The following is a 57671-nucleotide window of genomic DNA, read 5'->3' as shown; positions in this document are numbered from 1 at the left end:
TGGTATTGAAGGAGGTTATCAATTCAAATTAGCAGAAAACTGGAATATGGATATTTTTGCTGGAATAGGAAGCTCCCAAGATTTCTATAAAGGTTATGTACGCGGAACTGGTGAAAGATATGACAGCGCTAACGGATACAACCGAAGCAGTGAAATTATTCCATACAGAGGTGGCGTAATGATTTCTTACAGGTTAAAATAAGACAAATGAAATTATTAGGAAGAAACCATATTATCATTTCGATCATAACGTTTGCCATACTTTTCTTTATGAATTATTTAGGAAATGAAGAAGCAGATAAACTGCAACGCGCTCTAATGACAGCTTCTGCAGGAGTTATCGGATTAACGATTGGTCTTTTTATTTTAAATAAAGGAAAGGATGACAAAAATCCACCACAGAATTTTGATTAACTGATTGAATAAAAAATATAAAATGTCAACTGTAGAATTTACAGTTGACATTTTTTTAATCCTGATAAATAATATATTTTCTCCTGATTTTTTCGAATTTATCCAAATCTGATTTCCAGGAAGATTTAATTTCTTTTTCGGTTTTTCCGGCAATAATTTGTTTTCTCAATTCATCGCTTCCAGCCAGAGTATCAAAGAAAAGATTTTTCAGAAAGAAATCCTGTTGTGGGTTTTTATAGTTTTTATATGCTTTAAGCAGCCATTCTAAATTCAGTTCACGTAAATCTTGATTGTAACCTGAAAGGTTTTCGCCATAACACAATTTGCCATTCAGGAAAGGATCTTTAGCACCGAAATTTGGTTTTGGAGTAAACTGATAAGGTAGAGAAGTCGTCCACGGTGAACCATAAATCTGGAAAGGTAAATCTGTTCCTCTTCCTACAGAAACCTGAGTTCCTTCAAAAAAGCATAAACTAGGATATAAATTGGTCGATTTATCATTTGGCAAATTCGGAGAAGGCTTGTCTAAAATCGAATAACGTTTTTTCTTGTGATAATCATGCATTTCAATCAAAGTATATCTTGCCTGAACACCATTTTTTAACCACTTTTCGCCATTAACCATTTTTCCGTACTCTCCGATCGTTAAACCATAAACTACAGGAACTTCATGCATTCCTACAAAACTTGTCCATTTTTTCTTTAAAACAGGTCCGTCGATATACCCATCGTGTGGATTTGGCCGGTCTAAAACCATAATTTCAACATTATTCTCAGCTCCAGCTTCCATCAAATACGTTAGAGTTGAAATGTATGTATAAAATCTCACTCCAACATCCTGAATATCAAAAACGACAATATCAAGTCCTTTTAACTGTTCAGATTTTGGCTTTTTATTATTTCCGTAAAGAGAAACGATAGGAATTCCTGTTTTTACATCTACTCCGTTTTTTACTTTTTCCCCGGCATCTGCATCACCTCTGAAACCATGTTCGGGAGCAAAAATTGTTTTAATTTTCACATTATTTCTAACCAGAAAATCCACCAGATGCGTTTTATCTTTTAATAACCCCGTTTGGTTGGTTACAATTCCTATGGTTTTATTTTTTAAAAGAGGAAGATAAATTTCAGGTCGGTCTGCACCTGTTTTAAAACCACCTCTATCTGACGTCTGAGAATAATATCGGCTGAATACTCCTAAAAAAATTAGGCAAATAAGAACGAATGTTTTAATTTTGAAATTTAAATTCATAAGCTTGAAATTTCCATTATATTTCTCCCGAAAAATAGCGTTTTCCAAAGATAACAAAAATAACCTTTCACGGGTTATCATCTTCATCGGAAGGCTTTCTGTGGCTTTAGGCATCATTGTATCTCTGATAACCGTTTCTACAGGGCTGGGCTCGAAAAAAGCAATTAAAGAACGTTTAGGAGATTTCAGCGGACACATTACCATAAAATCTACCAAATCTAATTCTTCTTACAATACCTCGGTTCTTGATCAGGAAGGTTTGAATATTAAAAGTATTAAAGCCCTACCCGATGTCGCAGCAGTTCAGCAATATGCGATGGTGACAGGAATTATGCGTAATGAAAACAGTTTTGCAGGAATTATTTTTAAAGGTGTAGACAGAGATTTTGACAGTTTAAGATTTAAGAAGTTCCTAATTGCAGGAAAAACTCCGTTTTTCAGTGGAAAAGGCTATAATAACGGCATTGTTATTTCAGAAAAAATTGCCAATGATCTTCACCTTAAAGTAAATGACAGTATCGTTACTATTTTTTCAAAAGCTGATCAAAAGCCGATTTATCGAAACTTTGAAGTTGCAGGAATTTATAAAACCGATATTAAAATGATTGACGATCAATTCGTCATCGGCGACATTAATCATGTAAGGAAAATTCAGGATATGAAACCCGATGAAGTTGGCGGACTTGATATCTTTTTCAAAAACATCAACAACATTGATAAAGATGCTCCAAAAGTTGAAAAGTTTATCGGGTATAAAAATTATGCTGAAAGAGCTACTGATAAATATCCGCAAATTAATGACTGGATTGGTCTTTTCGATACCAACATCGGAATTATCATTTCTATTATGCTTTTGGTAGTGATTATTAATATCATTATGGTTTTGCTGATCCTGATCATCGAAAGAACCAACTCCATCGGATTATTGAAAACTTTAGGCGCTACAAACGGACAGATTCGTGCGACTTTTATCAATTATACTTTAATCATCATGGTTCCCGGACTTTTATACGGAAATGCCATTGGTCTCGGACTTTTGCTTGCTCAAAAATTCTTTGGAATTATTAAGCTGAATCCTAAAGATTATTATGTAAGTGTTGTTCCTGTTGATTTAAATCCTCTTCTGATTATTTCAATTTCTGTTGGGATTTTAATTATTTCAGGATTAGCTTTGGTGATTCCGAGTTATCTGATCAGTAAAATTTCTCCGGTGAAAGCAATTAAGTATAATTAATTGTTAACTGTTGAATTGTCAATTTGCTTCGTTTGTTAATTTCTATTTACTCTGAATTTTGATTTATTGCTAAATATGTTTTAGCCCAGATTGAGCGACATGTTTAAGCTCTTTTTAAGGATTCGGCGGCGGCAAAGCCGCCGCCGAATCCTTAAAAAAGCGAGTAGCGAAAGCTGGAAAAAGCTCCTAAAAAATCAGATCATTAATAAATTAAATAAACATTTATCAATTGTTTATCAGCTATTTTAGCGCATTGTAAAATCTGCACTTAAACCAAATTACACCTAATTATTTACATAGCTTAGGAATTATTCTGAAAAATGTATCTTTGGATCGCAGAAAAAACAATAAGAACTACATATGAAATACGCAGAAAATATACTTGAAACCATAGGAAATACGCCACTTGTGAAACTTAACAAAGTTTTGGGTGAAGATTTCCCGGCATTGGTTTTAGCAAAAGTAGAAACTTTCAATCCCGGAAATTCTGTAAAAGACAGAATGGCCCTTAAAATGATTGAAGATGCCGAAAAAGACGGAAGATTGAAGCCGGGAGGAACGATTATCGAAGGAACTTCAGGAAATACGGGGATGGGATTGGCTCTTGCAGCGATCATCAAAGGCTACAAATGTATTTTTGTAACCAACTCTAAACAGTCTAAAGAAAAATGCGATATTCTTCGTGCGGTAGGAGCCGAAGTGATCGTTTGTCCGACCGATGTGAAACCGACTGACCCACGTTCTTACTATTCTGTTTCAAAAAGATTGGCTAAAGAAACGGAAAACGGATGGTATGTAAATCAATACGATAACTTATCCAACAGAGCAGCTCATTACGAATCTACTGCTCCTGAAATCTGGGAACAAACTGAGGGAAAACTGACTCACTTTTTGGTTGGAGCGGGAACCGGAGGAACGATTACAGGTTGTGGAATGTTTTTTAAAGAGAAAAATAAAGACATCAAAGTAATCGGTGTTGATACATACGGTTCTATTTTAAAGGAAATTCATGAAACGGGGGAAATCAATTTAGGAAACGCTTATACCTACATTACAGAAGGAATTGGTGAAGATATTCTTCCTGAAAACTATGATATGTCTGTAATCGATCATTTCGAAAAAGTGACTGATAAAGATGGTGCTGTTTATGCAAGAAAACTGGCTAAAGAAGAAGGAATCTTCTGTGGATATTCTGCGGGAAGTGCAATGGCTGCTTTGGTTCAGATGAAAGACCAGTTCACGAAAGATGATGTGATTGTTGTTTTATTACACGACCATGGTTCAAGATACGTTGGGAAAATCTACAACGATGATTGGATGAAGGAAATGGGTTGGTTAGATTAATCAGCTTTTGACTATAAAACAAAACTCAGAGTAATTTGCTCTGAGTTTTGTTTTATTTGATGTTTTTTTCGACAGCTTCAGTCAGGGATTTGTAATCTTCTGTGCTCATTGATTTTTTCGGAAACATATAATTAAATTTTCCTTCCAAAGCAATAAACTTTTCGGCAATTTCAGCTGAAGTAAATTCAGTCCACAAGCTTGTCTCTTTTTTATTGTTTAAATTGACCTTAAAAACTTTATTATTGAATTTAATCTGGTAGATTTCAGGATTTTCCAAGGTTTTTAAATAAGTCACTACGTCTTTTCTCCATTTTGAAACTTTATTGATGGCTAAAGAAAGATAAACCGCACAAAGTAAAAATAGAAAGCTTACAAAATACAGAATTCCAAATTTTTCTTTGCTTAAATCATCTTTAAAAATAAACAGGATGATTAAAATAATTCCAACAACGATTGTAGTCACTGTTTTGCCTTTTGTGGTTGAGGAAAAAAATAAACTTCCCTGACTTCCCATAAAATACACTTCCTCGAAATCTTTCCTGTTGATATTTAAATTAATGACTTTATCCTGATTCTGGTTCATACTGATTAATTCTACCCGTAAAGATAAGTTTTTAGATTCATATCAAAATTATGTATCGATAGGATTACATCCTATTTTATTAAATCCTCCTTCCGAGACTTTCTCGACCTTAAAGTTTACTCATCTTGATATTTATCACCAATTGCTGAAAGCTTACTCATCAACTCACGATTTCTTTGTTTTAAATCCTCCATTTTCTGAAGCATATCATGAATAACTTCTAAGCCGGGAAGATTGATTTCCAGATCGTAATGCCAATTGGTAAATCTCTCAAAATTGGGTAAATCTTCATACATCAGGTAGCGGATCTCATTTTCGGTCTGAATATGCAACAAACCGGAATCTACCAGTTCATCAAAAAAAGTAACTTCAACATTGTATATTTTTACGAGTTCTTCTCGCGATATTCTTTCACTCATGACTTAGGAATTTTTAAGTTGTTCAAAAAGTTCTTTTTGTTTTTCGGTGAGATTTGTCGGCAGTTTCACTTCGTAAGTCACAAACAGATCACCAAACTCGCCTTCTTTTTTATATACCGGAAAACCTTTTCCTTTCAGCCTTACTGTAGTTCCGTTTTGGGTTTCAGGTTTTACCTTTAAATTAACACTTCCTGTCAATGTATTCACTTTTACATCACCACCTAAAACAGCAGTATATAAATCTATCGAAACTTTCGTTTTCAGATCATCACCTATTCTTTCAAAATTCGGATCGGCAGGAATAGTAAAAGTGATAAACAAATCTCCATTCGGTCCTCCATTAAAGCCCGGATTTCCATGACCTTTTAATTTAATCTGCTGACCGTCATATACTCCGGCAGGAATTGTAATTCTTACTTTCTTACCATTAATATCAAAAGTCTGCTGATGTGTTGTGGCTGCATCTTTTAAACTTAAATTCAACTCTGCATGTACATCTTGTCCTTTAAATTTTCCTGAAGCACTCCCTCTCGAACTTCTCCCAAAACCGCCTCCGGCTCCGCCAAACATGCTTTGGAAAAAATCTGAAAAATCTTCACCTTCTCCAAAATCAGCACCGGAAAATCCACCTCCGAAATTTCCGCTCTGGCTTTGACTTTGATATTGTCTTTGCTGTTGCTGAGCTTTCTCGTATTCTTCCCCATGCTTCCAGTGTTCCCCATATTTATCGTACTTTTTACGATTTTCAGGATTGCTGAGCACTTCATTGGCTTCATTCAGTTCTTTGAATTTTCGCTCGGCCTCTTTATCATCAAGATTTAAGTCTGGATGTAGCTTCCTCGCTAATTTTCTGTAGGCTTTTTTAATGTCATCTTGCGTCGCATTCTTATCTACACCTAAAATTTTATAGTAATCTATATACGCCATAGGAACGTTTTTACTCAAATTTAAGGAATTTATGACTGAAATTAATACTATTGAATGTTAAAAATAAACCTATCTTTGATTAAAAAGCACCCTATGAAAGAAGTGTTGAAAAACTATTCAGGAATCATCCTTTTATTGCTAGGAATCACCATTGGAAGCATTATCGGAATTGTTGTTCCCGATGTTGTTTATTATATCAAACCTTTAGGTGATATTTTCCTGAACCTTCTTTTTGTGAGTGTGGTCCCATTGGTATTTTTTGCTGTTTCCAATTCTATTGCATCATTGGAACAGCAATCTAAATTCGGAAAGATCATGGTAACGATGGCTTTTACCTTTCTGTTCTTTATTTTAACAGCCGCTGTTTTTACCATTTGTGCGGTTTATGTATTTCCTGTATCCGGAGTTTCCGGAAGCAACGAAATTGTTGAAGAAACAGCGAATAACGACAGCTGGGGAAATAGAATTGTAGGGTTCTTTACGGTTGGGGAATTCACACAGCTTTTTTCAAGACAAAATATGTTAGCGCTTTTAATTTTTGCTTTCATGACAGGGTTTTCAGCCAGAAAAGCAGGAGAAAAGGGTTCGGTTTTCAGATCATTTATTGCTTCGGGGTACGAAGTGATGAAAGAACTGCTTTTATTAATAATGAAAATCGCTCCAATTGGTCTCGGAGCTTATTTTGCCTATCAGGTGGCAACTTTAGGACCTCAGCTTTTTGGATTTTATGCTAAACCTTTAGGTTTATACTATATTGCAGGAGTTGTTTATTTCTTAGTCTTTTTCTCACTGTATGCTTTTATGGCAAAAGGGCAGAATGGAGTGAAAAGTTTTTGGACCAATGCTATTTATCCGACTTTAACCGCTTTGAGTACCTGCAGTAGCTTTGCAACAATGCCTGCTAATTTACAGGCCGCTTCAAAAATTGGAATTCCAAACCAAATTTCAAATATTGTGATTCCGATTGGAACGACCTTGCACAAGAACGGCTCATCAATGTCTTCAATTATTAAGATTTATGTAGCTTTTTTAATTATCGGAAGAGATTTTTTTGATCCGATGAATTTACTTTTAGCTCTAGGAATTACAGTTTTTGTAAGTATTGTGGCCGGTGGAATTCCGAATGGCGGATATATTGGCGAAATGTTGATGATTTCTGTTTATAAATTGCCACAGGAAGCCATTCCGGCAGTGATGATTATCGGAACACTGGTTGATCCTTTAGCTACAGTTCTGAATGCTGTCGGTCAATTGGTAGCTTCCATGTTTGTGAGTAGGTTTGTGAAAGTTTGATTTTTTTGTTAAACACAAATTACACTAATAATTTTGCTAGTTTTATGAATAATTTTATAATGCAACATCAGCGTTATCTGCCAAATCTGAGTGAATTTCTAAAAAATATTAGCTAATTTATATTTATCTCGCAGATTTTGCTGATTGAGCAGATTTTTTATTCACTCCGCTTTACAGGTTCCAGATTTTGTAATTCTTCCTGTGTGAAAAGTCTATAATTAACTTTAAATGTTTTTCCTAAAGGTGTTTCCAAAGAAAACCCTCCCGGTCCGAAACCATCTACAGCATCCAATGTAAAATGCGAATATTTCCAGTATTCGAAGAGATCTCGGTCGATCCAGAACTCATGGCCGTTGATGGTGCCGATCATGGCATCATTCATTCTTGGGAAGAATCCTCCTTTCTCGAAACATTGAGGTTGTGTTCCTTCGCAACAGCCTCCTGCTTGATAAAACATCAAATCGCCATATTTTTTTTCTAATTCCCAGATCACTTCTATGGCTTTTTCTGTGGCAGAGAGGCGTGATATTTTGGTTTGCATAGCTTTTTATTTTTGTTTGATGTTCTTTTGTCTTGAAACAAAAGAACCAAAAGTTCAAGACTTGGAAACTTCCGCTAAAAATTATTTCTGTTCACTAAAAATTCCAAAACTTACGCGAATACAAGATATGTTCTCCGGTTCAATATTTTGTCGCGCTTCAAACAGTGGAATTTTTTTAACGCTTACAGAATTAATTTTCTTAACGCTCATTTTCTTAGGTCAATATTTTTATAAAGTTAAAAAAGTTCGGCGAAATTTCATTTCGCCGAACCCACTCATCATCATTTAATTTGAGCCAGCAATATCGAGAACGATTCTGCCATCAATCTGCCCTTTTTTCATTTTATCAAAAACATCATTGATATCTTCTAATTTTGCAGGAGTTACCGTTGCCTTTACCAATCCTTCATTGGCAAAGTCCAGGGCTTCCTGAAGATCTTTTCTGGTTCCTACAATTGAACCTCTTACAGTTATTCTCTTCAGCACCGTTTCAAAAATCGGTAATTCAAAGGAGCCCGGAGGAAGACCATTCAAAGCAATAGTTCCTTTTCTTCTAAGAACATCAATTCCCTGTTTAAAAGCAATGGGAGAGACCGCCGTAATCAATGCGCCGTGCATTCCGCCGACTTCTTTATGAAGATATTCTCCAGGATCTGTGTTTTTTGCATTGACCACTAAGTCTGCTCCCAATTTTTTCGCTAAATCTAATTTGTCATCTGCAACATCAATCGCCGCAACATGCATCCCCATAGCTTTTGCATATTGTACCGCAACGTGCCCCAATCCTCCAATACCTGAAATAGCTACCCACTCTCCTGGTTTTGTTTCGGTTTCTTTCAATCCTTTATAAACAGTGACTCCCGCACACAGAATCGGCGCTATTTCAAGGAAGTTAACATTTGATTTCAAATGGCCAACATATCGTGAGTCTGCAATAACATATTCTGCAAAACCTCCATCAACACTATAACCTCCGTTTTTTTGGGCTTCACAAAGGGTTTCCCAACCCGTAATGCAGTAATCACAACATCCGCAAGCGGAATACAGCCATGGAACTCCTACCGCATCACCCTCCTTTACATAAGCTTCCGGTCCGCAAGCGACCACAATTCCGACTCCTTCATGTCCGGGAATCAATGGCATTTTAGGCTTTGCAGGCCAGTCTCCGTCAACAGCATGTAAGTCTGTATGACAAACTCCACATGCAATTACTTTTACCAAAACTTCATATCTTCCGGGCTCTCTTACCGGAACTTCTTCTATTTTTAAGGGTTGTCCATAGCCTTGAACAACGGCAGCTTTCATTGTTTTTGGAATCATATCTTGATTTTTTGATTAGTTTTTAGTTTAATTTTTCATCTTTTAATTTGATGATTTTTTAACGCAAAGGGATCAAAGACTTTTTTTGCCAATTAGGCTGCGTATTTTTAAGCCCGCAAAGGCTTTTGACTACATCGAATCTTCGATTTCACTTAGCTAGAATCACTACGGGTTTTATCTTATGAATTTTTATGAGATCTCCTACTCACCTGAATATCAGGCAAGGAGTACTATTGTTTGCGTGAGGGATAGGAAGGGTCTCGTTTGAAAAAACGAGAGTGCGAAGCACCGAAACGAAGTGAAGCCCTGAATAGCCCGACCGTTTTTCCCCGTTGCCGAGACGGGGAAAACGGGCGCGCCCTAATATTTAAAAATTAAAAGAAACCTAATTTGTTTTTGTTGTATGAAATCAACATGTTTTTGGTCTGACGGTAGTGATCCAACATCATTTTGTGATTCTCACGGCCGATTCCCGACTGCTTATAGCCTCCGAAAGGCGCCCCCGCTGGATAAGAATGATATTGATTTACCCAAACTCTGCCTGCCTGAATCTGGCGCGGGATATTGTATAGCTGGTGTGCGTCTCTTGTCCAAACTCCAGCGCCAAGACCATAAATAGTATCGTTTGCAATTTGTAATGCTTCCTCTTCATCTTTAAACGTGGTAAAAGCCAATACTGGTCCGAAAATTTCTTCCTGGAAAATTCTCATCCTGTTGTTCCCTTTAAAAATAGTCGGCTGGATATAGTATCCATTTTCCAAACCTTCACCGACATTGTTCACATCTCCGCCAACAAGCACTTCTGCTCCTTCTTCTTTTCCTAACTGAATGTAAGAAAGGATTTTATCTTTTTGAATCTTAGAAGCCTGAGCTCCCATCATTACGGTTTTATCCAGTGGGTTACCTACTTTAATCGCTTTTACTCTTTCGATCACTTTTGCGATGAAAGCATCTGCAATATCTTCCTGAACTAATAATCTTGACGGGCAGGTACAGATTTCCCCCTGATTTAGAGCAAAAAGAACCGCTCCTTCAATTGCTTTATCTAAAAATTCATCATCCGCATCCATTACCGAACTGAAGAAAACATTTGGCGATTTTCCTCCTAGTTCCAATGTTACAGGGATGATATTTTCTGTTGCATACTGCATTACCAAACGACCTGTAGCTGTAGAACCCGTAAATGCTGCTTTTGCCACTTTTGGATTTGTCACTAAAGCCCTTCCTAATTCTGCTCCGAAGCCGTTCACAATATTTACAACTCCCGGAGGAAGCAAATCGCCAATCAGTTCCATCAAAACCATAATAGAGATCGGTGTACTTTCGGCAGGTTTTAACACCACACAGTTTCCTGCTGCCAAAGCGGGAGCCAGCTTCCAAACAGCCATTAAAATTGGGAAATTCCATGGAATGATTTGAGCAATAACGCCAAGAGGCTCATGGACAATAAGAGAAACCGTGTCTTTATCCAGTTCATTATGAGAACCTTCTTCAGCCCTGATTACTGAAGCAAAATACCTGAAATGGTCAATTGCCAAAGGAATATCTGCTGCTAAAGTTTCTCTTACTGCTTTTCCGTTGTCTATTGTTTCAACCGTTGCGATGTACTCTAAATTCTGCTCGATTCTGTCTGCAATTTTGTTTAAAATAATACTCCTTTCTGTAGAAGAAGTATCTTTCCAGGTCTGAAATGCTTTTTCTGCAGCATTTACTGCCAATTCCAAATCTTCTTTTGAAGAGTGAGCCGCCTGTGTGAAATTTCTGCCATCAACAGGAGAAACTACGTCAAAATACTGCCCGTTTACAGGTGCTGTAAATTTTCCGTTAATATAGTTATCATATCTGCTTTTAAATTCAGGCCACTGTAATAAAGTACCTGATTGTAGTTGTGCTGTAGTGCTCATATTTATATAGTTTTAATTTTTCTGTAAAGCCAAATTACACTTACCAGCAACATTCATATAGCAAAATCGTACAAAAAAATATCAAAATCGTGCAGAGTGATAATTTTATTATTTCATTAACATTTATTTAAGTTGATTATTTTCTATATTTGAGTAAACAGGTTATAAAAAATGTTTAGAAATGAACAATAACAAGATTTTATTAGAAACTCCCGAATTAAAAAGGGAAAGCCAGCTGTTACACCTGGTTGAAAATCAGACAAAATTCAATCTAAACAATTGTGAATTCAGCATTTATGAAACCCATAGGGCTGCATTTGACGTAAAACTGCATTTTGAAACGATTGCATTCACCGCAATGCTCCGTGGAAAAAAACATATGAAACTGGATAATAAAACGAATTACTTTGACTATTATCCGGGAGAAAGTGTGCTTGTTTCACCGGGAGAGACAATGGTAATTGATTTTCCTGAAGCAGATGAAACGCCATCACAATGCATTTCTTTGAGCCTGAATCCTGAATTTATTGAAAATTCTCTGAATCATTTAAACTATCATCTTCCTAAAGTAGATGAAACTTCCCGGTGGAATATTGAGCTGGATGAATATTTTTTGTTTAACAATCAGTCTTTGGCTTCGGCTACCAATAATATCATGAGAATTGCGATGGATGATAATTCCCAAAAAGATATTATGGCCGATTTTGCCTTAAAAGAGCTTTTAATCCGTCTGATGCAGACTCAGGCGAGAAGCATGGTGGAAAAGAATATTGTAAAGAATAAATCCAGAATCGGCTTTGCTGTAGATTATATCAGAAAAAATCTTCACCAGAAATTATCGATTGAGAGTATTGCCAAACTGGCCTATGTAAGCAAATCAAATTTCTTTAAAATGTTTAAAGATGAGCTGGGAACTTCTCCGAATGATTTTATTTTACAGGAAAGAATTAATAAAGCAAAAGAATTGTTGGCGAGTCAGAACAGTATTAAAGAAACGGCTTACCAGACCGGTTTTTCGGATACCAATTATTTTACAAGGGTATTTAAGCAACTGGTGGGAGTTACCCCAAAAAACTACCAGGATAAGGTTTTATTTTTAGAATAAAAAAGACCTCAAATTGACATTGAGGCCTTTTATAATTTTAATTATCCTTGATAATCATAATATCTTGCTCCTTTCAAAACAGGGCTTTCCAATTCTACAGATTGTAATCCGAAACCTTTATAATTTTCATTGACCGAGTTTTCTAACTGCTTTCTGTGAAGTTTTTCATATGTTTCAAAATCGATTGCTTTTCTGTTTTCTAATCCTTCAAATAAATCCCATTTTGCCACCACATTTTTCCAGTTTTCAGAAACTTTTCCGGCAAAGACTTTAGACTTGGAACCGCTTCCATAGCCTAAAAATCCGATTTCCCGCCCAGCTAATTCTTCATTTTCGTTGAAAGAAGTCTGCAATGCGGAAAGTAAAGCCATAAAAATAGAGGCTGTATACATATTTCCAATTTCTGAAGAAGCTCTTTGGGATTTCTCAATTTTATCATTGATAAACTGAATATATTCCTCAGATTTTGCAACCGATTTTTGCTCATCAGGAGTTTCATAAGACAATCCGTTTTCTAAACTGTAAATTTCAGTGAAAACTCTTTTTCCGTGAAAAGCATAAGGAAGATGGAAAATAAGATATTTCCAGGTCTCATAAGGTTTATTTTTTCCGGTAATCTCTTTATAATGATTATAAGCTTCTCTGATTCTGTCCTGATAACATTGGTTGGAATATTGTCCGTCAAAAACAGGTTCATCCGTAAAAACTTCAATTTTCTCAGGGAAATTTTCGGGAGCATTTGTTAAATCTTCTTTTGTAAAATGGCGTCTCGGCTTGAAAAAATCGAAAACAGATTCTGTAGCTACCCCCCAATTGTTTTCAATTTCTATTAACTCAGGCTTGGAAGAAACTAAAACAGCAACAGCACCTCCTCCCTGCGTATATTCACCGGAAGAAGCCAGCTCATATTTTGCATAATCACTCGCAATGACCACCGCTTTTTTGTCAGGATTTGCTCTTACGAAATCTAAAGAATTGTGAAGCGCGTCTACTGCTCCGATACAAGCAAAAGTCATATCTACCACATCACAGTTTTTGAAACATCTTTCTCCAAATTCTCCTTCTAAAACTTTTTCAACCATCTGCATGGCGTAAGAAGCTGTTGGTTTTGCCGCATCCAGAGCACTTTCTGTTCCCAGATAAATTCGTGATATTTCTTTTGGATTGATATTGTAATCTTTAATCAGTTTCAGCAAAGCTTCGGCTGCAAAAGTTGCTGCATCTTCATGAACATCAGGAAAACCCATTTTATGCAATCCTAATCCTTTTTCCAGTTTTGCAGGTTCAATTCCCCTTTTTTCTGCTAAGTCCTTAATTTCCAAATATAAAGAAGGCACATAATAGCTTGCTGCCTCAATTCCAAAAGTCATAATTGTTAATTTTTAAACGAATTTATAAAAGATAATATAAAAAATACAGTAAAATTATATTAATTTTTAGCAATTAAATAAAAAAGCATCTCAACTGAAATGCTTTTAAATGAATATCTGATTTCATTAAATTTACTTTCTTACTTTTTTATCATTTTAAATGATTCCGTACCAAGAGCAGTTTTTCCGCTGACGATATATGTTCCGCTTGCTAAAGAAGAAACATTGATTCTGCCTTCATTTACACCAGCTTTGTACTGACCCACTTTCTGTCCCGAAATATTGTAGATAGAAATTTCGTCTACCTTTTCATTGCTCTTATAATTTAGAACATCCTTAACTGGATTAGGATAATAACTGATTGCTGATTGTGTTGGCTTTTTAATGTCTTTCACACTTAAGTTACTACCAGAAACTACTACTGCATCTACCAAAGTAGAATATCCATAATCTGTTTCACATTCAATAGCTATCTGATAAGTTGTCGGTGGTAATCCTATATTGCCGGATGAAGTCCATGTTGTAATATCAGAATGAAACTCCACAATCTGTACCCAAGGCGAAGTTGCCGAAGTTCTGTAAAATACTCTCAGCCAGTTTTGGTCGGGATCCCAAAATGGATTTATATAATAAAAACTTACTGTAGGATTAGATACAGCAGACAAATTAAGAGGAGGACTTACCAATTTTGTTTTATCAAAGTCATGTGAATCTCCAGGGTAATTTGCAAATTTCGTTCCCTCATAAGCCGTAATATTAGAACTTCCTGTACTTGCAGCACTTGCAAATGTCCAGGCCATATTATTTACTTCATAAATCTGAGTCCAGTCTCCTCTTGTTGGAGAATTGTCCTCAAAGGTTTCAGTCCAGGGAAATGTTGTAATCTGTGCGTTAATAAGGCTTCCTCCTACAATCGAGATGGCGAGAGCTACCCTTTTCAACATTAAAGCAGAAAATAATTTTATTTTCATAATTATATATTTTTAAGTGATTTGATGTCAAATTTATAAAAAAATATTTCAATAATTACCAAATAAATAATAAAATTTTCAAAACATTAAATACAATATTTTAAAAATCAATAAAAAAACCATTGTTTATACAATGGCTTTCTATATTTTGGAGAATTTTATTTGAAATTCTCAATAGCTTTATTGATTACATCAATCTGAGGATTGATATTAGAAGCTTTTTGTGGATTTTGTTTAAGGAGTTCCATTTTTTTATTGAGACCATCTTTCAACATCTGGCTTATCATCATTTTTACCTGAGGATTATCTCCCATTTGACCTTTAGCCTGGCCTAAAATTTTAGTGATATTTTCTGTCGCCTCTAAATTGTCGGAAGACATAATCCAGTTATATCCTTCTTCTGCAACTTTACCCAACTCAGGATCCTGAAATTTTATAAATGGATAAAATGCTACGACCGGAGTAATATTAGCCATCTGAGAAGTCACTTTATTTTTGACAACAACCGGCAGCAATTGATTCAATAAGTCTTCAGAAGCACCCTCCAAATCGATTTTATCTGCCAATGTATTTGCTTTTGAAGGATCAACTGTAATAATTGCGGCTAATGAATTTGTTTTTACCGAATTTGAAACTGCATTTACTCCTTTTTCAAAAATCGGAACGTATTTTTTATCTTTTGTTTTTGCCAAAGCAGCAATTGCCACTCCCTGAACCAGAGTTTTAGGATCATTTGAAGCTAATTTTTCAACATCTGCTCCTAAAGCTTTCATTTGTTCGGGAATACTTAAATCCATTAATTCCAAAGCTTTGATTCTTATCCTGAAGAAAGGGTCTTTCAATGCTGCCGCCAGAAGTTTTGTAGCGGCTGGATTTTTCCCAACCTGATCTTTGATACCGTTTAAAGCATTATATTTACTTTTAAACTCTTTTGAATTGGTAAACTGAAGAAGGTTCTGCTCCGGAGTTTTTGAATCGGTAATATCTGCAAGTAGCACTCCGTCTGCATTAATATTAATTAAATCCGGATTTTTAGATGAATCAAATGTAAATGTGTTTTTTGCCTTTGCATTTGCCCAAACATTATATCTCTTAGGCTTACCGTTATCATACACATCGATTGCAAGAGGAAACTCGAACGGCTGCTCCTGAGATTGGGTTAAAGTAACCGTAACCTGTTTTTTAACAGGTTCGTAAGAGGTTGTGTAGCCTAATTTCGGGTTTCCGCTTCCGAAAAACCACTGATTAAAGAACCAGTTTAAATCTTTTCCCGAAACTTTTTCGAATGAGAGTCTTAGCTGGTGCGCTTCGGCATTTTTGTATTCGTTCGTTTTAAGATAATCATTCATTCCTGCAAAAAAAGCATCATCACCAAGATAATTTCTCAGCATATGAAGAATTCCGCCACCTTTCTGGTACGTTACCAAATCGAAAACATCTTCACGGGAACCATAATCAAACCTTACCAGATCTTTTTTGAAGTCAGCCGGATTATGAATATACCGGTCAACATCTTCCATCTGGTGATAATCTGCCTGATCTTTTCCGTATTTGTATTCATTCCACAAGTATTCCGAGTAATTAGCAAAAGATTCATTAACTGTTAAATTACTCCAGCTTTCTGCGGTAACCAGATCACCAAACCAATGATGAAATAATTCGTGAGCAATGGTATCTTCCCACTTATTCTCATCAATCAGCTGTCCTGGCTTTTGTAAAATATCACTTCCATGAAGCGTTGCCGTTGTATTTTCCATTGCGCCGGAAACATAATCTCTTCCTGAAATCTGCGCATATTTCGGCCACGGATAATCGTAACCTAACTTTTTAGAAAAGAAATCGATCATTTCGGGAGTATTTCCGTAGATCTGCTTTGCGTAGGGTTCGTATTCTTTTTCGATATAATAATCTACAGGAACATTTTTCCATTTATCTTTTACCACTGCGTAGTCACCAACTCCCATGAAGAAAAGATAGGTTGAATGCCTTTTATCCATCACCCAATGATCGGTTCTTTCTCCATTAGATTCTTTTTTTGATTCTTTTAAAATTCCATTTGAAAGGGTAACATATTTATCAGGAACCGTCATGTAGATTTCCTGTGTTGTTTTCTGATTAGGTTTATCAATAGTGGGAAACCATGCGGAGGAAGATTCTGTTTCACCCTGAGTCCAGATTTGAGTCGGTTTACCCGGATCCTGACCTTGTGCATTGATAAAGTAAAGACCTTTGGCATCATTAATTGCTGCACTTCCCTGCTGTTTCACTTCATTCGGGCGAGCCGTGTATTTAATGTAAATCGTGTAATCATGATTTTTAGCATACGTTTTATCTAAAGTAATTTTTAGAACATCATTTTTGTAATCATATTTCAACGGCGATTTTTTACCATTTTGATCCAAAGCAACTTCATGAATCAACATTCCTTTTGCATCCAGTATCAATTCGTTTGTCGCATAAAAGTAAGGTGAAGCGGTTAACCACTCTTCACCGTTCATCTGCTCTTTCTGATAATCGAAACTGACTTTTAGTTTGGTATGTTTTAGTTCAGTAAGTTTGGTATGGGTAGCTCTGTAAACTTCGTTTCTTCCGGAAGTCTCAGTTTGTGCGAATACATTAGCGGAGAGTAAGATTCCCAGTATTGCAATTGATAAAATCGCCTTTCTCATTATATATTATTTACATATTCTGCAGAAACTAATCCATATAATTTCTGAGGATTATTTTTGTTTTTTTGATTATTTTTTGATTAAAATGTCAAATATATCATTCACTAATGTTTCATAATCACCTTTCTTCAGCTGTTCTTTCGTTTTGGCAAACGCTTTTTTCAGTTCGCTTTCAGGGTTTTCATCATCAATAATTTCAATGTTATTAATTCCTTTCACCTGAAGCAAAAGTTCTTTTAATTTTTCGACGTCTGTATTTTCTTCGATATTGATTTTAAGTGATTTCATAATAGTAGAATTTGCGCTGAAAGTTACAAAAAAGTGAAGTTCATTGACTTCACTTTATATTTTATGTTATATCGCCACCGGCGCCTTAATCCCCGGATGCGGGTCATAATTTTCCAACGTGAAATCTTCAAAATCAAAATCAAAAATATTTTTGATTTCTGGGTTCAGTTTCATTGTTGGTAAGGGTCTGGTTTCTCTCGAGAGCTGTTTCTGAACCTGCTCAAAGTGATTATTGTAAATATGAACATCTCCAAAAGTATGAACATAATCACCAACTTCAAGTCCTGTCACCTGCGCCACCATCATCAACAAAAGAGCATAACTCGCAATATTGAAAGGAACTCCAAGGAAAACATCCGCACTTCTTTGGTACAATTGAAGCGATAATTTTCCATCAGCAACATAAAACTGAAATAAAGCGTGACAAGGTGCTAAAGCCATATTCGGGATTTCAGCAGCATTCCAGGCAGAAACAATTAATCTGCGGGAATCCGGATTTTTTTTGATTTGTTCAATCACTTCAGAAAACTGGTCAACCACTTTTCCGTCGGCTCCGCTCCAACTTCTCCACTGTGCTCCGTAAACAGGACCTAAATCTCCGTTTTCATCTGCCCATTCGTCCCAAATAGAAACGCCGTTGTCTTTCAGATATTTGATATTCGTATCACCTTTGATGAACCATAGCAATTCATAAATAATAGATTTCAAATGAACCTTTTTCGTCGTTACCAAGGGAAATCCTTTCGACAAATCGTAACGCAACTGGTAGCCAAAAACACTGCGTGTTCCTGTTCCTGTTCTGTCGGTTTTATCGGTTCCGTTATCTAAAATATGCTGAAGTAAATCAAGGTAGTTTTGCATTTTGAAAGCTAATAATTAGGATTACAAAATAAAGAATTTTAAATTTAAAAATGAGTCAAAAAGACAAATATTAGTGATAGAAAAAAGCATCCACAAAAAGTAAATGCTTCCTAAAATATGTATTTCTAAATGTTAAATCGCTGTATAACCGCCGTCAACAAGATAATAACCACCAGTCATAAAAGACGATTTATCAGAACTTAGGAAAAGAACCAATTCTGCAACTTCTTCCGGTCTTCCCAATCTTCCCATCGGATGCTTAGAAATCAAAGCTTCTTTCATATCTCCGCTTGCACTTTCCAAAAGTGGTGTTTCGATATAAGCTGGACCGACTGCATTACAACGGATATTTTTCTGTCCGTATTCCGCTCCAATGTTTTTGGTTAAACCAACAACTGCGTGTTTTGAAGTTGTGTAAGCCGAAGAAAGTGGTGCAGCAACTGTTCCGTGGATGGATGCGATATTGACGATAACGCCGCCGCCGTTTTTCTCCATTTGGGTTAATTCATATTTACAGCCATAAAAAACGCCGTCAAGATTCACATCAAGAACTTTTTTCCAACTGTCGATGCTGTAATCGCCGGTTAATTTTTGTTCGCCACCAATTCCTGCATTGTTGCAGGCAATATCTAATCTTCCGTAAGCTTTTACAGTCGCATTGACAAGTGCTTCAACTTGTTCAGGATTCGAAGTATCTGCTTTTACAAACGTCGCTTCTCCGCCTTCTGATTTTATTTCTTCTACTGCAGATTTTCCGTGTTCTTCATTGATGTCGGAAACGATAACTTTTGCGCCTTCTTTAGCGTATAATTTTGCGATTGCCAGTCCAATTCCTGAACCTGCACCTGTAACCAAAGCTACTTTATTGTCTAGAATTTTCATAATAAATGTACTGTTAATTATTGATATTAATTTACAAAAATGATGCAAACGAAATCCCTGAATCGTTAATTATTTCATAAATGTTTCTTTTTGAAGCAATAATATTTTACATTTAATTTTGTTCAGATTATTCGATCGAAATAATTTTCTGAGTAATACTGTTTACAGAAAAACTTTCCTCACTAATTTTCCCATTCATTGCTTTTGCCAGAGGAGATTCGGGAGAAATACAAATGATTTTTTGATTTTCAAAAGTGATTTCTCCTAAAGAAATGGAGATAAAAAATAAACCTTTTTCCGTTTTAACAATCGCTCCTTTTTCAGCTTTATCAGAAGGTTTTATAAGAATTGTTTTTAGAAAATCCTGTTGTCTCAATACTTCATTCAGTTGAACCTGTAGATTATTGATTTCCTGCTGAAGCATTTCTCTTCCCGTTTCGTACTTGTCGCCCATCGAACTTTTAGTGTCGTTGTTAGATTCTCGGGTTTCTGCAATCAGCTTTTCGAAATTGCGGATTTTTTCGGAGAGTTTTGATTTAATACTATCAATGAGTGAAGATTTGTTCATATTTTATTTTGGCTAAAGCCTTTATTTTGTAATTGGAAAGCGGGCTAAAGCCCGCTCTTATTGATAATTTTAAAGCTATGTAATTTGATTAATGTTAAAAAAAATTTTCACATAACTTTATTTGATTTATTTTTCAAAAACAGCAAAATCGGAAACTTTAAAAATAAAATCTTTTCCGTTATTGAAATCTCTTTTTGTGCTGTCAAAAACATTCTTGAAAACTCCGGAAACATTTTCATCTTCAATAGAAAATTCAACTTTTTCCTTAGAAAAATTAAGGATTACCAACACCTCGTTCCATTTATTTTTTCTGACGTATGCGAAGATTTTATCATTAGCTGTTGTGTTTAATAAATAAGTCACCACATTCTGATCACCTCCTCTTAAAGCTGGATTGGAAGATTTCAGATTCAACAAGGTTTTGTAAAAATCTGCCATCGTACAGTTGTTAGTCCACTCAATAGGATCTTTTTCGAAAAACTCAAGTCTTTTTAGATTGGGAAGTTCCTGACCAGAATACAACAAAGGAACTCCGTTCCAGGTTGCAGAAAATACAGCCATTGGTTTTGTAATGTCACCATATTTTTCAAACTCGGTTCCGTTCCATGAATTTTCATCATGATTTGTTGTAAACCAAGCCCTCATTGATGAGTCTCCTATTTGAGAATATTTTCTGAGCAAGTCTATAAGCTCACTGATTGACTCATTATTTTTATAGAAATCAGCAGACTTATGCATCCATTTCCAGGAATAACTTGCGTCAAAAATTTTACCGTGTTCCGGATTTTCAAGCTCATCAAATTCACCAATAAAGAATAAAGGTTTTATTTTTTCAAGTTCAGGTCTCGCTTCCTCCCAAAAATTTACGGTAACCCAAGAAGCGAGATCACATCTGAAACCATCAACGCCTGTTTCTTTAACCCAGAATTTCATCGCTTCGATCATCTTTTGGCGCATTTCTTTATTCTGATAATCAAGTTCAATAATATCGTCCATCCCCGAAGCCATTTTGAAAGTACCGTTTTCTTTTAAATAAAATTCGGGATTGGTTTTCGTCCAGATATGATCCCAACCTGTATGATTGGCAACCCAGTCGATAATTACTTTAAAACCTAAACGATGTGCTTCATTCACCATGTGTTTGAAATCATCCATCGTCCCAAATTCAGGATTGATTGACGTGTAATCTGACGCTGCATAAGGACTTCCGAGACTTCCTTTTTTATTCTGCTGAGCAATCGGCGTAACCGGCATAAACCACAAAGTTTTCACACCCATATTTTTCAGACGGGGCATTTCTTTTTCAAATGCTTTGAAGGTTCCTTCTTTGGTATATTGCCTTACATTAACTTCGTAAATATTTGTGGTGTGTTTCCATTCCTGTGGTAAATCCATATTCATTTTCATTTTAAAATAGAAGAAACATGTCGTGTTCCGTAAATCAAGGTTTAGCAAAAAACTGCATTACCATTTAATTGTAAGTTCTCACTGATTGTGCAGATTTAGCAAATTGTGAGATAAAAAATCAATTTAATCCGTAAAATCTGCAAAAGATTATTTTTCTACAAAAATAAGAAATTGAGTTTTAATTTTTATTGAAACAAAAAACCCTGAATCTTAGTTCAGGGTTATATTTAATTTTATCTTTCGTTGTCATCGTCTTCATCATCGAAAACATCGTCATTGTAGTCTTCCTCCTCTTCATCATCAAAATCGTCGTCTTCATCTGCGAAATTGTTGTTTCCGCCGAAATCGTCATCAAAGCTAAAATCATCATCCATCAACGGCATTGCCGATTTTTTGTTTTTAGAACCTGATGTACTGCTTCGGATCGGTGCTTTCAATGGTGCATTACCAAATCTGTATGTGGTAATCGGATAATTTACGCCCTTTGTTTCTTCAATTACCTCTATCAACTCGCAGAAAAACTCCCAAAGATCTAAAAGACCATATTGAAACTGCGCTTTATCTCCTTTGGATTCAAAAGCTTCATCGATGTAAACATCTGACATGATTTCGCCATCACCATCATCACTCATATCTTCCAAAGGTACACTTTTCACAACAGTACCATCTTCTTCCAGAAGATTAAAAGTAGACAGCTCATCTCCACTAAGGTTGAATGCGCTTTTAATTCCCAAATGTAAGTTCCAGAGCGTTTGTTTTCCTTTGATTTCCACATCTCGGAAAATGTCTTCTTTCGTATCTAATATTACACGGATTTTATAAACCATATCAGTATTTCAATTACTTTTTGCCTATATTTATTATGATAAATTCTTGTTGCAAATATATAATAAATGAGATTTCACAAAAAATATTTAGTAATTTTTTAGAAACTTTTTTTTTCTTACATTTCACCGAAATCATTTACTTTTATCCAGCATAAAGCTGAATTTGGTTCCTTCAAGATAGACGCTTTCTGCGGTAATATTTTCGTTATGAGCCTCCAGAATATGCTTTACAATAGCAAGACCCAAACCTGAACCTCCCTGTCTTCTGCTGCGGCTGGTTTCCACGCGATAAAAACGTTCGAAAATTCTTGGTAAAAGTTCGGCTTTAATTCCCATCCCGTTATCAATCACTTCAATGAGAACTTTATTTCTTAGAACACTTGTTTTTACCACAACCCTCGCCTCTTGTCTGTTGGCATAATGAATCGCATTTGAAATCAGATTAATGAAAACCTGGGAAATTTTTTGCTTGTCTGCATCAACAAAAATCTGGCTGTGTAAAGTTTGAAGCTGTAATACTGTATTATTCTTTTCGGCTTCAAGATCAAGAAGATCAAAAACTTCTTTTATAAGAATATTTACATCAAATTTAGAAACATTAAGGTTGATTTCTCCTGCTTCCAGTCTGTTGATCATATCGAGATCGTTCACAATGGCAATCAGCCTTTCTACAGAAATTCCTATTCGCTCTAAATATTTATCTCGGATCATCATATTGTCTACTCCACCATCTACCAAAGTTTCTACATAACCCTGAATAGAAAAGAGCGGCGTTTTGAGTTCATGAGAAACGTTGCCAATATATTCTTTACGGTAACTTTCCATTTCTTTCATCATATCCATCTCCGTTACCTGTTGCTGATTGAAATCTGAAAACCTTTCACCCAGTTCTTTCAGCGTAATATTATTCTGGTCACTGTAAACAATTTCTTCGGGAAGAATTTTAGAGATTTTTCTGACCTGTTTTTTTGCATAATAATTAAAAAGCAGCTCAAGAACGATATAATTAATAATAAACATTAAAACAATACAAAGAACGAAGCCAATTTTGAATTGGGGAGTATTGTAGTACATATCTTTCAGCGAATCGAAAACGATTACTAAAATAAGCATTACCAAAGTAAGCAGACATGATGAGACGAAAGTAAGCCTGTAAAATTTCAATTTTACAAAATTTTGGTTTAGATGTAAAGTTAGGAATTTTGAATTAAACGATTAGTTTATAGCCAATTCCTTTTAAAGTCTGAATGGTATTGATTCCTAACTTCTCCCTCAGTCTTCGAATGTGCACATCGATTGTTCTTTCACCAACAATGACATCATTACCCCAAACTTTCTCAAGAATCTCTTCTCTTTTGAAAACTTTTTCGGTGTTTGAAGCTAAAAGGTAAAGCAGATCGAATTCTTTTTTAGGTAATAAAAACTGTTGTCCGTTTTTTGAAACCCTGAAATTATCTTTATCGATAACCAGATCTCCAATTTCAATCAATTTAGCATTATCAGAAACCTGTGAAGTTAACTGAAGGAGTGCATTAACTTTAGAAATAAGAATTTTCGGTTTAATCAGTTTTACAACATAATCATTTGCGCCTGCCTGAAAACCTGCCAACTGAGAAAACTCTTCACTTCTTGCAGAAAGAAAGACAATAAGCGTTTTTTGCAGCTCTTTTATTTTGCGAAGCTCCTGACAAGTTTCGATACCATCTTTTTCAGGCATCATAACATCTAATAAGATCAGGTCAGGAATAATTTCTTTAGCTTTATCGATCCCCTCATTACCATTTGTGGCAGTGTAAATGTCGTAACCTTCTTTTTCCAGATTGTAAGACAGAATCTCTAAAATATCGAGTTCATCGTCTATAAGAAGAATTTTCTTTTGATTCATTTTCAATTTTTACGGTTCAAAGTTAATAATTTTTGAATGATGGATTAACACAAGGGTTATCGTTCACATAAAGTTAACAATAATATTCTTTTCGTAATATTTAGTTAAGGAAAATTTAAAATTCTCTAAACCATTTACACCATCAAACTTTTCTTCCTTTGCACCGAAAGAATATAAACTAAAGGAAGTAAAAGAATGAAAATTTATAAACTCAGCATTGCAGTCTTGTTTTTATCCGGATCTGTATTCTATGCACAGGAAACTAAGCAAGATACAGTAAAGAATGAAAAGAAAATTGAAGGAGTAGTAATTCAAGGAAGTACAAATAAAAAAACAGAAACTGCAATATTACTGGATCAAAAAAAAGCTGTCATTCAAAAACAGGCAATAGGTGCTGAAGAAATTTCAAGAAAAGGTATCTCTAACGTTGAACAGGGTCTTACTAAAATAACCGGTATTACAACGGTCGAAGGAAGAGGTTTATTTGTAAGGGGCTTAGAGGAGAGATACAACTACTTATTAATAAACGGACTGGGATCACCATCCAACAACCCTTTCCAAAAAATAATTGCTTTAAAGCAATTCCCAACTGATGTAGTTGGAAAATTAAATATCTATAAAACATTTAACTCTAATCTTTACGGAGACTTTGCAGGTGCTACTTTTGATATTGAAACCCTTACAATGGATCGAGCTTTTTCTAAGATTGAATTCAGTGTCGGAGTAAATACTTTAAGCACTTTCAGAAACAATTTCTTTGTGTCTGAAAACGCTGACGGTATGAAAGGATATTTTGGACTCAATAGTAGAGATAGACGCTTTCCTGAAAATCTCGATAATATAAGACCTTCAAATTATCGTTTTAGCACAGACGAGTCACAAAGCTATTTTAAAGACAATTTTAATGTGGACGCAATAAAATCAATGCCCAATACCAGCATAGGGTTTACGACTGCACAGAAAATTAAAGCAGGAGAAAACGGAAACCTTGGGATTTTATTCTCGCTCAATCAAAGCTCGGAATTTTCTTTCAGAGAAGGTGCGAAAAATCAATTCCTTGACAATGGCGGACAAACAATTGTACTAAACAATAAACTTCAGAGAAAATCCTACAATTATGAGCTCGAATCTTCTGCTCTATTAGGTTTAGGATATAAAAGCAGAAAAACCCAGATAAATCTGAATGCAATCTATCTCCAAAATGCCAATAACATTGTGGAAGATTTCTTCGGATACAAAAATCAGCAGGTTCAGAATGAGGACATCGGATTCTTAAGAGTAAATCAGCTTGATATTTCCAGATTTTTGGATTTACAACTTACTGCTTCTCATAAAATTAACGACAGACATAATTTAAAGGCAGGTGTGAGTTATGTGATGAACAATTACCAGCAACCAGATCGTAAAATTATGGAAGGCTCCCGACAGGATAATCAAGGGAATATGCTTAGTGACGATCAGCTATTAATTACTTATGGTGGAAACAATATCATCAGACAATATCTTGATGTAAATTCAAGATTCTATGGTTCAGCATTTGGTGAATACACGGTATCTTTAGGAGAAAAGGGGGACAAAAAAGATTATCCTTTTCAGATTAGTTTAGGATATAATGGTTTTGCAGATCTTAGAAAAACTTCTTACCGTTTTATCTTCGCCTATCCAAATGGAACAGCAGGCCAAGGATTTATTATCGACAGAAATAAACCGCAGGCTGGATTTGACAGTGATATGCAAAACAATTTATTCTATTTTCAGGAAGGTTCTGATGCATACTTACCTTTCACATCTATTTATCAGTTTGTAAACGCTGGTTATTTAAATTTCAATTATAAACCGAACGATACCTGGGATATCTTAATAGGTGCTCGTTATGAAAATGATTTAAGCTTAATCAGATATAACAGACAGGGTGACGAAGATAGAGAAACCATTAACAAAAACAGGGATCTTTTTTTACCGTCAGTGGCAGTAAAAAAAGCTCTTAACGACAGAAGCAACCTAAGGTTTGCGGTTAGCAAAACCGTTACAAGACCAGTATTAATAGAAACAATGCCGATTGAATACATCAATCCCGACAACGAAACTATCGTTGGAAACGCAAATATTGAGAATAGCGAAAATTATAATATTGATTTAAAATATGAATATTTCCCAACCAACAGAGAACTTGTTGCAGTAAATTTGTTTGCAAAAAGAATTGATAATCCTATTGAAAGATCATTTAGAACTTCGGGTAACTCAAATGGTGTGGCAATTACATTTTACAACGCCAAAAAAGCAGACTTATTAGGTTTAGAACTGGAAGGAGTAATCAGTTTATCAAGGATTTCTGAAGCTTTAAGTAAATTTAGTTTCGGAGCGAATGCAACGTTCATGTACACAAATGTTGAAAGAAGCCCTGAACAGCTTCAGCTTGAACAGCCTGCCGGATTCACCGAAGATCAGCTTAATAAAAGAGGTTTACAGGGAGCTGCACCATATACTATTAATGCAGATTTAAAATACGAGATTAAAAAAAGGAATTCTTTTAACAGAACATTGTCGGTAGTTTATAATGTTTCGGGTTCCAAAATTTTCGCAGTAGGATCTTCCGGAGCAGATAATTTTTACGAAAGACCATTTAATCAAGTTGATTTTGTTTATCAGGAACAATTAACAAAAAACTGGAACATTAAGTTTGGTATTCAGAATATCTTGAATAATCAATATAAAATTGAACTTGGTAAAGACAGTTATTATAATGTAAATACCAATAACAACCTCCAATACACCAATTATTACAGAGGAACAACTTTTAACTTCACTGTAGGTTATACTTTTTAACAAAATAATAAATAAGTAAATAATAAAATGAAAAAGACTTTTTTACCCTTAGCTATAGCAATTGTATCAGCATTTGCAGTAAGTTCTTGTACCGTTGAAATAAACGACGGAATAGAAGAATCTTCAACAGTTACTCCCGGTACATCAGAAAGCGTACTGAACGGAACCGGAACATTAAAAGGAATTATTTCTAAAGATCTTCTTATTAAAAAAGGAAATTACACTTTAGACGGAATTGTAAAAGTTACCAACGGTGCAACCATTACAATTGAAGCTGGTGCTGTTTTTAATGTAGTAACTACTAAAACAAGTGCCCTAGTAATATTAACTGACGGTATAATAGATGCTCAAGGTACAGCAAGTGAACCAATCGTGTTTACAACATCTACAAAAACACCTGGAGATTGGGGTGGGATCACTCTTTACGGTGAGGCACCAATCAAGGCTTTAAACGGAAATACAACAGCTGTTTCTGAAGATGGAAATGCTTTGTCATACGGTGGTAACAGTGCAAATGATTATTCAGGAATTATGAAGTTTGTAAGAGTAGAATATGCAGGGAAAAAGATTGGCGATGGTACTTCAGAAACAAATACATTTACTTTTTATTCTGTAGGAGCTGCAACAGTTTTAGAAAACTTAGTAGCCTACAAGGGGACTGACGACGGTTTTGAATGGTTCGGTGGAACGGTAAGTGCAAAGAATTTAGTATCTTATGGAAACTTCGATGATTCTTTCGACTGGCAAGATGCTTGGAGCGGACAAAACAATTCAAACTGGTTTGCATATCAAGTTGGAACAGGAAATTTCGGAATGGAAATAGAAGCTTCTAGTAATGCTGATAACATTGCGCCGAAAATTAACAACATTACTTTAATAAGAGCAGCTGGAACAAACCCTGAAGCTGCAAACTCTCCGGAAATTACGGCTATCCAATTCAAAAAGCAAGGTTCTGGAATCTTTAGCAATGTTTATATCAGCGGATACAAAAATATCGGAGCACAAAAAGCATATTCTGTTCTTATTCAAGATGCTGCAACTGAAACTAGCCAAGTAAATACAGGTAAAATTGTAGTTTCTCCAATGACATACTTGGATTCAGACAATCCATTAGTTTGGGGATATGCATTTACACCAAACGGAGGTAAAACTTTCACAAATTCTTCATCAGTAACTAAAGTTTCTCTATCTGCAGGAGCTTGGGCAACTGTAGACGGAGTTAATCTTCTTTCTGCTTTATAGTATCAAGTAATTAGTTTCTTCATATCAAATTGAAAACTACGCCCGGAAAGTTTCTTTCCGGGCGTAGTTGCTTTTTATTCAATTTGAAAATATTCATCATCTTTTTCCGTTGGGAAAGTAAATAGAAAATGGTAATTTGGTCTTTTCAAACAGAAGAGAATTCTGCGAAGAATTTTTATTAGTAAGAAATTCAAAATATTATGAAGAAAAATTATTTCAAATTAATCATAGCCGCATTTATCCTAAGTTCTTTATCATTCAGTGTTCAGTCGTGCGGTACAGATGAAGAAACAATTAATTCCATCATTCCTACAGGCATCGCTCAGGATCCGAATAACTTTAAAGGAGAGGTTACCAATGGTGAAGTAGTAACACTCGATGCTACAAAAGTTTACACGATGAATGGTTCAGTAAAAGTTAAAAACGGAGGAAAGCTGGTGATTCCCGCAGGAACAAGAATTATTGCCACAGCAGGAGCCGATTCTTATATTCTTGTGGAACAAGGCGGACAAATATTTGCCAACGGAACTGCAGGGTCTCCAGTTTTATTTACTTCATCAACTCCAGACGCAGGAAACTGGGGCGGATTAATCATTTGTGGTAAAGCACCCATTAATACAGGAGCTTCCGGAATGTCAGAAATAGGCAACGCTGCTTATGGAGGAACAGACGTAGCCGATAATTCGGGTGTTTTGAATTATGTGAAAATTGAATACGCAGGTGCTACTTTCGGAACGAGTAAAAAATTCAACGGCCTTTCACTCTTCGGTATAGGAAATGCCACAAGAGTAGAAAGTGTAGCTTTGCTTAATACAGCAGATGACGGAATTGAGATTTATGGAGGAACAGCAGCTGTTTCAAATATTGTTTCCATAGGCAATACAAACAATGCATTAAGTTTCAAAGATGGTTGGGTAGGAACTGCAACCAACATTTTCACCAAAAGAAAAAGTGATGGAACAGGAAATAATGGCATTAAAGGCATCAATAACGCTACAAATCCCGACGCTTCCCCACAATCAAATCCTACCATTAAAAATGCTACGATCATTGGAGGCAACGATAACGGCGAAACCAATGCAGTAAGATTATCTTCCGGAGCTCAAGCCACCGTTGAGAATGTTGTCATTTCTAACTGGAAAACTGGTTTTAATCTGGAAAGTGATGCAACAGTAACATATTTCAATGGCCAGAGCAAAATAAAAGACATTCTGTTTAATGCAAACGTTACGACAAAAGCATCAGCAACTTCTACTGCAGGTACAGCCGTAACTATTTTAGCGAACACTTATACCGAAAAAACCGATGCAACCGGAGCAGGAAACAAAGAAAACATCCCAACCTGGGCAATCGGATGGTCCGGACTGTAAAAATAAATTGAAATTGAAATTTTATAATTAATTCCTTGGAAATTTTCTGGGGATTTTTTTATTTGAATATTATCCCTTAAACTGAGACGGTGTCATTCCGGTCTGTGACTTGAAAAATTTAGAAAAGCTTGCCTGATCGTAAAATCCTAGATCAAAAACAATATCTTTTACCGACATTTCACTTACTTTCAGAAGACGCTTGGCTTCAAGCAATATTCTGTCCTGAATTAATGATGAAGCAGAAGAATTAATACTTTTTTTACAGATAATATTTAAATAATTGGGAGAAATATTAAGTTTTTCGGCATAAAAAGAAACCGAACGCTCTTCTTTAAAATATTCATCAATCAGATTTAAAAATTTTGAGAACACGGGATTGGAATGAAACTGTTCATCATTATTAAATATACTCTCAACTGCTTTACTGATTAATAACCCGATAACTTCACTTCGCTTCTGGATTATTTCCCAGAAAACACGTTCTTCTTTTAAAGCTTCCTGAATTGCTTTAAATTCATATAAAATAATCGTGAAATGATTTTTTGAAAGATCAATAACCGGATGATTCTGATATATTGACGGGGAAAATCTTAGAGTCGGAACAAGGCTTTCAAACCAATTCCGGCTGATCATCAGCTGGTATCCTATTGTTCCCGGCTCAATTTTCCATTGATGTACCTGATCAGGGAAAACCAGATGAATCTGCTTATTTTTTATTTCATAATCTACAAAATCAATGGTGTGACTGCCTTTCCCCCGGTCAAAAATATTAATTATAAAAAAATCATGCTTGTGCGGATGATCAATTGCACGTTCACCAAAAAGTTCATTGAACAGAAGATTACTGTTCAGCGAAGGGTCTTTGCGGAAATCATCAATTCCCAAAACCGGAAAATAATCAGACTGTTGATTCATCCCGAATGATTTACATCTAAAATTAAAAAAATTTAACAAAGAAATCATTTTCGGGATTATTATTTTACAAGATTTAAGATTCCAGTATTTTAATGATCTCGCTGAATCCCAATCTGTACGCATGTTCCAAAGCAGTAATTCCGTCTTTATCGGGAATATCTTGGGCTTTTCTGTTTTTTAAGATCTGAACAATTTGCTGATATTTAAAACTTCCGTCACCAAGAATGACTGCTTCCATCAGAGCAGTCCAACCCAAACGGTTTACATGATTGATGGGAAACTCCAGAATGTTGGCCAAAACTTTTACAGTTTCCACATGACCTCTCTCACAGGCAGGAATCAAGGCCGTTCCGTTATACCGGTTGAAAATGTCAAATCTCGCTCCGTTTTTTAAAAATAATTTTACCAATTCTGTTTGTCCGTTTGCTCCGGCATACAAAAACGGACTGTCTAATTGCTGATCCTGCAAATTCACATCTGCACCATATTCGACAAGAATTTTTGCTATTTTAATCTTTTTTCCTACCGCTGCAAGAAGCAGCAAAGATCTGCCTCTCGAATCTCTCGTATCCACATCGACTCCGTTTTCCAAAGCCTGTCTTACACCATCTGCATCATTGCTTTTTAAAAGCTCAATCACATTTTTATTTATAACCATATTTTCTTTTGCAGGCTGGGAGAAGTTTTTTTCGCATGCATTTATACTGATAAAAAACAAAAGAAAAAATATAACTTTCATCGCCTGAATTTTTAATTAAAACACCACATTCCCTTTATAAACAAGAGATTCTACATTTGAAATTCTCGAAACCGCTTCTGCCGAACAACTTGCATTTAGTAAAACAAAATCTGCTTCATCACCTTTCCTCGGCCACTGTTGAATGCCTTTATCATCCAAAGGAAGCAGGTTTGCCGTTGCTATTTTTAAACTCCTTGAAAGTAAAAATTCTGTCGACTGACCATACAATTGAGCATAAAGATTGGCTTTTTCTAAAACACTTCCCGTTCCATACGTATTCCAGTGGTCAACAATACTGTCGTTTCCTGTATAAACCGTTACGTTATGCTTTTGTAAAGTCGGAAGCGGCATCACCAGATTGCCAAAAGGAATGGTAGAAACAATTCCGACCTGCGCATTTGCTAATTTTTCTGCAATTTCTTCCTGTTTTGTTTTATCTAATTTTCCTAAAACAAAACAATGACTCAAAAAAGTTTTTCCTTTCAGCGAAGGATTTTCGTTCACTTTATCTATTAAATATTCTACTGTTTTTAATCTAGATTCGCCCGTTTCATGTAAATGAATATCAATTCCTTTCTGGTGGTCTAAAGCCAACTGAACCGTAAAATCAATCGTCTTTTCAATTTCTCCGTCAATCGAAAAAGGATCTACTCCACCGATGAAATCAATATTCATCTGCGCAGCTTCTTTCAGATAAGGAACAGAGTTTTTGTAATAAACGCCATGCTGCGGAAAAGCAACAATTTCAGCACCAAAACTTTGTTTTTTGTTACCTAAAGCTTTCTGTAGATTTTTCAACGAATCCAATTTGGAAGTCGGTTCAATATTCACGTGACTTCTCACAAAAGCAGAACCTTTTGACTGAAGCAGCTCAATCATTTTTTCTGCTTTGTAAGTAGAATTTTTAAGAATTTCAGGCATGATTTGCTCTTCCAAAGCAATCATTCCTTTTACCCCGCCTTTTCTTTTTCTTACAGCCTGCCATTTGTCGCCATAAAAAGTTTTATCCAAATGAATATGCATATCTTTAAAAGCCGGAAGCATCAGAAATCCTTTTGCATCGATCGCTTTTGCTTTTGGATCATTCGGAGCTATTTGTGTGATTTTTCCGTCTTCGGTTTCTACTAAAAACAAATCTGTTTTTGTAGAAATCACTTCATCATCGTCATATTCAAAACCGGTTTCAAGACGGACATTTTTCAGCATTAATTTTCCGTTACCTGATAAAATTTTATCTTCAGAAACTGTACTGTTTGCACTTATCATTGCGGGTGTTATTGAAATTCCGGCCATTGCCAGAGCAGAGTTTTTGAGAAAATCTTTTCTTGAAATAGTATTGAATCTTTCCATTCTAAACTTCTATGGTACAAAATTATGATGTACTGAAGTTTTATCGTTGTATATTTTATTACATTACTTGTATGAATTATTTATTAACAGATTTTGAGATCTCCGCAATGAGTATATTTTTAATGTCGGAAATTTATGTTGAATTAAAAAAATAAATATCTGTTTATAATTCTAAATTCAGCGGTCTTTTTATTATTTCGCAGAAATCTCAACAAACTGAAAAAAGAAGCTTAGATTCATCAGAAATCAAAGATTCTACAAAGTCAATGACAAAAAAACTATAAAAGGTTATTATTAATTACTGATATTCATTAAACAAAAAAGGATGAAGATTTAAAACCTCATCCTTTCTATATATTTTATTTCTTTTTGCTTTAAGAATACTCAAATTTTCTTACCGCTTCCAGCGTCATGTCAATTTCTCTGTCTTTAATCGCATCACTGATGAAATAGGTTTCGTACCCACTTGGCGGAAGATAAATTCCGTTGGTCAACATTTGGTGAAAGAAGTTATTGAATAATGAATGATTTGCATTCTGTGCTTCATCAAAATTAGAAACTGCGTTGATGTGAAAGAAAACAGACATCATTGAACCCTTTCTGTTGATTCTGTGTTCAATTCCTTTTTCATTTAAAATTTTTCCGATCTCAAAATCTAAAGTTGCTGTTGTTTTTTCCAGTCTGTTGAAAAATTCAGGGTCGTTTTTAATGATTTGCAACGTTTTTAAACCCGCTCTCATTGCCAAAGGATTTCCGCTTAAGGTTCCTGCCTGATAAACGCCGCCTTTTGGGGCAAGATGATCCATAATTTCATTTCTTCCTGCAAAAGCACCCACCGGAAGTCCTCCCCCGATGACTTTTCCGTAAGTTACCAAATCAGCTTTTACATTAAATAATTCCTGAGCTCCGCCAAAAGCCAGTCTGAAACCGGTCATTACCTCATCAAAAATCAATAAAGTTCCGTTTTCGTCACAGATCCTTCTTAAATTCTGCAGAAAATCATTTTCAGGAAGTACACACCCCATATTTCCTGCAACAGGCTCGATAATTACGGCTGCAATTTCACCATGATTATGTCTGAACAAGTCCTGAACCTGCTTAAAATCATTATATCTTGCTAACAAAGTATCTTTTGCCGTTCCTTGTGTAACTCCGGGAGAATTAGGGTTTCCAAAAGTTGCAGCACCACTACCAGCTTTAATCAAAAACGAATCTGAATGACCATGATAACAGCCTTCAAATTTTACAATTTTGTCTCTTCCCGTGAAACCTCTCGCCAATCTGATGGCGCTCATACAAGCCTCCGTTCCTGAAGAAACCATTCTGATCTGGTCGATATTGGGAACATTTTCTGTAATGAATTTTGCAATTTCAGTTTCCAGTTCTGTCGGTGCACCGAAAGAAAAACCTTTTTCTGCCTGAATTTTCAACTCTTCCAAAACTTCAGGATGTGTATGTCCTAAAATTGCAGGTCCCCACGAATTAATATAATCGACATAGGTATTATCATCCGCATCGGTAAGATAAGCACCTTTTGCCGACTTCATAAAAACGGGAACTCCACCCACTGATTTAAAAGCACGAACGGGAGAATTTACTCCACCGGGAATGTATTTGTAAGCTTCTTCAAATAAAGCCGAACTTCTTTGGTATTTCATTTTGTTAGTTGATAGTTGTCAGTTGATAGTTGATAGTTGTTGATTTAAAACCAACAACTATCAACCAAAACCTAACAACCAATTTTAGTTTCTAGGTTTTTTGTCAATCAAATAAATCAATTGTCCGGAAGATGGTTTCTGACCTTCATCCATTCTGTTTTTTGCGTATAATTTATTGAGTTTAATTCCGAATTTCTGTGCGATATCGTACATATCTTCTCCGTATTCTGCTTTGTACGTTGCAGTATTTCCGGCAGAATTTTTAGATTCTAAGAATACAATTTCATTTTTTGCAAGTGCATTTCCTTCAAGCTCGTTCCATTTCATCAGTTTGCTTTCGCTGATCTTAAATTTTCTGGCAATAAACTGAACGTCTGTATCTTCGGGAATTACGATATATTTTAAACCTCCGTTCGGATGGCTTTTAATTAAAATTGAATTTAAAATCTCGGTTTTTGTTTTTACTCTTTCTTTTTTTTCAGGAGCTAAAGCATAAACTTTAGGTTGAGGCTGAGTTTTAGGAGCAGTGGCAATGGCTTTCTTTTTCTCTTTTGCTGGTTCAAGCTGAGCCATAAACTGTCGGTCTTCCTGTAATCCAGGATATTTTTTCAATACTGCATAAAGAACTTCTTTAGAACTTACATCATCGAATTCATACAGCTTATATTTTTCAATTTTACCGATTAGAATTGATGCATAACGGGGATTTGTCGCATAGCCTGCTTTTTTAAGACCATGTGCCCAAGCTTTATAGTCCTTCATATCAAGGTCAAAAAGTTTGGTATAGTATTTTCTTGTTGCTAAAAATATTGAATGGTCTTCATATGACTGTTTCGGATCATCATATACACGAAAACATTCATTCGGGGCATCGTCGGTGTGCGCCATTGTTTTGCCGGTCCAGTCTTCCTTACACTTTATTCCGAAGTGATTTTTTCCTTCCAGGGCCAAACGGCTTTGTCCGCCTCCCGTTTCCAAAAGCCCCTGAGCAAGCGTGATGGATGCCGGAATTTTGTATTTTTCCATTTCTTCAACGGCGTACTGTGCAAATCTTTGGATGTACTGATCTTCTGTTGCCCAGGTCTGAGCTGAGAATTTTGATAAAACTAAAAGGCTAATTAGTAAGAAAAGTCTTTTCATCTTATAATTTTTTATTATTTTAAATGGAAAGAATGGAACATTTGCTGATCCATGATTTCAATTTCACTTTATATAATTAAATTTCTGCTCTGTTTTTCTAAAAGCATGTTGGCTCCTTCTATTCCTTGCAAACCACCTGTATGAAAACATAAGATTTTGCTTCCTTCAGGAAAATAATCTGCGTCAATCATCTCCAGAACTTTCTGCATCATTTTCCCTGTATATACAGGTTCTAACGGAATATCAAACTTCATTTTAAAACCATTGATAAAACGTACATTTTCATCATTTATTTTGCCATAACCGCCATAGGCAGCATCGGTTAGATAAAAATTCTGTTTTGAGGTTAACTCTGAAATTTTGCTTTCCAAAGAAGAATCATCAACCACTTTAAAGCCTATAACCTTCTGATTCTCTTCGCAAAACTCTGAAATCCCCGCTAATGTACCACCGGTTCCAACTGCTGTGCAAAGATAATCAAAATCTTTTGTATCATTGTTCAGCATCATTTTTACCCCATGAACTGCATTTTTATTGGTTCCTCCTTCCGGAATAATCAAAGCTTGAGGAAATTCCTGCTGTAAAAATTCGGTCAGTTTATCTTTGTGGCGGTATTCTTCACGAGTGACAAATTTTAAATTCATTCCGTTTTTCTTAGCGAAAACCAAAGTCGGATTATGCGTCCATTTTTTTTCAAGTTCTTCTCCCCGAATGATTCCTAAAGTTTTAATTCCAGCTAAGTTCCCGATAGCTGAAACAGCAGAAATATGATTTGAAAATGCTCCGCCAAAAGTTATGATGAGTGGGTTTTCAGGTCGATTCTCAAGATAATGATTAATATTAAAAAACAATTTCCAGTATTTGTTACCTGAGATTTCGGGATGTATTAAATCTTCTCTCTTAATGAATAGTTTCACCTTGTCACTATACGGAATTTCTACAATCGGAATGTTGATCTTCGGACGTTTCATTGCTGCAAATTTCCTGAATTTATTTTAAAATTAATTTTTAATTTAGTTAAACAAAACATAAAAACGAAATCATGAAAAAAACTGTTGTTGTCATTGCCGGTATGCTCGTCGTTTTTGTACTCGGTGGCGGAATGTTATTTTTTATTTTTAAAGATTTCTTCTTTACCCATTCAGAATTTGACATCCCTGATCAACCGAACGATAAAATCATTGCGATGTTTAATACTCAGATTGAAAAACAGATTGAGGACCATACTCACAGTCCGATGCATCCCGGCTATATCCCGGAAAGCCGTGAAAATACTATTCAGTTTCTCAAAACCATTAAAACCATAGAAAGTATGACAAGGTTTAGTGTAATTTCTAAGCAGCCTCGCAACTATTTGGAGCTGAAAATAAGCTTTGCAGACGGAAGTGTTGCAGAAGAAGTATACACCGGACAGACCTGTAATGGCTACCTCGCACCCTGCCTTCTGATGAAAGTGGAAATGGACAATGGTAAAGCAGTAAAAGTTTTCACGAATGGTCAGGAGAAAAAAGGTTCACCAGATTGGATTATTAATGATTTGAATTTACTGATTGATAAATCTATTTCATACGACATTACTCAAAATAACAATAAATATTTCCACCTCAAAAGACAGATGCCGATTTTGAAAAAGAATGGGAAAACCACAAATAAGTTATTTCTTGAAAAACCTTCTGAAACCCCAAAATTTTCTTTTTTGAAGATAATTTAAGTCACGCTCCATCGCATATGCTTCCCTTTCAAAGGATATTGATTTATATGCCTGATAAGCATTTTTCAGCCTGAAAAAATGATAATAATATTCTACTACATAAAGAATATAAAAGAAAATAATCAGTAGCTCTAACTGCTGTCTGATGTGAATTTTTTCATGATTAATCAATACCCTGTTCTTTTTATCTTCAGGATTTTTAATGAAAATAAAAGGAAAGAGTGTAATGCCGTTTATTTTTGTATTTTTGAGGAGCCTTTGGCATACAATTATCATAATAACAAATATAAAAGTTTTGATTTAACTTATGGCTCTTTTTGAAATCAAAGAGGGTGAAGACTTTTACTTTAACGAACAGGGTTACAAAGTTTTTACCGAGAAATTCCATCTAAAACGTGGACATTGCTGTAAAAGCGGCTGCAAACACTGTCCGTACGGATATGATAAAAAGACAGACACATTTATAAAAACCAATAAAAAAAATAAATAAAATGAAGAAATATATTTTTATTTTGCTTGCTGCAAGTTTAGGTTTGTCATCATGCAGCCCCTTCAAGGTACGTTCGGACTATGCGCAGACTGCTAATTTCTCTTCATACAAAACGTACAAAATCAGAATCGATGATCTGAAACTGAACGATATTGATAAAGACAGGGTGTTGAACGAGCTTTCAAAACAATTGCAGATGAAAGGTCTTCAATCCGGAGAAAATCCTGATTTGATTGTAAACGTAAAAGCAAATCATAAAAAAATCACCGACATTACCACTTCAAGTCCTGGCGGAATGTGGGGATGGGGCGGCGGTTTCGGTTGGGGAATCGGAATGAACAGAACCTGGTCTAGTAACTACAATGAAGGAGCAATTATTGTTGACATGGTAGATGCAAGAAGTCAGAAATTAGTTTGGCAGGGAATCGGAAGCGGAATTTCTGTAGACCGTCCTAAAGCTAAACAGAAACAAATTCCTCAGATAATGAGTGAAATTATGGCGAACTATCCTCCGGGAATGAAGAAATAATTTTTTTAATTAAATTATATGAAAAGTCAACACAAATTTTGTGTTGACTTTTTTGATTACACGTTAAAATATGGGTTTTAAAAATAATTATTCTTTGATGGTTTTAAAAGTCTGTGATTTTCCGTCTTTAAATTCTATCGTCATGAAATAAATTCCAGCTTTCAAATCACTTAGATTTATTTTTGTAGATGGTTTTTCTATCATTCTGATCAGTCTTCTGGAAACATCTGTGACTTTTAGTTGTTTCATTTCTTTTGTATCAGAAATGGTAATCAAATCAGTAAAAGGATTAGGATAGATTTTAAAATCATTTAATTTTAAATCGTTGGTAGACAATGCCGTTTTCGGCTCCCAGACTGCATCATCCCAATAGTGACCAGCCCAGGTTGTTCCCGGATTTCTGATGGCCAGTCTTGCATTTACAGGAACTGTTGTAGGCACATCAAAAATTCTTTCTGAAGTACTATCATAGGTGCTATTTGTAATTGTAATCGATTGCAGTGTTACAAAAGTTGTTGCATCATTGACGTCTGTAATGTATCCAAAATCTAAAAGTCCAGGTCCTGAATTTACTCTTACCTTAAATTTAAAATGGTGCGTTCCCGCATTGATATTGGTAAGGGACGGCATAACGACAATGGAAACTTTATTATATCCTGTCTGATAAACGTTACTCGGGCTGGATGCCGGTAAAGTGCTTGAAATAATCTGATTTCCGCCACCTGCAGTAAGAATACTATTCCAGCAAGAAGGAACTACTCCCATGTTACAGCATGACAATGTATCAAAATTTTCAGAGAATTCAGATACTGCATTACACTGGGCATTCAAAACTGAACTGACAGATACAGATGCTGTAATGAGACCTGCAAAAAGAAAATTGTTTTTAATCATTCTAAATAAATTTAATCACAAAAGTAAATATAATTTCTTTTGCCATTTTACAAATAATTATGATTTATATCAATTAAAAATTCATTCATACTTCATATTAACCTTAATTAATTTTAATAAAAGAATATTAAATTTACAAATATTATTGTTTCAAAATCAAACAATAAATATTGTGCATATCGTTGTAAAATTTAATATTAGTGAGTCTTACTTTTAATAATAATGTAATTTTACATTCACCAAATTATATTAATCTTACCGCAAATTATATTATTATGAAAAAACTATTTTTATTCTTTACATTCTCGCAGCTGGCTCTTGCACAGGCTCCCGCAGGATATTACAACTCAGCCAACGGATTATCCGGAGCTCAACTTAAAACTGCTTTAAGCAACATCATCACTGACGGACATCAGGATAAAGGCTACAACGGACTTTGGACTGCTTACAAGACAACCGATATTGATAAAAATTACGAAAATGACGGCTCTATTCTCGACATTTATTCCGAAAGACCAAGTTCTGCAGATCCTTATAAATATACTCCCGGAAATAATCAATGCGGAACGTATTCCACCGAAGGAAACTGCTACAACCGTGAACACATCGTTCCTCAAAGTCTCTTCAGTGAAGCTTCTCCTATGAAATCTGACGTTCATTTCATCAGAGCGACCGACGGAAAGGTAAACGGAATGCGTTCCAATTATCCGTTCGGAAAAGTCGGCAGTGCAAGCTTTACTTCTTTAAATGGTTCTAAGCTTGGAAACTCTTCTTCTACAGGATTTTCAGGGACGGTTTTTGAACCGATTGATGAATTTAAAGGTGACGTAGCCAGAATGGTTTTTTATTTTGTCACGAGATACCAAAGTAAACTTTCTACATTTTCTACAGGAAACATGCTTGGATCTTCTGCATTTCCGGGACTTCAAACGTGGGAACTGAATGTACTTTTAGCTTGGCACAATCAGGATCCGGTTTCTCAGGCTGAAATCAACAGAAATAATGCTTCTTATACTTTTCAGGGAAACAGAAATCCCTTTATTGATAACCCTAGTTATGTGAATCAAATCTGGGGCGGGCAAGCTCCAACAACGGACACGCAGACTCCGTCAACTGTTACTAACTTAACAGTTTCCGGTAAAACTACCAATACAGTTTCTTTAACATGGAATGCTTCCACCGATAATGTTGGGGTATCATCTTACGATGTTTATATGAATGGCAGCTTAAAAACCAACGTTGCGTCAACTTCTACAACTGTTTCTGGATTAAACCCTTCAACAACGTATAATTTTTATGTAAAAGCGAAAGATGCAGCAGGAAATGTTTCGGCAAACAGCTCAACCGTTTCGGCAACAACAAATGCTGGAACAACCAATCCTAGCCCGACGGGTTGTGTAAGTGAAAATTTTGAGACCATTCCATCGGCAAGCTCATCATCGTATTCTACAAGGACATGGACGAGCAACGGAATTACATGGACTGCAACTGATTCAAGAACCGATCAAACCATTACAAATAAAGCCATAAGCATAAGAGACGGATCATTAAAATCTAGCAGCTCAGCAAACGGAATTGGCTCATTAACCGTTACAACGCAGCTGAAATTCAGTGGAAGCAATGGCAGTTTTAATGTTCAGGTAAACGGTGTAACGGTCGGAACTGTACCATATAGCACCACTGCAACGATTACAACCATTAACAACATCAATATTTCCGGAAATGTAGTAGTAACGTTAGTTAATAATTCTGCAAGTAACAGAGTAGCGATTGATAATTTAAGCTGGACTTGTTATAATACAGTTTCAAGACAAGCGAAGACCCCAAGTTTTAATGCAGAAGCAAAAGAATTAAAAATCTATCCTAATCCAATTGTGAATAATGAAATTTTTGTGAAAGGTGAAACAGAAAGCATCAAAAAAGCGGAGATCTATAACCTTCAAGGGAAAGTAATGCAGACTTTTGATCATCCTTTCAGAAAGGAAAATTCAATTAGAATTAAAAGCTTATTACAGGGAACTTACATTTTAAAACTTGACGAATCAGCCTTAAAATTTATCGTAAAATAATTTGTAATTATTATCACTAAGCAAAAAAATGCTGTCCTGAATTCCTGGACAGCATTTTTTTATATCAGACAGATTCGAGGCTAAAATCGGTCGTATATTTTATATCATATTGTTTATATGATTGGCAGACATTCATATTTTTAATCAATCCGTTATCTTTTGATACAGTAAGATTTCCTGTAAAACTAAGATCATTCTGAGTGTCATCAGCTAAAGACTGAACAAGAGAAATTTCGCTTTGATTTTCCAATGAATTTACTGTTTGCTGAATAGGTAATGAATCAGAATTGAAATTTATTTCAAAAAAAGATTTTCCGTTTCTAAAAGGATTTCGGAATGAGGAAAAATACGTTTTCAAGAAGTAATCCTGCTTCATTTTCTGATCAAAAAGTACAGGGTTCTGAACGACATATTTAAATTCTTCAAGATAAATTGCAGCATATTTGTCAGGAAACAGATCATACAATTTTGCCATTATCCCATTCAAATCATTCAAAATCTGCTTTTTTACAGCAGTTCTAACTAATTCTCCTTTAGAATTAACATAAACCTCGACCGAACCTAAACAATTCATGCTTTCTACAGCAAGATAGCTCATTTTGGTATCATGAAGATTCGAAAACTGATCTTTGGAAAAATGAAAAAGATGTTCGTTGAATTCGCTTTTAATCCATTGTAAAGATGCAACATAAGAAAATCCGTTCTCGATTATTTTACCCCCGTCATTGGTTGATTCTTTAATTTTAACTTTAAAATCATTCGAAAACCCAACCGGATCGAATATAATTTCCGGATTTCGTTCTAAGCTTTTAAACGGCGCATCATTTCGTGCATTATACTCGTTTATCCTTTTTAAATCAGGTAAAAGAAGTCTTTTACCAGGAATCAATTCATCTTTCTGAATGAAATCCTCGTGTCTGCAATAAGTATTGTGAAATTCTTTGAGATACACCGGATTTTCCAGCTTGATTTTCTCCGAAATATTTTCCAGTGTATCTCCGGGAAGTATAAAGTGAATCATCATAAATTTTAGAGCTGTATTTTTAGAAAAAGTTGACTATTATCTTTTAATTTAGCCAACAATACTGTTTTGAACTTTGATTAATTAATCGGCATTGTACACAATTTTTCTTTTTACAGACTGATCTTGTCTATACAATTCAACATCCGTGATTCCGCCTTCATAAAACATTTCAATAATGACAGAATTCTTACTGACTTTATAAGAAATCTCAACGATTCCATTTTTATTTATCTTCTGTGAAGTATTGATTTTAGGAAGCTTTTTGAGAAGAAATTCAGAATCTCTCACCAACGATTTCTCTATAATCTCATTGTAGACAGCTTCCAGGGAGTTGGTTGAAATGATACACTCTTCTCCGGACAGCATTTCACCAGTAATTTCCTTACAGTTTGTCTTTAGGTTGTTATTTACTGGTTTTACGCTTTTTTTAGCCTGAATACCGCAAAGTGTTTTAAAATCATATTTTGTCAGAAGCTCCCGATTGAAGCTCACTTCCAATGGCTCTTCGGGGTCTTCAGTAATATCAAAAAGTTTTTCAGAAGCAGGTATGAAACTGAGCCATGCTACTGCATTTTCCACAATCTGTTGATTTTGTGAAGATTCCGAAAGATTGTTTTTCACATATAATTCCAGAACAATTTTCTCATCAGAACTGCTTTCAATCCTAACAAAGACATCTTTATCATTCTTTACAGCCGAAAGATTACTGGAGAGAACAACCTCTCTGAAAAACTCTTCACAGTTGATTTCCCGATTGGGTTCAACCGTTTTTTGCTCTATAATTTCAGCATTTTTTACTTTAGGAGTAGTTTCAGTATGGTTAGATGCTTTTTGGCATCCAAACATGAATAAAACAAAAAATAGGATTACGCTTTGCTTCATTTTTTTATTGATAATTTTAAATATAAGTTACAATGCTTCCACGAATCTCGCTCTGATATTTTTCAAAAAATTCTGGAATTTGTCTGCTCAGCTGCGTTTTTTACATCCCTCCCAAACACGATCTTATAATCTTTCGCAAAATAGGATCTTCCTCAAATGTGCTCATGTAACGTAATATTGTTTTGTGCAGATTATATAAAATAATTTTTTTAGCTACTTCCTTTTAAAGATTAATTAACCTGAACTCGGGATAAGATACATCTTAACTAATTGATTTTCAAAATGAAATTATTTTATCACAAAGGAAAACAAAGAAAAATATTACTTTTTTGAAATGCTTTCAAGTTAAACAATGCTACTTCGTTTATCAAAGTAATACAAGAATTTTGTATCACTTTGATAATTTATACGCCTTTGTATTTCTAAAATCTTTGAAATCATTTGATTAATGCTTTTGTTTAGCTTTGCGTTTTATATAGGTCTTATCCCGAACTCAGGTTAATTATTAATATTCAGGATAACGAAATTCATAGGTAAAATTGCTTTCAGTATCTGATTTTGTAAAGTTTATAATTATTTTGCCTAAAGGATCATCTTTTATAATCTCTAAGCCTTTTGTTGTTTTCCGATACAAAATTCCATTAATCTTATCGGTAAATTCTTTTTGTGGAGGTATTTTTTTGCTAAGATTTTTCGATCCATAAGGAAAATACTTTTTAAAATTTTCATAGTCAGCGTCTAGAGTAGAACTTTGTTTTGTTGGGCCTTTTACGGTCCATTCGTTTTTATTGTTACCGGGAATTCCGCTTATTTCAAAATCATTATTTTTACCTGCTGCAGGTGATTTTTTATAATAAAAAAAATAGCCTCTGTAATATTGGACGATAGTATTATCATCCGCAAGATAAAATGTGTACGAATCAAAAATATCGCAAAGTGTATTATTCTCACCAGAATTAATACTCCCTACAAAATATACACTGTCTTTTTTTGGTTTAAAAAAAGTGATAAAAACACTTTCATCCTCATATTTTTTGAGTTTGACAGGATACTTGTAAGAATAAAGCTCCTTTTTACAATTATTAAAAGTAAGCTGGTTATTTTCAATTTTCAGCTGGGCATATTTTGACATTTCTTCTGCAAAACTAAGATCTCTTTTATCTCCACTTTTCACATCTGATGCAAAATTGTAGCAGCTCCAGACTCCATTGATATCCGGAACCTGAAATTCTGTTGTTATGGTTTCTTTCGGCTTTGAGTCTTTATCATTTTCTATTTGTATGAGGGGCTCGTTTTGAGCGACAGAAACTTTTTTATCTGAAAAATCTTTGCATGAAAGAAAAACGATACCTGTAAAAAAAAATTTAATGAGTTGAGTCATATACATTTGTTTTGAACATATTAATTTCCTGATTTCTTCTTGTCACCAAACCTCTTTCTCCTCCGTTGGTAACATCGGCAAATTCATCTGCACCACCATGGTAATCACCGCTATTGATTTTAATTTTGATCTGGGTTTCACCGCCATTTCTGCCGCCCACGTTTAAAAAATTAGCTCCTGTATTGTATAGCAGGCTTGCAAGAGCATCAAATTCATACTGGTGAAGATTTACGGTAATATCTCTTCGGATTGCATTTTCAAAAGTCGCAAGCTTTTCATCAAACAACTGTAGAGCCGTTTCATGAGTAATTCCATTTTTAAATCTTTCAGGAATGGTGATATTTTCGCATTTGTTTTTAGCAATCAAATAGCCATAGCCGATTGTACAATATCCTTCAGAATCATTGTAAACGTTGCTTTCAAATTTTTCGTAATCTTTAATAAAGTCTTTTCCTCGCTCACTCGTTCTAAGAATAGATGGCGGAACCCTTTCACCTGTATCTTCCTCGAAAGTATTTCGATAACCTTCCTGTAAAATTGCCACACCATCACCTAAATCGCTTCTCCTGCTAAAGGGTGGATTAGAAGAATTACTCAATGACGAATTTAAATCAAATCCGGCTGCTCCTGTAAAATACTCAAAATGGAGCATGTAAACTTCGTAGCCACGGACAACACCTTTATACCATGTTCTTAACCAACCTGTTTTCCCTATCGGATCTTTCTGCTTAACCATATCTCCTGCTTTAACAACAACTGTATTATTTTCGACCTCACCATATCGGATAATAAACTTACGGCCGTCATTAGTTTCGTGCAATATCGTCACAGCTCCCGTTCCGTCGGCAAAAGAGGTTGAAACATCCAAAACCTTTCCGTCACAGATTGCGACAACCTCGGTGTAAGGTTTTGAATAAAGATCCCGACCGGCATGTTTCCTTCCTCCTTTTCTATTTGAATTGAATGTTGCCTGATTCGTATTTTGTGCAGCCGCCCAGTAATAATTCTTATGAATGCCCGCAATATCATTTTCCGGTTTTACAAGGAAAGGGAAAATAATTGGCTTTGATTTTATAATTTCAAAATAAGCTCCTTCTGTTTGGAGGAAGTTTTTATCGTGTGCTTTCTCTCCCTGAGCTTTTACATGAAGATACAGTAATTCCGGCATCTTTCTGTAAAGAGTAAAGGTCACCGTATTGTTCTTCTGATAGTCTTTTATTTCTAAAGCATTGATAATATCATCAAGATACGCATTTTTTCCATCAGCAATTTTCACATTGTTTTCATTGCCACTTTTAGCATACCGAAGGATCGTTTCAGCAACAGTTTTTTTGCTGCTTTCGTCGGTCACTTTATTTTCGCCCCCAAATTTATACGTGTACTCGCCATCTTCCTTTCCTTTGGAAACCTTTTGTACCCAATTCTTTAAATCATCATTTGATTTAGGTCTCAAATGTACCGGAATTCTGACCTCTCCATTTTCAAACTGCCCCGTAAATTCTTGCTTTTCTGTTCCCGGAACTTCCTCTGTAGCCGAAGATGCCATGTTCATCTGTTCTTCCGTGATTTCCAGGATTGATAAAACAGCATCCGCAGAACCTTTGATTAAACCATCCTTCTCCTTGATGGTTATAGTTGCCTGTTTTCCGTTTAAACCTGCTGCACGCGCAACAAGATAAACTTTAGCATCTAAAGGTGCTTTCTCTATCTTTTTGAATTCTGCTCCCAATTTAAAAACAGGAATAGTAACGGTTTTGTTATTTTCCGTATCAGTACCATATTCGTTCGCCGTTAGTACCTGAATAATGGTTTCTTTTGTCGTATATTTTTTTGCATTTTTTAATTCGCCTTCTATTTTTTTCAAAATAGTTTCAGCAATTTTCGCTTTTTCATCGGCAGTAGAAGTTTTGTTGTTGGCTTTTCTTCCGCCAAATGTGTACACATGATTTCCATCTGCTTCACCTGTGAGCTTAGTGTATTCTTTTTTTGCAAAATAGGCATCGGTTAAATTTTCCACAGAAGAATCCTGAACAATACTCACTGTTTTCCCACCGCCTGCTTGTGAAGTCGGTGTTTTTTGGGCTGTAATTTTTCCGAGAGCTTCTTTGTAGTCCCAGAGTTCCAGGTTATTCCACCAATCAGTTACCCTGTCGACGATTCCTTTTTCTTCTTTTTGAGATTGGGGTTTTGCTGCGGCAGGAGAGTTTTGGGCTCTTGGAGGAGTATTTTGAACAGGAGCTTGTCCTGAAGGATTACTGTTAGGTTGTTGAGGCTTTGGCTGTGGTCTGGTTGCAGGAGCAGGAGTATGAAGCGGATTATTTACATCAACATTATCTGTTGCATGTTTCGTATGCGAAAAATATTCTACCGTAACATAAAACTCAAGCTTTTCGGGATCTGTTTCGCCCTGCATCGCTTTTTGCATCAATGCCCTTGTTAATGTAAACTCTGCTACTGCAACGCCACTTGCATTTACAGATGCTTCTTTCGTTTCAATTAAAAGATTTTTGGCATCATGACCTTCCCCGGTCTGATCATCTTCCCAAAGAGAAAATTTCAATTTCTTACCCGCCAAATTAACACAGTGTGCACGAGCTCTCATTTTTTCGGTGAAACTAAATTCAGTTCCGGGAGAATCATCTACATACTGCAATTCTACTTTTTCAATTTTCGGAACTGCTGCAGGTTGCGGAGTGATTTCTAGAGTCGATGCTCCACTTCCTTCCGGCTCGAAAAGATAAGCCTCCAAACGATAGGTATGCTTTTGTGCAACTTCCCCAAATGTAAAAGTTCCTGCGCCTGTTTTTTTTATATTGGTTGTTGTAAATCTTCCGTTTGATCTTTTTTTGAACAATTCCCAAGTAACGCCTGCTGCATTACGCTGGTTTTGTGGTGTCGCAGGATACCAGTCTGTAATGGTATATGTGGTAGCTTCCCCTACCTTCGGAGAAGTATTTCCGGATATTTTTGAAACTCCTCTTTTTGACATCTCAGAATTTTTTTTAAATTAATAGGCATCTAATTCACTTTCCATAGCCGTTTCTTTGAAGTCATCAACATTTACCAGAGGATTCATGTGTCTGATGATTTTTTCATCTGCATTTTTCACATTCTGCTTACTCATTTCGCCCCGTTGACCATGGTCTTTAATTGTGATTTTCCCACCTGTTGTACATTGCAGCTCGGATACTTCAGTTACACATTTTTTATCCATAACCAAAACCTTATCGTAGGTTTTCTGCCATTTCCCGGCAGGTGCATAAGCACAGGGAAGATAACCACCTGAACTTGGTTTCAGTTTACATTTTCCAAAACTTGGACCCGGCGGATCGAATTGCAGATCATCTTCTGTAACAGCCAGATAATCTGCGCTTCCTGCAGAATCATTCCAGAAGTGTTTGTTGTGTGTACTTACGATATGTTTAGGAAACTGATCTCCCTGATCACATTGACATGTTCCCTTTTGAACGACAAAGTGTTTGCCATCATGAGATGATGCTTGAGTAGACATATTTGTGATATTTGGTCTCTCAAAGATAACAAAAAGTAATTTAACATAAAAAAAACGGAAAATTAATTTTCCGTTTTTTTGTTATGCATTAAGTAATTAATGCTTAGTGTATTCCGGCTCTTCTACAGGAAGCATGGTCGGCATAAAATATTCATTTAACCAATAAAATTCCTGGCCATTCTGCATGATTTTTACAGCCGGATTATTTCTATGGGTAAGCATTCTGTCTGCCAAATCTTTGTAATATTTAAAGTAACTTCTGGCTTCCTCATTGGTAATAATCTTGGATTTCGTCCATCCTCTCAGCATATATTTTGACATCTTTTCTTCTTCAGAATTATCAAAACCGGTACTTATACCTACCGCATAAGACATTGGCTGCTTGTATAGCTCTCCCTTATCTAAAAATTGCAATGTTGGGTTATATTTTTTAAGAAGTTTAATATATTCTTTTACAGCTCTTCCCTGCTTAAAATCCGTTCTTGCCGCGCCGGTTTTTTCATAAACTTCACTGTAGAAAGCTTTCAGCTGATCGTATTCTTTTTCTGAAATCAAAATTCCTTTTTCTATCCCCTGCTTATAATCCATCAATTCTTTAGGAATATATCCTTTTGCCAAAAAGGGATTACCATAATTAATCAACTGCGCTGCAATTCCTGAAGGAACAGGATTGGTTAATCCCGGGTACAAATATTTGTATTTGAAATCGACCTCAGTTTTATCTGCACCTACTGAAGAATGAAAACGCTCATTCAAAGACTTATCAATCATTTCGTTATCGTAAGTAACCTGAGCGATAAGACTATCAACCGATTTTACCAAGAGCCCCGGAGCGGCAATATCTCCCTTTTTAGGAAAAACAACAAATCCCTGTGCCATGCTCTGCTTAGGAAAATCTAAAGAAAAGAAACCAGCATCACTTTCTATAAGATTAAAATTATTCTTCGTTAAGACCTCACTCTGGTTGATGATTTTTTGTTTTTTTAATTCTGCTACATTCTTAGCTGTGTTGGTAACGATATTTTCAGACATCAAAACAAAATCGTTATAGGTATCAGAAGAGCGGGCATTCGTCTGGAACATAATCAGTTTTGCCTGAGCTTGCGTTAATGAACCAATTACACCAGACATACTTCCGTTTCGGTTGGCAGAAGTACCGATTGTAATCACAATATTGGTCTCGTCGGGAACATCAGAAAGCAGATTTCCGGCAGCTATTAAACCTTCATTTAAAGGCTGATTTCCAACATTACTAGGACAATTCATTTCATTGGTCTTATCCTCGATAAATTTAATTATTTTGTTGTAATCCTTACTTAAAACTGACGGAGCTACATTTTCTCCGCAAGAATTATTTTTATAAAGAACTACACCATATTTAATTGAATTAAAATAAGAAGGTTTTTCAAATTTCAACTGAAGATCCTGTAAAAGTGACCCTACAATTGGAATGAATGGTGTATTTGATGCACTTACATCCAAAACAAATACAATATTTGCTTTTTTATTTTTATCTATTATTTCTTTATAGCGGTCAAAATAAATAGCTTCTCCTAAAACATTTTTAACAAAGTTTTTGCTGTAATCTAAAACATTGGTAAAATATTTTGTTTTAACATCAGGTTTTGCCTCTTCATTTAGGGTCAGTGTTACAGGGAAAATATTTTCAAGAGGTGGACGTTTATTTACGTCAGTAAGTAGAACTGCAGTTCTTTTATCCGCATCTGCTCCACCTGGAGCTCCTTCATGAATTCCTAAAGTGGTTTCTTTTACACCTGTAGTGTTTTTCATTTTCACCGCAGAACGTTCCCCCCATGTTGAAATCACATCAGAGCTTACCCATCCGTACAATCCTGTACTGATGCTGTCGATATCAATATTCGGTTTTTTTCCTACTAAAAATCGTTTATTATTTTCTGCCTGCTTGTAAACATAAACCATCTGTCCGTTTGGAATTTTCACATCAGCCGTTTCGATAAGGCTTGGTGAGTTGAAAACCATAATGGAATCATTTTTATAATACCTTTCAGCATTTTTAATAACATTAGGATGATTTGGTACTACAGCGACCTTTACCGGATAACCATTTTTTTCATTCTTTAAAGAATTGCTCCATAGCAAAAGGTCCGCTTCCGGAATCCAGCCGTAAGTTTTGACTTGTTTTGATGAAACTTTTTTCATCAATGCATCGGGAATATATTCTGCTACTTTTACCATTCCGTCGCGGCTTTTTAAAACCATCAATGGCTCTAAAAATTTAACTTCTTTATAAGACTTTTCATCATTCTTGTCTAAGTATGCCGTATTTCTGGAACGGTCTGAAATAGCAATCCAGGGCACTGATTTTTTAGGATAGCCATTAATTACTGAAGCGTTGTCAATTTGCCCGTATTTTTGTGGCTCAGGAGTTTTTTTAGACGGTAACTTTACCTGACAACTGGTAAGCAAAACCGATAATCCTACATAATATGCCGCTAGAGGAAATTTATTTCTCATCTTATTTTCTTTATGATTGGTGTAATGTCCGAAAAAACCGGAGCATAATTATTTACTTTGGTTAACATCTACTTTGGTTACACAGGTCATGCCGTCGTCGAAATTTAGTTTTACAGATTGTATCACCATATTTTTATCGAACTGAAGACCCGCACAGTACAGATAAAAATTATTAACCTTACTGTCTGAAACTTTTACAATTGCATTTTCATTGTTGCAGAGATAAGTCCTCAAGAGATAATTGTAATGCATATTGAAGCTATTTCCGTTTGCAATCTGTTGCAGGTGATATTTAAAATCGTTGTCTTTTTTAGCATACAATTCGTCTAATGTGGGTTCTTCATCTTCCATAGAATTGTAAGCCTGCAGAATCTTGATATGGTGCTGAATAGGCTCTATATCTTTATCGGTATATAGTGTAACTACATAATCTCCCGGTTTTTGGAAAGCGTAGATTGCTAATTTATCTTTGGCATCAATCTTACCTGTCTCTCCGAATCTCCAGGTAAACTGTGAAGCATCAGAAAGAGCACGGAACTGCACATTTTCGTACTGCATCGCCTGAGTCTGTGCATCAATTTTCGTAACCGAAGCTGCACTGTCTTTAGGTTTTGGAATTCCTCTTGGAGAAACCAGAATCGGGAAAGATTTTGTGTATTTATTATCAATAATCAAAGTTACGGTATAGTAACCCGGTTTATCATAAAAGTGAATTCCTCTACTTTTATCAGAGGTAGTACCATCGCCAAAATCCCATTTTTTGAATTTGGCAAACTCTGTTTTATCCTGAAATGTTAAGGTATCTCTTACCAAAAGCGAAGACGGGAAAACCACTCCTTTTATATCATCTGCTGAATGGATGACCTTCTTCTGAAGCCACAATGCGACGAGTGCGGCAATAAGCAATGTGGCTATAACACCGATGATGATGTTTTTCCTGTTCTTTTGAAAATAGTTCATAGTAATTTTTTGTGATATATTTATAATTTGTGGTATTATCTGGCACTTAAAGCATTATTCCTCTCCCGGAGGCTCTGGCTTTTTTCTTTATATCCTAACTGACAGTCTTCGAACTGCTTTTCGAATGTTTTTGTTGTTTCATTCATTTTCATAATCCGGTCTTTATCAATCATATTCATTTTAAAAAATTTTCCGATCTGTGGAAATGCCTGTTTTCGGGGATCGTTAACGACAACATTCTGAAAAGTATTGGCTAAATCCTGTATTGCAAATTCTGCCTCATTTCTTTCCACCGGCTGCTGAATTTCTACAGACAATCTGTTTACTCTTGCAGAAGCAGTATCTATTAAAACCAATCCAACCTTTTGCTGCTGTTTGAATTTAACTTTTTGCTCTAGAATCTGAAGCGAATTGGTATCTGCCTCTGAAAAAGGTGATGCGAAGTTTTTAAGAAAAATAATTCCTAAAAATAATAGCGCAACAACAAGCATTAAAATCAGATAAAAAAACTGATATTGCTTCTCTTTTTTTGATAATGTAATCTGGCCCTGCATAATTTCTACTTTAAAATAACGGCTATCTTCTTCTACCCGTGAACTTTCTGGTAGGATCTATTTTCATTTTATTACTGATCTGATTAGATCTTCCCTGACATTCCTGAACATTTCGTATAGCGATCTGCTGCTTAAAAGATACATTGATAATCTGGCTTTTCAGATTAAGCATCGGCTTTATTCTCTGCATTAAAACAGCATAATGTTTAAAATTATCGGCGCTATCAGCTCCCATAATATCCTGTGCTTCCCGAACATTATCAAGAATATAAGTACGTAAAAAATTATCGTTATAAGCTTTATCAGAATCTAAAAGCTCCATTCTTGCATAAATACTGTCTACGTGGATGCGCAAAAGATTATCCCTGTTCAGTAAATCTCGATAGCGTGTAACTTCCTCGTCTACTCCCTTAAGCTGTTTGTCATAGCTTTTAAAAAAGAAATATACGCTGGTAAATGAAACAGCAGATAAAATAATGAATGAAAGTATAAATTTCCATATTCCTGATCTTACATCAGATCTGTTTAATTTTTTTTCTCTATTAGAAGACATATCTGTGATTTGGTTTGGAATGTGAAAATAGCAAAAAAAACAGTTATGCACAAAATTAAATTCAATGCATACAATACTATTTACAATTTTTTAATGTAAACTTTAATTTTCAGATCCGAAAGATTTTCATATTTTAGTGATCAGAATTTTACTTCTAGCTACCAAATCACGAAAAACAATGAGCAAGTTACTGACCAATACGGTACGTTTTTCTATTGCAGACAGCGATTTTTATTTTAAAAAAATAATGATCAAAACCCTTCTGGAAAACCCTTTCAACATGCTTCTCAATGACTGCAACAATGGTCATGAGCTTATCAACAGAACGTATCGCAGGCAGGAAGATGTTTTTATTATAGAACTTTTCATGCCCGTTCTGAGCGGCATTGAAGCTATAAAATTTATCAGAAAAAACAATAATGAAACTCCGATTATCACCTATTCGGGAACTTTTCAGGAAGATTTTGCAGAGATTTTATCAAAGATCCCTAATATTTATTACTGTCAGAAAAACAGCAATACCATCAAAGAAATTGTGAAGGGTCAAATCTCATCAAAAGATTTTGATTATGACGCATACTATCATTCGTGGCAACAGCAGCCTCTTGCCGTACAAGAGTATATGAACAGACAAAAAATGAGTCAGGAAGAACTGTCTCCCACGGAGATTCAACTGATGAAATTTTGCTATGAAGGCTTCAGTAATAAAGAGATCGGCGAGCAGCTTAATCTAAGCACACGTACCATCGATACATACATCAACAGGCTTACCGAAAAGCTTGGTTTAAAAACAAAACTTCATCTGATTCGGTTCTGTGTGGAAAACGGATATTACAATTCCAGCATGTAAAAAACTTAACTTTTTCGGAGTATATTATACTAAACATAAAATTGTCAGCTATTTATGTTGAAATATTTTTTGCCTGAATTTGCTTCTATTCATTTTTTTTAACTAAATTTGCACACCTAAAATTTAAAATTTACAAAGGAAATGACAAAGGCAGAATTGGTAAACACCATCTCAAATAAATTGGGGACCGAAAAGAATGAAACACAGAAAGTTGTAGAAGCTTTTATGCAGGAGATCAGAACTTCTATGTACAATGGAGACAATGTTTACTTAAGAGGTTTTGGATCTTTCATCGTGAAAACAAGAGCAGCAAAAACAGGGAGAAACATCTCTAAGAACACTGCAATCGAAATTCCTGCACATAATATTCCTGCTTTCAAGCCATCAAAATCTTTTGTGGAGAAAGTGAAAACTAAAGTTGCAGTAAAATAAAGAATAATTAATATTAACTAGTTACTAAAAAATTTAACATTATGCCAAGCGGAAAGAAAAGAAAAAGACACAAGGTTGCAACTCACAAAAGAAAGAAAAGAAGAAGAGCGAACAGACATAAGAAAAAATAATCTCTCACGGGATTTTTAAATATAATAATATAGTTGGTGTGTTTAAATTATTAATATTCACCGACTATATTTTGTTATGTAAAATAAGTAGAAATTGAGATCAATACAGCAGTTCGCCTCTCAAATTTCATTATCAATCTTTTATCTTTAATTTAAAAAATGAAGAAAGAACTAATAGTTTCGCATGAAGATGATCTTACAAAGATTGCTTTGCTGGAGGATGGCAGACTATGTGAACTTCATGAGGAAGAAGACAAGAATGATTTTGTAGTCGGAGATCTGTTTATAGGAAAAGTAAAAAAACTCGCGCCCAATCTTAATGCCGCATTCGTAAACATCGGCTATGATAAAGATGCATTTCTGCATTATCAGGATCTGGGACCGCAATATCTTACGTACCGAAAGTTTCTAAAAGATTCGGTTTCTAAAAAACAGACTTCTTCAGGTCTGAAAAATTTCGAAATTCAGCCTGAAATCGACAAAAACGGGACAGTAGATAAGATCATCGCCAAAGATGATATCGTTTTACTACAGATTACAAAGGAGCCTATCTCCACAAAAGGACCCAGGATTTCTACACAAATTTCTTTAACAGGACGTTTTTTGGTCTTGATACCTTTCGACAATAAGGTTTCCATTTCAAAAAAAATAGGCAGTTCCGAGGAAAAAGTAAGACTTCGCACATTGATTGACAGCATAAAACCTGAAGGTTTCGGCGTTATCATCAGAACGGTTGCAGAAGGCAAGAAAGTAGCTGATCTTCATAATGATATGAACCAGCTCATCCAGAAATGGGAGAATACTTTTAAGAATATCCAAAAGAATAAAGTACCTTCCAAAGTTCTAAGTGAAGATGACAAAGCATCGTCTATTTTAAGAGATAACTTCAACCAGGATTTTGTAAATATCATTTGTGATGACGAGCAAATGGTAGAAGAAATGAAAAATTATCTGGAAGTAATAGCACCGGAACGAAAAAACATCGTTCAGTTTTATGACTCCCACATTCCTCTCCTCGAATATTACAACGTTGAAAAACAGCTTAAACAAAGCTTCGGAAAACACGTAAATATTCCAAGTTCAAAAGGTGCATATCTTGTGATAGAACACACAGAAGCACTTCACGTAATCGACGTGAATTCCGGAAACAATATTACAACCGGAAACGCCGCCAATAAAGAACACGCACTGAACGTGAACAAAATGGCAGCCACAGAAATAGCAAGACAACTTCGTCTTCGAGACATGGGCGGAATCATCGTCGTAGATTTTATCGACATGACCAACCCTGAACACAGAAAAGATCTGTATGAACATTTCAGAACCGAAATGAGCCGTGATAAGGCCCGTCACAAGATTTTACCGCCAAGTAAATTTGGTCTGATACAAATCACAAGACAGAGAAACCGTCCGGAAAAACAGATCGACACCAAAGAAGAAAATCCTAACAAAGACGGAGAAATCGTAGCTCCGATTGTTATCGTGGAAAAAATGGGTGAAACCATCAGAACCATTATGCAGAAAGAAAAAGGAAAACTTTTCCTTCATGTGCATCCTTTCGTGGAAGCTTACCTTACAAAAGGAATTAAGAGCATCCAAATGAAATGGTTTTTGAAATACAAAAAATGGGTAACCATCATTCCAAGGGATTCTTTTAAGTATTTAGAATACAAGATCTACAATTCGAATAAAGAAGAATTAAGCGGATATTCTAATTAAAAAACATTTTACAGCCTCCAAATACGGAGGCTTTTTTTGTTGGAACTTTTAAAAATTTTCCTGTTTTTTTGTTAAAAATAATGTTAGAAAAATATGTTTCCATAAATTATTATCTTCAATGAGATTGCTAATTATAAATCATCATATTTATTCGTAAAATTACTGTAGTAATTTAATCTTAAAATTATCTATAATTAACATTTTCAAGCTTCCTTTCTAAAAGATATATTAGTAAATTTGAGCTATGGAAAGCTTTGGAAAAGATCTTTTACGCAAAATAAAAAATGCTGAATTAGCCGGTGCGAATGCACACGGAATTTTCTCACCGCCATCACGTCCTGTATTTACCTATGATCAGGTTTTAGAAAAAAATCCAAAATTCGCTGCTGTTAATATTGTTTTATATTTAAAAGACAATGAGTGGCATTTTCCATTAATTGTAAGATCTAAAAACGAAAGAGACCGGCATAGCGGACAAATTTCTCTTCCCGGTGGAAAACGTGAAGAAATGGATCAGGATTTTGCAGAAACTGCTATCCGTGAAACTTCCGAAGAAATCGGTCTGGAAAAACATTATGTAAGAATTATTCGTGAGCTGTCACCTATATACATCCCGCCGAGTAATTTTTATGTATATCCGTATATTTCATACACCAAAAAAAATCCGGAATTTATTCTACAGCAGAGTGAAGCTGTGGAGGTAATAGAATTTCCAATCACTTCATTTTTGAATTTACCCGATAATCCCGAAATTATGGCATTACCGGGGGCAGGAGGTCATGAAGTTCCGGTCATCAACTTCAACGGATATATTATCTGGGGTGCTACAGCCATGATCCTGAGCGAATTCAGCCAGTTGATAAAAAAAATGTAATTTTGCACGCAAATTGTTTGGTTTAAAAAATGGCGAAGAAAAACATTTTTACCGATTCGTTCGGAACACCTTATTTCTTAAAAAGACTAATCATTTTTATTCTGGGAATAGTTTCTTACAGAAGATTCAACGGCTTCAACAAGCTAAAAATTACCGGAACAGAAAATTTGGTAGATTTGCCGGATTCCAACGTGCTTTTCGTGTCCAACCATCAAACGTACTTTGCTGATGTTGCAGCAATGTACCATGCATTTTGTGCCGTAAACAACGGTTATTTAAATACAATCAAAAACCCGATTTATCTTTTAAATCCAAAAATTGATTTTTACTATGTTGCTGCTGAAGAAACCATGAATAAAGGTATTCTTCCTAAAATTTTTAAAATAGCAGGTGCTGTTACCGTAAAAAGAACATGGAGATCGGAAGGAAAAAATGTCAACAGATTGGTAGACATGAGCGAGATCGACAATATCATGAAAGCTTTGGATAACGGCTGGGTAGCTACTTTTCCGCAAGGTACAACAGCTGCTTTTGCACAGGGAAGAAAAGGTACCGCCAAACTGATCAAAAATCAAAGACCAATTGTTATTCCTATCAAAATAAATGGATTCAGAAGAGCGTTTGATAAAAAAGGACTTCGTGTAAAAGTAACCGGAGTAAAACCCACAATGGAATTTAAAAAAGCTTTAGATATTGATTATGACCAAGAAAATGCACAGCAAATTCTTCACAAAATCATGACTGCTATTGAACAAACCGAAGATTTCAATGTGCTTCACACGTATGATGAAGAAATTAAAGCTAAAAAATCTGAACAAAACAATCAATAAAATTCAAGAACCGCAATGAAGAAGATTTTAGGAATATTTTTAATTATTATAACCGTACTTTCTTGTAACAGTCAGAAAAAATATTCAGATTTTGACATCAGTTACTCCAGAAGCGGTGGATTTGCTCCTACCTACGAAAACCTTCTGATTAAAGGAAATGATGCTCATTATTCTTTTGAGGGACAAGGTAAAAAACTTAAAAAAAGTTTCAAAGTATCCAATGATGATTTAAAGAAACTGGATGAAACGCTTTCAAAAAATAATTTCAGAAGAATTCAGGAAGACCACAAAAAAGTTTACGATAACGTAACGACTTCCATCAACATAAAAAAAGGGGCCAACGAAGGAACTAAAAGTGACGGAAGTATGATTATGCCTAATTTTACAACCAATTGGGAAAATATTGTTGCTGGCTTTCAGGAAATCATTAACAATAACGTAAAAAACTAAAAAATAAGTTGAGAACTCATTTCATTG

The 57671-nt window shown here is 35.3% G+C and carries 54 protein-coding genes (1 of these 54 running past the window's edge); 19 read left to right on the top strand and 35 right to left on the bottom strand.

The window, feature by feature from the left end; genetic code table 11:
* Window positions 1-202, top strand: the final stretch of a protein-coding gene (locus ACR1PN_RS05525) for a DUF3575 domain-containing protein (RefSeq protein ID WP_378175123.1). It extends 449 nt beyond the left edge of the window; only the last 202 of its 651 coding nucleotides appear in the window; the start codon falls outside the window, past its left edge; its stop codon occupies window positions 200-202.
* 5 nt (window positions 203-207) lie between these two features.
* Window positions 208-414, top strand: a complete 207-nt coding sequence (locus ACR1PN_RS05520; RefSeq protein ID WP_378175126.1) for a hypothetical protein — start codon at window positions 208-210, stop codon at window positions 412-414.
* A 55-nt stretch (window positions 415-469) separates the two neighbouring features.
* Here the strand turns inward: ACR1PN_RS05520 and ACR1PN_RS05515 are convergent, their stop codons facing one another.
* Complete coding sequence (locus ACR1PN_RS05515) at window positions 470-1666, bottom strand: exo-beta-N-acetylmuramidase NamZ family protein (protein ID WP_433979201.1); 1197 nt, start codon at window positions 1664-1666, stop codon at window positions 470-472.
* 4 nt (window positions 1667-1670) lie between these two features.
* Between ACR1PN_RS05515 and ACR1PN_RS05510 the strand changes: the two genes are divergently transcribed.
* Together ACR1PN_RS05510 and ACR1PN_RS05505 are read left to right on the top strand one after the other, a co-directional pair.
* Window positions 1671-2900, top strand: coding sequence for an ABC transporter permease (locus ACR1PN_RS05510; protein ID WP_433979200.1), 1230 nt, complete (start codon window positions 1671-1673; stop codon window positions 2898-2900).
* A 360-nt stretch (window positions 2901-3260) separates the two neighbouring features.
* Complete coding sequence (locus ACR1PN_RS05505) at window positions 3261-4244, top strand: PLP-dependent cysteine synthase family protein (RefSeq protein ID WP_433979199.1); 984 nt, start codon at window positions 3261-3263, stop codon at window positions 4242-4244.
* A gap of 52 nt (window positions 4245-4296) precedes the next feature.
* On the opposite strand, the gene ACR1PN_RS05500 is transcribed toward ACR1PN_RS05505, so the two are convergent.
* The 3 genes from ACR1PN_RS05500 to ACR1PN_RS05490 all read right to left on the bottom strand — a co-directional run bounded on the left by ACR1PN_RS05500 (window position 4297) and on the right by ACR1PN_RS05490 (window position 6173).
* Entirely contained in the window at window positions 4297-4827 is a 531-nt protein-coding gene (locus tag ACR1PN_RS05500; protein WP_433979198.1) for a hypothetical protein, read from the bottom strand.
* A 116-nt stretch (window positions 4828-4943) separates the two neighbouring features.
* Window positions 4944-5246: a chaperone modulator CbpM gene (locus ACR1PN_RS05495; RefSeq protein WP_433979197.1), complete on the bottom strand. Its 303-nt coding sequence runs from the start codon at window positions 5244-5246 to the stop codon at window positions 4944-4946.
* A 3-nt stretch (window positions 5247-5249) separates the two neighbouring features.
* The gene (locus tag ACR1PN_RS05490; RefSeq protein ID WP_433979196.1) at window positions 5250-6173 is read right to left on the bottom strand and encodes a DnaJ C-terminal domain-containing protein; all 924 of its coding nucleotides are present in this window, start codon (window positions 6171-6173) and stop codon (window positions 5250-5252) included.
* 93 nt (window positions 6174-6266) lie between these two features.
* Here ACR1PN_RS05490 and ACR1PN_RS05485 point away from each other — a divergent pair, with 93 nt between their 5' ends.
* The gene (locus ACR1PN_RS05485; protein ID WP_433979195.1) at window positions 6267-7466 is read left to right on the top strand and encodes a dicarboxylate/amino acid:cation symporter; all 1200 of its coding nucleotides are present in this window, start codon (window positions 6267-6269) and stop codon (window positions 7464-7466) included.
* 157 nt (window positions 7467-7623) lie between these two features.
* Here ACR1PN_RS05485 and ACR1PN_RS05480 read toward each other — a convergent pair whose 3' ends face one another.
* The 3 genes from ACR1PN_RS05480 to ACR1PN_RS05470 form a co-directional block, all read right to left on the bottom strand.
* Complete coding sequence (locus ACR1PN_RS05480) at window positions 7624-8007, bottom strand: DUF779 domain-containing protein (RefSeq protein ID WP_378175151.1); 384 nt, start codon at window positions 8005-8007, stop codon at window positions 7624-7626.
* Between the two features lie 285 nt (window positions 8008-8292).
* On the bottom strand, window positions 8293-9327 hold the full coding sequence (gene adhP / locus ACR1PN_RS05475; protein ID WP_291887216.1) for an alcohol dehydrogenase AdhP: 1035 nt from the start codon (window positions 9325-9327) through the stop codon (window positions 8293-8295).
* A 374-nt stretch (window positions 9328-9701) separates the two neighbouring features.
* Complete coding sequence (locus ACR1PN_RS05470) at window positions 9702-11231, bottom strand: aldehyde dehydrogenase family protein (protein WP_433979194.1); 1530 nt, start codon at window positions 11229-11231, stop codon at window positions 9702-9704.
* Between the two features lie 181 nt (window positions 11232-11412).
* Between ACR1PN_RS05470 and ACR1PN_RS05465 the strand changes: the two genes are divergently transcribed.
* Window positions 11413-12336 carry an AraC family transcriptional regulator gene (locus ACR1PN_RS05465; RefSeq protein WP_433979193.1) on the top strand — a complete coding sequence of 308 codons (924 nt, stop codon included), beginning with the start codon at window positions 11413-11415 and terminating at the stop codon, window positions 12334-12336.
* A gap of 41 nt (window positions 12337-12377) precedes the next feature.
* Here the strand turns inward: ACR1PN_RS05465 and ACR1PN_RS05460 are convergent, their stop codons facing one another.
* The 11 genes from ACR1PN_RS05460 to ACR1PN_RS05410 form a co-directional block, all read right to left on the bottom strand.
* Window positions 12378-13706 carry a hydroxymethylglutaryl-CoA synthase family protein gene (locus ACR1PN_RS05460; protein WP_433979192.1) on the bottom strand — a complete coding sequence of 443 codons (1329 nt, stop codon included), beginning with the start codon at window positions 13704-13706 and terminating at the stop codon, window positions 12378-12380.
* 140 nt (window positions 13707-13846) lie between these two features.
* Window positions 13847-14677, bottom strand: a complete 831-nt coding sequence (locus ACR1PN_RS05455) for a T9SS type A sorting domain-containing protein (RefSeq protein WP_433979191.1) — start codon at window positions 14675-14677, stop codon at window positions 13847-13849.
* Window positions 14678-14835: 158 nt separating this feature from the next.
* Window positions 14836-17346, bottom strand: coding sequence for a M1 family metallopeptidase (locus tag ACR1PN_RS05450; protein ID WP_433979190.1), 2511 nt, complete (start codon window positions 17344-17346; stop codon window positions 14836-14838).
* Between the two features lie 69 nt (window positions 17347-17415).
* A complete protein-coding gene (locus ACR1PN_RS05445) occupies window positions 17416-17634 on the bottom strand; it encodes a hypothetical protein (RefSeq protein WP_378175174.1) in 219 nt (72 codons plus the stop codon).
* 66 nt (window positions 17635-17700) lie between these two features.
* Window positions 17701-18495 carry a thymidylate synthase gene (locus ACR1PN_RS05440; RefSeq protein ID WP_248876342.1) on the bottom strand — a complete coding sequence of 265 codons (795 nt, stop codon included), beginning with the start codon at window positions 18493-18495 and terminating at the stop codon, window positions 17701-17703.
* A 132-nt stretch (window positions 18496-18627) separates the two neighbouring features.
* Window positions 18628-19377 carry an SDR family NAD(P)-dependent oxidoreductase gene (locus ACR1PN_RS05435; RefSeq protein ID WP_378175180.1) on the bottom strand — a complete coding sequence of 250 codons (750 nt, stop codon included), beginning with the start codon at window positions 19375-19377 and terminating at the stop codon, window positions 18628-18630.
* Between the two features lie 127 nt (window positions 19378-19504).
* Complete coding sequence (locus tag ACR1PN_RS05430) at window positions 19505-19945, bottom strand: hypothetical protein (RefSeq protein ID WP_433979189.1); 441 nt, start codon at window positions 19943-19945, stop codon at window positions 19505-19507.
* A gap of 126 nt (window positions 19946-20071) precedes the next feature.
* Window positions 20072-21340 (bottom strand): alpha-amylase family glycosyl hydrolase, encoded by a 1269-nt coding sequence (locus ACR1PN_RS05425; protein WP_433979188.1) that lies wholly within the window; start codon window positions 21338-21340, stop codon window positions 20072-20074.
* A 245-nt stretch (window positions 21341-21585) separates the two neighbouring features.
* A complete protein-coding gene (locus ACR1PN_RS05420) occupies window positions 21586-22179 on the bottom strand; it encodes an IS1096 element passenger TnpR family protein (protein ID WP_378175189.1) in 594 nt (197 codons plus the stop codon).
* A 132-nt stretch (window positions 22180-22311) separates the two neighbouring features.
* Window positions 22312-23343: a sensor histidine kinase gene (locus ACR1PN_RS05415; RefSeq protein WP_433979187.1), complete on the bottom strand. Its 1032-nt coding sequence runs from the start codon at window positions 23341-23343 to the stop codon at window positions 22312-22314.
* A gap of 43 nt (window positions 23344-23386) precedes the next feature.
* Window positions 23387-24064: a response regulator transcription factor gene (locus ACR1PN_RS05410; protein WP_378175195.1), complete on the bottom strand. Its 678-nt coding sequence runs from the start codon at window positions 24062-24064 to the stop codon at window positions 23387-23389.
* Window positions 24065-24259: 195 nt separating this feature from the next.
* On the opposite strand from ACR1PN_RS05410, the gene ACR1PN_RS05405 reads away from it, so the two are divergent.
* The 3 genes from ACR1PN_RS05405 (at window position 24260) to ACR1PN_RS05395 (ending at window position 29502) form a co-directional block, all read left to right on the top strand.
* Entirely contained in the window at window positions 24260-26890 is a 2631-nt protein-coding gene (locus ACR1PN_RS05405; RefSeq protein WP_433979186.1) for a TonB-dependent receptor plug domain-containing protein, read from the top strand.
* Between the two features lie 27 nt (window positions 26891-26917).
* Entirely contained in the window at window positions 26918-28132 is a 1215-nt protein-coding gene (locus ACR1PN_RS05400; protein WP_433979185.1) for a hypothetical protein, read from the top strand.
* Between the two features lie 200 nt (window positions 28133-28332).
* Entirely contained in the window at window positions 28333-29502 is a 1170-nt protein-coding gene (locus tag ACR1PN_RS05395) for a hypothetical protein (RefSeq protein ID WP_433979184.1), read from the top strand.
* A gap of 69 nt (window positions 29503-29571) precedes the next feature.
* Here ACR1PN_RS05395 and ACR1PN_RS05390 read toward each other — a convergent pair whose 3' ends face one another.
* The 6 genes from ACR1PN_RS05390 to ACR1PN_RS05365 all read right to left on the bottom strand — a co-directional run bounded on the left by ACR1PN_RS05390 (window position 29572) and on the right by ACR1PN_RS05365 (window position 36275).
* Window positions 29572-30417 (bottom strand): helix-turn-helix domain-containing protein, encoded by an 846-nt coding sequence (locus ACR1PN_RS05390; protein WP_433979183.1) that lies wholly within the window; start codon window positions 30415-30417, stop codon window positions 29572-29574.
* 73 nt (window positions 30418-30490) lie between these two features.
* Complete coding sequence (locus tag ACR1PN_RS05385; RefSeq protein ID WP_433979182.1) at window positions 30491-31156, bottom strand: ankyrin repeat domain-containing protein; 666 nt, start codon at window positions 31154-31156, stop codon at window positions 30491-30493.
* Window positions 31157-31171: 15 nt separating this feature from the next.
* Window positions 31172-32506: an amidohydrolase gene (locus tag ACR1PN_RS05380; protein WP_433979181.1), complete on the bottom strand. Its 1335-nt coding sequence runs from the start codon at window positions 32504-32506 to the stop codon at window positions 31172-31174.
* A gap of 374 nt (window positions 32507-32880) precedes the next feature.
* A complete protein-coding gene (hemL, locus tag ACR1PN_RS05375; protein WP_433979180.1) occupies window positions 32881-34164 on the bottom strand; it encodes a glutamate-1-semialdehyde 2,1-aminomutase in 1284 nt (427 codons plus the stop codon).
* An 84-nt stretch (window positions 34165-34248) separates the two neighbouring features.
* Complete coding sequence (locus ACR1PN_RS05370; protein ID WP_433979179.1) at window positions 34249-35304, bottom strand: glucosaminidase domain-containing protein; 1056 nt, start codon at window positions 35302-35304, stop codon at window positions 34249-34251.
* A 68-nt stretch (window positions 35305-35372) separates the two neighbouring features.
* Window positions 35373-36275, bottom strand: coding sequence for a 1-aminocyclopropane-1-carboxylate deaminase/D-cysteine desulfhydrase (locus tag ACR1PN_RS05365; protein WP_433979178.1), 903 nt, complete (start codon window positions 36273-36275; stop codon window positions 35373-35375).
* A 71-nt stretch (window positions 36276-36346) separates the two neighbouring features.
* Between ACR1PN_RS05365 and ACR1PN_RS05360 the strand changes: the two genes are divergently transcribed.
* Window positions 36347-37015 carry a hypothetical protein gene (locus tag ACR1PN_RS05360; protein WP_433979177.1) on the top strand — a complete coding sequence of 223 codons (669 nt, stop codon included), beginning with the start codon at window positions 36347-36349 and terminating at the stop codon, window positions 37013-37015.
* Here the strand turns inward: ACR1PN_RS05360 and ACR1PN_RS05355 are convergent.
* The gene (locus tag ACR1PN_RS05355; RefSeq protein WP_433979176.1) at window positions 36959-37291 is read right to left on the bottom strand and encodes a hypothetical protein; all 333 of its coding nucleotides are present in this window, start codon (window positions 37289-37291) and stop codon (window positions 36959-36961) included. The two genes, ACR1PN_RS05360 and ACR1PN_RS05355, sit on opposite strands and share 57 nt — an antisense overlap.
* Window positions 37292-37322: 31 nt before the next feature.
* Between ACR1PN_RS05355 and ACR1PN_RS05350 the strand changes: the two genes are divergently transcribed.
* Together ACR1PN_RS05350 and ACR1PN_RS05345 are read left to right on the top strand one after the other, a co-directional pair.
* Window positions 37323-37505, top strand: coding sequence for a DUF5522 domain-containing protein (locus ACR1PN_RS05350; RefSeq protein WP_378175234.1), 183 nt, complete (start codon window positions 37323-37325; stop codon window positions 37503-37505).
* 1 nt (window position 37506) lies between these two features.
* A complete protein-coding gene (locus tag ACR1PN_RS05345; protein WP_378175237.1) occupies window positions 37507-38034 on the top strand; it encodes a DUF4136 domain-containing protein in 528 nt (175 codons plus the stop codon).
* Between the two features lie 87 nt (window positions 38035-38121).
* On the opposite strand, the gene ACR1PN_RS05340 is transcribed toward ACR1PN_RS05345, so the two are convergent.
* Window positions 38122-38928: a T9SS type A sorting domain-containing protein gene (locus tag ACR1PN_RS05340; protein WP_433979175.1), complete on the bottom strand. Its 807-nt coding sequence runs from the start codon at window positions 38926-38928 to the stop codon at window positions 38122-38124.
* A gap of 275 nt (window positions 38929-39203) precedes the next feature.
* On the opposite strand from ACR1PN_RS05340, the gene ACR1PN_RS05335 reads away from it, so the two are divergent.
* The gene (locus ACR1PN_RS05335) at window positions 39204-40997 is read left to right on the top strand and encodes an endonuclease (RefSeq protein ID WP_433979174.1); all 1794 of its coding nucleotides are present in this window, start codon (window positions 39204-39206) and stop codon (window positions 40995-40997) included.
* 64 nt (window positions 40998-41061) lie between these two features.
* Here ACR1PN_RS05335 and ACR1PN_RS05330 read toward each other — a convergent pair whose 3' ends face one another.
* From ACR1PN_RS05330 to tssO (ACR1PN_RS05290), 9 genes are all read right to left on the bottom strand, one after another.
* Window positions 41062-42021 carry a hypothetical protein gene (locus ACR1PN_RS05330; protein WP_433979173.1) on the bottom strand — a complete coding sequence of 320 codons (960 nt, stop codon included), beginning with the start codon at window positions 42019-42021 and terminating at the stop codon, window positions 41062-41064.
* An 81-nt stretch (window positions 42022-42102) separates the two neighbouring features.
* A complete protein-coding gene (locus ACR1PN_RS05325) occupies window positions 42103-42903 on the bottom strand; it encodes a hypothetical protein (protein WP_433979172.1) in 801 nt (266 codons plus the stop codon).
* A gap of 505 nt (window positions 42904-43408) precedes the next feature.
* Window positions 43409-44284, bottom strand: coding sequence for a hypothetical protein (locus ACR1PN_RS05320; RefSeq protein ID WP_433979171.1), 876 nt, complete (start codon window positions 44282-44284; stop codon window positions 43409-43411).
* A complete protein-coding gene (locus tag ACR1PN_RS05315) occupies window positions 44268-47273 on the bottom strand; it encodes a glycoside hydrolase family protein (protein ID WP_433979170.1) in 3006 nt (1001 codons plus the stop codon). Before ACR1PN_RS05315 ends, ACR1PN_RS05320 begins: the two co-directional genes overlap by 17 nt.
* 18 nt (window positions 47274-47291) lie before the next feature.
* A complete protein-coding gene (locus ACR1PN_RS05310; RefSeq protein WP_433979169.1) occupies window positions 47292-47795 on the bottom strand; it encodes a DUF4280 domain-containing protein in 504 nt (167 codons plus the stop codon).
* Window positions 47796-47891: 96 nt separating this feature from the next.
* Window positions 47892-50291: a type VI secretion system protein TssR domain-containing protein gene (gene tssR, locus ACR1PN_RS05305; protein ID WP_433979168.1), complete on the bottom strand. Its 2400-nt coding sequence runs from the start codon at window positions 50289-50291 to the stop codon at window positions 47892-47894.
* 48 nt (window positions 50292-50339) lie between these two features.
* Window positions 50340-51251, bottom strand: coding sequence for a PKD domain-containing protein (locus ACR1PN_RS05300; RefSeq protein ID WP_378175265.1), 912 nt, complete (start codon window positions 51249-51251; stop codon window positions 50340-50342).
* 35 nt (window positions 51252-51286) lie between these two features.
* Entirely contained in the window at window positions 51287-51805 is a 519-nt protein-coding gene (tssO, locus tag ACR1PN_RS05295) for a type VI secretion system TssO (RefSeq protein WP_378175268.1), read from the bottom strand.
* Between the two features lie 22 nt (window positions 51806-51827).
* The gene (gene tssO, locus ACR1PN_RS05290) at window positions 51828-52358 is read right to left on the bottom strand and encodes a type VI secretion system TssO (protein WP_378175272.1); all 531 of its coding nucleotides are present in this window, start codon (window positions 52356-52358) and stop codon (window positions 51828-51830) included.
* Window positions 52359-52536: 178 nt separating this feature from the next.
* Here tssO (ACR1PN_RS05290) and ACR1PN_RS05285 point away from each other — a divergent pair, with 178 nt between their 5' ends.
* The 6 genes from ACR1PN_RS05285 to ACR1PN_RS05260 all read left to right on the top strand — a co-directional run bounded on the left by ACR1PN_RS05285 (window position 52537) and on the right by ACR1PN_RS05260 (window position 57644).
* A complete protein-coding gene (locus ACR1PN_RS05285) occupies window positions 52537-53208 on the top strand; it encodes a LuxR C-terminal-related transcriptional regulator (protein WP_378175275.1) in 672 nt (223 codons plus the stop codon).
* A 141-nt stretch (window positions 53209-53349) separates the two neighbouring features.
* Window positions 53350-53640, top strand: a complete 291-nt coding sequence (locus tag ACR1PN_RS05280) for an HU family DNA-binding protein (RefSeq protein ID WP_034674127.1) — start codon at window positions 53350-53352, stop codon at window positions 53638-53640.
* 290 nt (window positions 53641-53930) lie between these two features.
* Window positions 53931-55490, top strand: coding sequence for an Rne/Rng family ribonuclease (locus ACR1PN_RS05275; protein ID WP_433979167.1), 1560 nt, complete (start codon window positions 53931-53933; stop codon window positions 55488-55490).
* 244 nt (window positions 55491-55734) lie between these two features.
* On the top strand, window positions 55735-56364 hold the full coding sequence (locus ACR1PN_RS05270) for an NUDIX hydrolase (RefSeq protein WP_433979166.1): 630 nt from the start codon (window positions 55735-55737) through the stop codon (window positions 56362-56364).
* A 29-nt stretch (window positions 56365-56393) separates the two neighbouring features.
* Window positions 56394-57194, top strand: a complete 801-nt coding sequence (locus tag ACR1PN_RS05265; protein ID WP_378175284.1) for a lysophospholipid acyltransferase family protein — start codon at window positions 56394-56396, stop codon at window positions 57192-57194.
* Window positions 57195-57209: 15 nt separating this feature from the next.
* Window positions 57210-57644: a hypothetical protein gene (locus ACR1PN_RS05260; protein WP_433979165.1), complete on the top strand. Its 435-nt coding sequence runs from the start codon at window positions 57210-57212 to the stop codon at window positions 57642-57644.
* Window positions 57645-57671 lie beyond the last annotated feature (27 nt).

Source organism: Chryseobacterium sp. RLHN22 (assembly GCF_051011795.1).
GTDB lineage: Bacteria > Bacteroidota > Bacteroidia > Flavobacteriales > Weeksellaceae > Chryseobacterium > Chryseobacterium zhengzhouense.
Note: the sequence above shows the minus strand (reverse complement) of the source record. Positions and strands in the feature narration are given on the sequence as shown.

Excerpts from the sequence above, each read along its gene's own strand:
- ACR1PN_RS05520 (WP_378175126.1), top strand. The coding sequence starts at position 208 with ATGAAATTATTAGGAAGAAACCATATTATCATTTCGATCATAACGTTT.
- ACR1PN_RS05515 (WP_433979201.1), bottom strand. The coding sequence starts at position 1,666 with ATGAATTTAAATTTCAAAATTAAAACATTCGTTCTTATTTGCCTAATT.
- ACR1PN_RS05505 (WP_433979199.1), top strand. The coding sequence starts at position 3,261 with ATGAAATACGCAGAAAATATACTTGAAACCATAGGAAATACGCCACTT.
- ACR1PN_RS05500 (WP_433979198.1), bottom strand. The coding sequence starts at position 4,827 with ATGAACCAGAATCAGGATAAAGTCATTAATTTAAATATCAACAGGAAA.
- ACR1PN_RS05495 (WP_433979197.1), bottom strand. The coding sequence starts at position 5,246 with ATGAGTGAAAGAATATCGCGAGAAGAACTCGTAAAAATATACAATGTT.
- ACR1PN_RS05490 (WP_433979196.1), bottom strand. The coding sequence starts at position 6,173 with ATGGCGTATATAGATTACTATAAAATTTTAGGTGTAGATAAGAATGCG.
- ACR1PN_RS05485 (WP_433979195.1), top strand. The coding sequence starts at position 6,267 with ATGAAAGAAGTGTTGAAAAACTATTCAGGAATCATCCTTTTATTGCTA.
- ACR1PN_RS05480 (WP_378175151.1), bottom strand. The coding sequence starts at position 8,007 with ATGCAAACCAAAATATCACGCCTCTCTGCCACAGAAAAAGCCATAGAA.
- adhP (WP_291887216.1), bottom strand. The coding sequence starts at position 9,327 with ATGATTCCAAAAACAATGAAAGCTGCCGTTGTTCAAGGCTATGGACAA.
- ACR1PN_RS05470 (WP_433979194.1), bottom strand. The coding sequence starts at position 11,231 with ATGAGCACTACAGCACAACTACAATCAGGTACTTTATTACAGTGGCCT.
- ACR1PN_RS05465 (WP_433979193.1), top strand. The coding sequence starts at position 11,413 with ATGAACAATAACAAGATTTTATTAGAAACTCCCGAATTAAAAAGGGAA.
- ACR1PN_RS05460 (WP_433979192.1), bottom strand. The coding sequence starts at position 13,706 with ATGACTTTTGGAATTGAGGCAGCAAGCTATTATGTGCCTTCTTTATAT.
- ACR1PN_RS05455 (WP_433979191.1), bottom strand. The coding sequence starts at position 14,677 with ATGAAAATAAAATTATTTTCTGCTTTAATGTTGAAAAGGGTAGCTCTC.
- ACR1PN_RS05450 (WP_433979190.1), bottom strand. The coding sequence starts at position 17,346 with ATGAGAAAGGCGATTTTATCAATTGCAATACTGGGAATCTTACTCTCC.
- ACR1PN_RS05445 (WP_378175174.1), bottom strand. The coding sequence starts at position 17,634 with ATGAAATCACTTAAAATCAATATCGAAGAAAATACAGACGTCGAAAAA.
- ACR1PN_RS05440 (WP_248876342.1), bottom strand. The coding sequence starts at position 18,495 with ATGCAAAACTACCTTGATTTACTTCAGCATATTTTAGATAACGGAACC.
- ACR1PN_RS05435 (WP_378175180.1), bottom strand. The coding sequence starts at position 19,377 with ATGAAAATTCTAGACAATAAAGTAGCTTTGGTTACAGGTGCAGGTTCA.
- ACR1PN_RS05430 (WP_433979189.1), bottom strand. The coding sequence starts at position 19,945 with ATGAACAAATCTTCACTCATTGATAGTATTAAATCAAAACTCTCCGAA.
- ACR1PN_RS05425 (WP_433979188.1), bottom strand. The coding sequence starts at position 21,340 with ATGGATTTACCACAGGAATGGAAACACACCACAAATATTTACGAAGTT.
- ACR1PN_RS05420 (WP_378175189.1), bottom strand. The coding sequence starts at position 22,179 with ATGGTTTATAAAATCCGTGTAATATTAGATACGAAAGAAGACATTTTC.
- ACR1PN_RS05410 (WP_378175195.1), bottom strand. The coding sequence starts at position 24,064 with ATGAATCAAAAGAAAATTCTTCTTATAGACGATGAACTCGATATTTTA.
- ACR1PN_RS05405 (WP_433979186.1), top strand. The coding sequence starts at position 24,260 with ATGAAAATTTATAAACTCAGCATTGCAGTCTTGTTTTTATCCGGATCT.
- ACR1PN_RS05400 (WP_433979185.1), top strand. The coding sequence starts at position 26,918 with ATGAAAAAGACTTTTTTACCCTTAGCTATAGCAATTGTATCAGCATTT.
- ACR1PN_RS05395 (WP_433979184.1), top strand. The coding sequence starts at position 28,333 with ATGAAGAAAAATTATTTCAAATTAATCATAGCCGCATTTATCCTAAGT.
- ACR1PN_RS05390 (WP_433979183.1), bottom strand. The coding sequence starts at position 30,417 with ATGAATCAACAGTCTGATTATTTTCCGGTTTTGGGAATTGATGATTTC.
- ACR1PN_RS05385 (WP_433979182.1), bottom strand. The coding sequence starts at position 31,156 with ATGAAAGTTATATTTTTTCTTTTGTTTTTTATCAGTATAAATGCATGC.
- ACR1PN_RS05380 (WP_433979181.1), bottom strand. The coding sequence starts at position 32,506 with ATGGAAAGATTCAATACTATTTCAAGAAAAGATTTTCTCAAAAACTCT.
- hemL (WP_433979180.1), bottom strand. The coding sequence starts at position 34,164 with ATGAAATACCAAAGAAGTTCGGCTTTATTTGAAGAAGCTTACAAATAC.
- ACR1PN_RS05370 (WP_433979179.1), bottom strand. The coding sequence starts at position 35,304 with ATGAAAAGACTTTTCTTACTAATTAGCCTTTTAGTTTTATCAAAATTC.
- ACR1PN_RS05365 (WP_433979178.1), bottom strand. The coding sequence starts at position 36,275 with ATGAAACGTCCGAAGATCAACATTCCGATTGTAGAAATTCCGTATAGT.
- ACR1PN_RS05360 (WP_433979177.1), top strand. The coding sequence starts at position 36,347 with ATGAAAAAAACTGTTGTTGTCATTGCCGGTATGCTCGTCGTTTTTGTA.
- ACR1PN_RS05355 (WP_433979176.1), bottom strand. The coding sequence starts at position 37,291 with ATGATAATTGTATGCCAAAGGCTCCTCAAAAATACAAAAATAAACGGC.
- ACR1PN_RS05350 (WP_378175234.1), top strand. The coding sequence starts at position 37,323 with ATGGCTCTTTTTGAAATCAAAGAGGGTGAAGACTTTTACTTTAACGAA.
- ACR1PN_RS05345 (WP_378175237.1), top strand. The coding sequence starts at position 37,507 with ATGAAGAAATATATTTTTATTTTGCTTGCTGCAAGTTTAGGTTTGTCA.
- ACR1PN_RS05340 (WP_433979175.1), bottom strand. The coding sequence starts at position 38,928 with ATGATTAAAAACAATTTTCTTTTTGCAGGTCTCATTACAGCATCTGTA.
- ACR1PN_RS05335 (WP_433979174.1), top strand. The coding sequence starts at position 39,204 with ATGAAAAAACTATTTTTATTCTTTACATTCTCGCAGCTGGCTCTTGCA.
- ACR1PN_RS05330 (WP_433979173.1), bottom strand. The coding sequence starts at position 42,021 with ATGATGATTCACTTTATACTTCCCGGAGATACACTGGAAAATATTTCG.
- ACR1PN_RS05325 (WP_433979172.1), bottom strand. The coding sequence starts at position 42,903 with ATGAAGCAAAGCGTAATCCTATTTTTTGTTTTATTCATGTTTGGATGC.
- ACR1PN_RS05320 (WP_433979171.1), bottom strand. The coding sequence starts at position 44,284 with ATGACTCAACTCATTAAATTTTTTTTTACAGGTATCGTTTTTCTTTCA.
- ACR1PN_RS05315 (WP_433979170.1), bottom strand. The coding sequence starts at position 47,273 with ATGTCAAAAAGAGGAGTTTCAAAAATATCCGGAAATACTTCTCCGAAG.
- ACR1PN_RS05310 (WP_433979169.1), bottom strand. The coding sequence starts at position 47,795 with ATGTCTACTCAAGCATCATCTCATGATGGCAAACACTTTGTCGTTCAA.
- tssR (WP_433979168.1), bottom strand. The coding sequence starts at position 50,291 with ATGAGAAATAAATTTCCTCTAGCGGCATATTATGTAGGATTATCGGTT.
- ACR1PN_RS05300 (WP_378175265.1), bottom strand. The coding sequence starts at position 51,251 with ATGAACTATTTTCAAAAGAACAGGAAAAACATCATCATCGGTGTTATA.
- tssO (WP_378175268.1), bottom strand. The coding sequence starts at position 51,805 with ATGCAGGGCCAGATTACATTATCAAAAAAAGAGAAGCAATATCAGTTT.
- tssO (WP_378175272.1), bottom strand. The coding sequence starts at position 52,358 with ATGTCTTCTAATAGAGAAAAAAAATTAAACAGATCTGATGTAAGATCA.
- ACR1PN_RS05285 (WP_378175275.1), top strand. The coding sequence starts at position 52,537 with ATGAGCAAGTTACTGACCAATACGGTACGTTTTTCTATTGCAGACAGC.
- ACR1PN_RS05280 (WP_034674127.1), top strand. The coding sequence starts at position 53,350 with ATGACAAAGGCAGAATTGGTAAACACCATCTCAAATAAATTGGGGACC.
- ACR1PN_RS05275 (WP_433979167.1), top strand. The coding sequence starts at position 53,931 with ATGAAGAAAGAACTAATAGTTTCGCATGAAGATGATCTTACAAAGATT.
- ACR1PN_RS05270 (WP_433979166.1), top strand. The coding sequence starts at position 55,735 with ATGGAAAGCTTTGGAAAAGATCTTTTACGCAAAATAAAAAATGCTGAA.
- ACR1PN_RS05265 (WP_378175284.1), top strand. The coding sequence starts at position 56,394 with ATGGCGAAGAAAAACATTTTTACCGATTCGTTCGGAACACCTTATTTC.
- ACR1PN_RS05260 (WP_433979165.1), top strand. The coding sequence starts at position 57,210 with ATGAAGAAGATTTTAGGAATATTTTTAATTATTATAACCGTACTTTCT.